Source organism: Ensifer sp. Root423 (assembly GCF_001426275.1).
Lineage (GTDB): Bacteria > Pseudomonadota > Alphaproteobacteria > Rhizobiales > Rhizobiaceae > Ensifer > Ensifer adhaerens.
This window is the reverse complement of sequence record NZ_LMEG01000013.1, coordinates 55,068-110,035: the sequence shown is the minus strand read 5'-3', so window position 1 is coordinate 110,035 and position 54,968 is coordinate 55,068. Positions and strand designations below refer to the sequence as shown.

Below are 54,968 nucleotides of genomic sequence, written 5' to 3'. Positions count from 1 at the left end.
CTTCGCCAAGGCCTGACATGTCCGAAGCCCGAGAAGAGGCGCCCGCAACGGCGCCTCTTTTTTGCTTTTCGTGATAGGTGTTTCGCTTGTCGAGATAGCTGTCGCGTCGCGCCGTTTCGTGCACTATCTCGCAGCGATTCTGATCCGGAGGCAGGCATGAGCTCGAAACCCCGCATTCTCCTCACCCGTCGTTGGCCGGCGGCGGTGGAGCAGGTGCTTGCCGAACGCTTCGACGTCACCTTGAACGAAGGGGACGTGCCTCTGACGGCTGCAGAACTGGCTGAAGCACTCCGGACCTATGACGCCGTTCTTCCGACAGTTTCTGATCGACTTCCGGCCGACCTCTTCGCCGGTGGCGGCCTCCGCGCGAAGATCCTCGGCAACTATGGCGTCGGCTACAATCACATCGACGTCGCGGCCGCCAAGGCTGCCGACATCGTCGTCACCAACACGCCCGGCGTTCTCACAGATTGCACCGCCGACATCGCCATGACGTTGCTGCTTGCGGTCGCGCGGCGGGCAGGCGAGGGCGAGCGGCAGGTACGGGCCGGCGAATGGAGTGGATGGCGGCCGACCCACATGATCGGCGGCAAGATCACCGGCAAGACGCTCGGCATCATCGGCTTCGGCCGCATCGGCAAGGCCATGGCCAAGCGCTGTCATTTCGGCTTCGACATGGATGTCGTCTTCTACAATCGCTCGCGCATCGACCCGGCCGAGGCAAGCCGCTACGGTGCGCGTCAACTCGACACGGTCGAGGACGTATTGAAGGTTGCAGACTTCGTGTCGCTCCATTGCCCCGGCGGCGGCGAAAACCGTCACCTGATCAACGCCGAACGGCTGGCGCTGATGAAAAAGGGCGCCTACCTCGTCAACACGGCGCGGGGTGATGTGATCGACGAGCCGGCGCTGATTGCGGCGCTCGAAAACGGCGTCATCCGCGGCGCCGGGCTCGATGTCTTCGAGGCGGAGCCGAACGTGCCGGAACGTCTGCGCGGGCTGGAAAATGTCGTGCTGCTTCCACATCTCGGCAGTGCCACGGAGGAGACGCGCGTCGCCATGGGCATGAAGGTGGCCGACAATATCACGGCGTTTTTCGACGGTCGCGAACCGCCGGATCGCGTGGCGTAGGCGGCTGCCCGTTTTCTGCGCAAGGCCTGCACGGAAATGCGGCATGCTGACGATTTTCTTTGCAAAACAATAACTTGACTTGTCGTGCCGCGATGCGGACGATAGCGCCAAGATAAGGCGATCGCGCCTATGGGGCGCCGCGTCGAAAATGAAGGACGCCGCTTAGCGGTCTGACATGGACAAGGCAGCACGCATCGCCCCGCAGCGGGCCTGGGGCAAGGGACGGGTGGTCGCCAAGGCGGCGCTCGGCCACAGCCGCATTGCCGAACTCTACCAGGAAGGCTGCGCCAAGATCCGCCTGCCAAAGACCTTCGACACCTCGATGGAGGCAGTGCTCATCAATTCCTCCGGCGGCCTCACCGGCGGCGACCGCATGGTCTGGGAGGTTGCGGCAGGGGCTGGAACGGACGTGACGGTGACGACGCAGGCCTGCGAGAAGATCTATAAGGCGAGCGCCGATACCGTCGAAGTGAAAACGCGCATCGAGGTTGCCGCCGGCGCGCGTGTCGACTGGTTGCCACAGGAGACGATCCTCTTCGACCGTGCCTCGCTGTCGCGCTCGCTGGAGGTGGAGCTTGCTGCCGACGCGACGTTTCTCGCGGTGGAAGCGGTTCTGCTCGGTCGCAAGGCGATGGGCGAGGCGGTTGAAACCGGGCTCTTCCGCGATCGCTGGCGTATCCGCGTCGAGGGCAAGCTGCTGCATGCGGACAATCTGGCGCTATCAGGAGAGGTCGCGCGCCTCAGTCAGCGCAAGGCGGTGCTCGATGGTGGGGCCGCCTTCGCCACGCTGCTCCATGTCGGTCCCGACTGCGAACCCTTGCTGCCGCGTCTTCGGTCGCTCGTCGATGGCGCAGCGTGCGTCGGCATCAGCCATTTTCAGGTCCATGGCCGCGACAAGCTGGTTGCCCGTTTCGTGGCGCCGGATGGCTTCGCGCTCAGAAAAATCCTCATCCCGGTTATTTCGCACTTGCGCATGCAGAAGACTGTGCCGAAAGTCTGGGTTCTCTAGCTCGTTTCACATTTTTATTTGAAACAGTGAAATGATCTAACGCATTGAAACTTTGTAATTCCTGGCGGAAGACCGCTTCGCAGATTTCCAGGAAATTGCTTCACGAACAACCGGTGGCGACGCATGAATCTTACCCCGCGCGAGAAAGACAAACTGCTGATTTCGATGGCGGCCATGGTCGCCCGCAGGCGCCTGGAGCGCGGCGTGAAACTCAACCATCCCGAAGCGATCGCGCTGATCACCGATTTCGTCGTCGAGGGCGCGCGCGACGGGCGCTCGGTTGCCGAACTGATGGAGGCGGGCGCCCAGGTGCTGACGCGCGATCAGGTGATGGAGGGAATCCCCGAGATGATCCACGACATCCAGATCGAGGCGACGTTTCCTGACGGGACCAAGCTCGTCACCGTGCACGAGCCGATCCGCTAAGCGTGAGGTGAGTACGTGGCTTGTTGGCGCAGGGTGCCTGAGGCCTGAACGCGGGATAAAAGCATGCGGCCGGCCGAGGGCGGCTTGAGGAGAAGACCATGATCCCAGGAGAAATCATTGCTGCGGCCGGAGAGATCGAGCTCAATGCCGGTCTCGACACGGCGACGATCGAGGTTGCCAACACCGGCGACCGCCCGATCCAGGTCGGCAGCCACTATCACTTCGCCGAAACCAATGCGGGGCTGCAGTTTGACAGGAAAGCAGCCTACGGCTGCCGGCTCGACATTCCCGCCGGCACGGCCGTGCGGTTCGAGCCGGGCCAGACGCGCCAGGTGACGCTGATACCGCTTTCCGGCAAGCGCGAGGTCTATGGCTTCCGCCAGCAGGTGATGGGCAAGCTATGAGAGTGCTGCCGGTTCTCGGTTTGCTTCTGGTGCTTGCCACCCCGGCGCTCGCCGAGGATGAGCCGGACGTGGATTGCGCGAATGCGATGGCTCAGCCGGATCTGAATGACTGCGCCTACCGGGAATACGAAGCGGCGGACGCGGAACTGAATGCGGTCTACAGGCAGGCGATGACGGCGGCGCAGAAGGTCGACAAGGAGCTGGAAGGCGCCGATATCGGCGCGGTCGAGGCGCTGAAGACGACGCAGCGCGCCTGGATCGGCTATCGGGACGGACAATGCGAGCTGGCCGGTTTCCAGGCCCGTGGCGGCCAGGCCGAGCCGATGCTGGTTTCAGGCTGCCTTGCCCAGCTCACGCAGAAGCGTACCGCCGAACTCAACGAATTTCTCGAAGCTCAAGGGAACTGACCATTGCAGGCTCGCCGCGTCATCATGATCGTGGGCAATGGCGAGGTGCCTGACGGCGCCGGCGCAACGATCGATGCCGCCGATCTCGTCGTGCGCTTCAACGATTGCCGCTCTGTCGGCGCCAGCGGCCACAGGACCGATATCGTCGCGGTCTGCAATACCGGACGCCCGGGGATTTCCATGCTCGGCGGTGGTCGCTGGAAGACGAATGCCGCCGTGCGCCAGGCGCGGGAGATATGGTGCGTTCGCTCCGGCGCGAAGTTTGCCGCCATGCGCGCCGGGCTTGCGGAAACGCATCCGGACCTCGACGATTTCTGCGACGATTACACTGTCGGTTTCGAGAGCTTCGCCCGTTCGACCAACCGCGGCTTTCGCGTCGTCCCGGTCGATGTGCACGACCAGGTGGAGCAGGATCTCGCCGGCTTTTCGCCGGCCCCTTATGTCGTTCCATCGAGCGGGATGATCGTGATTGCCGATGTGCTCGCGCATCTAGCGACACCCGACGACGAGGTCGTTCTTGCCGGCTTCGGCCATGTCGGTTGGGAATGGCATCCCTTCGCCGCCGAGCGCCGCCATGTCGATGCGCTTGCAGCCAGCGGCCGTCTTCGCCGCCTCCATCCCATTTCTACTTCGTCCCAAGGAGCCTGAACCATGCCCTACAAGATGTCGCGCGCGGCCTATGCCAACATGTTCGGCCCGACGGTCGGCGACAAGGTGCGGCTCGCTGACACCGAACTTTTCGTCGAGGTGGAGAAGGACTTCACGACCTATGGCGAGGAGGTGAAGTTCGGTGGCGGCAAGGTCATTCGCGACGGCATGGGGCAGAGCCAGGCGACACGCGCCGAGGGCGCCGTCGACACCGTCATCACCAATGCGCTGATCGTCGATCACTGGGGCATCGTCAAAGCGGATATCGGCCTCAAGGACGGACGCATCGCCGGCATCGGCAAGGCCGGCAACCCGGACACGCAACCGGGCGTCACCGTCATCGTCGGTCCCGGCACGGAGGTCATCGCGGGCGAAGGCAAGATCATCACCGCGGGCGGCATGGACAGCCACATTCATTACATCTGCCCGCAACAGATCGAGGAAGCGCTGGTGAGCGGGCTTACGACCATGCTTGGAGGCGGCGCCGGGCCGGGCCATGGCACGCTCGCCACCACCTGCACCTCCGGTCCCTGGCATCTCGCCCGCATGATCGAGGCGGCCGACGGCTTCCCGATGAACATCGCCTTTGCCGGCAAGGGCAATGCGTCGCGGCCGGGCGCGCTGGTGGAAATGGTGCTCGCTGGCGCCACCTCGCTGAAATTGCATGAGGACTGGGGCTCGACGCCGGCGGCGATCGATTGCTGCCTCGGTGTCGCCGACGAATACGACGTGCAGGTGATGATCCATACGGACACCTTGAACGAGAGCGGCTTCGTCGAGGATACGATCGCGGCGATCAAGGGCCGCACCATCCATGCCTTCCACACGGAAGGGGCCGGCGGCGGCCACGCCCCCGACATCATCAAGATCTGCGGCCAGCCGAACGTCATTCCGTCCTCGACCAATCCGACGCGGCCCTACACCAAGAATACGCTTGCCGAGCATCTGGACATGCTGATGGTCTGCCATCACCTGTCGCCCTCGATCCCCGAGGACATCGCCTTTGCCGAGAGCCGCATCCGCAAGGAAACGATCGCGGCCGAGGACATCCTGCATGATATCGGCGCCTTCTCGATCATCTCGTCTGACAGCCAGGCCATGGGCCGCGTCGGCGAAGTGGCGATCCGCACCTGGCAGACTGCCGACAAGATGAAGCGTCAGCGCGGGCCGCTGCCGCAGGAAACCGGCGACAACGACAATTTCCGGGTGAAGCGCTATATCGCCAAATACACGATCAATCCGGCGATCGCCCACGGCCTCAGCCATGAGATCGGCTCCATCGAGGTCGGCAAGCGCGCCGATCTCGTCCTCTGGAACCCAGCCTTCTTCGGCGTGAAGCCCGACTTCGTGCTTCTCGGCGGCTCGATCGCGATGGCACCCATGGGCGATCCGAATGCCTCCATCCCGACGCCGCAGCCGGTGCACTACCGGCCGATGTTTGCCGCCTACGGCAAGAACCGCACGAGTTCGTCTGTAACCTTCGTGTCGCAGGCCTCGCTCGACGCCGGCCTTGCCGCCAAGCTCGGCGTTGCCAAGCAGCTTGTGGCGGTCCGCAACACCCGTGGCGGCATCGGCAAGGCATCGATGATCCACAACAACCTGCTGCCGCATATCGAGGTCGATCCGGAGACCTATGAGGTGCGCGCCGACGGTGAGCTTCTGACCTGCGAGCCGGCGACGGTCGTGCCGATGGCACAGCGCTATTTCCTATTCTGAACAAGCAGGGACAGGGAATGAAGCGTGGCCTGAAATGGGCTTTCTTCGGCCTACTGGCGGCGATACTTGCCATCGTTGCCGGAACCTTGCTGCCGCTGCCGCTCCTGCCGGTTTCCGCCTCCGCTGCGGGAGCAGGGGGCACGCGCATCCTTCTGCTTTCCGGCCCGATCCACACGGACATCGCCATACCCCTGACGGACGAGATTCGAGCGCGGTTCGGCTTTGTCGAGGCGGCCGGCGTGCCGCTTGCGCATCCGCAGGCTGAATGGCTGATCTTTGGCTGGGGCGGGCGGTCCTTCTATCTGGAAACGCCGACCTGGTCTGAGCTGAAGCCCGGGCCCGTGTTCAAGGCGCTGACCGTCGACCGCTCGGTGATGCATGTGGATATCGCCGGTCGGATCGTCGAGCCGCAGGCTGCCGTCACCGGCTTCGAGCTGGACGAAGCGGGATACGATCGGCTGCTCGGCTTTATTGCCGAAAGCTTCACCCGCGAGGCCGGAGCTGTCGTTTCGATCGAGGGTTTTTCCTACAATGGCAACGACCGCTTCTTCGAGGCCGGAGGCAGCTTCAACGCGCTTTTCGGCTGCAACACATGGACGGCGCGCGCGTTGCGTGAGGCGGGCTTGCGAACGGGCCTGTGGAACCCGGTCCCGCCAAGCCTCGGGCTGTCGCTGCGGCTCCACAATTGAGCAATGATTGGCAGGCAGTGATTGGCAGGCGGCAGCCATGCGGCCACCGCATGGCTGCCATGTTCGCATGTGAATTGGGGCCTTTCGTGCTGCGTCGCAGCGCAATATCCGATAGGAAGACGGCTGACCTTCCTCGGTTGCCAGCAATCCTCCCAAGACCTGCCGACCGAGAGCTGCGCCAGAGCGGTTTGCGGTTCTCCGCATGTATCCCGCTCTAACTTACAAGAGACGATCACGTTCATGATTTTGGTCGAACCGATCCAAATCATCGTGGTCCAAAGGAGATGACGATGCTTGGCAGAAAAGTACCCGCTGTAACGTTCCGCACCCGCGTTCGCGACGAGGCCGTTGGCGGCTCGAACCCGTTCCGCTGGGAGGACGTGTCCTCCGACGATTACTTCGCAGGCAAGCGCGTCGTGCTGTTCTCGCTGCCGGGCGCGTTTACGCCTACCTGCTCGACCTTCCAGCTGCCCGATTTCGAAAAGCTGACGGCCGATTTCCGCGCCGAGGGCGTTGACGAAATCTACTGCATCTCGGTCAACGACGCTTTCGTCATGAACGCCTGGGGCAAGTCCCAGAGCCTCGAAAACGTCAAGCTGATCCCGGACGGTTCGGGTGAGTTCACCCGCAAGATGGGCATGCTCGTCGCCAAGGACAATCTCGGCTTCGGCATGCGCTCCTGGCGCTACGCTGCCGTCGTCAACAACGGCGTTGTCGAGCAGTGGTTCGAGGAAGAGGGCTATTCCGACAACTGCGACAGCGACCCCTATGGCGTTTCCTCGCCGCAGAACATTCTGGAGACGCTGAAGTCCCAGAAGCTTGCCGCCTGATGGCAGCGACCTATCGTTCCTGATTGGAAAGAGCCCGAAGATCGGATCCGGTCTTCGGGCTTTTTCTTGCGCGGTACAGCCGCCGCAAGCGCCTGAAAAGCCGCACCCGCCGCTGGCGCCAGGGCTTTTTCTTGCTAAAGTAGCCGGCAGAAAAGATATCGAGGGTTCAATGGTTTACATTATCGCCTACCTGACCGCACACCCCGGCAAGGGGGATGAGGTAGTGTCGCTCGCAGCACCGCTGATCGAGGCCACCCGGCGCGAGGCCGGCTGCATCACCTATGATCTCTACCGCAAGCCGGCCGAGCCCGACGCGCTGGTTTTTGTCGAAACCTGGAAGGACAAGGCAGCCGTCGACGCGCATTTCGAGGAACCACATCTGAAGGCCTTTCAGGCGGCGATGGCCGACCTGCTCGTCGAGGCGCGCCTCGAGCTCGTGACGCCGGAAAAGGTCGAGGTTCTCTGACGATGCCCTATCGTTCGACAGAGGTTCTCTCGCCGGGGCCGGCCGATATTGCGCCGCTTCATAGCGTGACATTGACGCACGACGCGCGGCATCTGCGCCGCAAGTTGCTGCATCTCGAAAACGACGATGTGGTGATGCTGGATCTCAAGGAAGCGGTTATGCTTGCCGATGGCGACCTCCTGGTGCTCGAAGGCGGCGGCCATATCCGCATCGCTGCCGCGCCCGAGGCGCTCTACGAGATCCGCCCGCGCGACGCGATGCATCTGATCGAGCTTGCCTGGCATCTCGGCAATCGCCACCTGCCGGCACAGTTCGAAGAGAGCCGCATCCTGATTGTCCGCGATCCGGTGATCCGCCAGATGCTCGAAGGCCTGGGCGCGGCGGTGAACGAGGTTTCGCTGCCTTTCCATCCGCTGCGCGGCGCTTACCATGCCGGCGGCCACAACCATGGCCATAATCATCACCACCATGGCTGAGCGGGTCGACACGCAAGCGCTGCTTCGCCTCGTGACATGGATGTCGCCGGCCTTTCCCGTCGGCGCCTTTTCCTATTCCAGCGGGCTTGAGCAGGCGGTTCACGACCGTCTGGTGAGCGACGCCGGCGAGCTTCGCAACTGGCTGGAGGCGGTCATCTCTCTGGGCTACGGCTGGAACGATGCGCTGCTTCTGGCCGAGAGCTATCGCGCCGTGAACGACCATGCCCGGCTGGCTGCGGCGGCAGAGCTTGCCGAAGCCCTGGCGGGAGGCCGCGAGCGCCATATGGAAACGATGCTGCAGGGCCAGGCGTTTCTGGCAGCGGCGCGCTCGTGGCCGCATCCGGTTCTGGATGCGCTGCCTAAGAGTGTCGCCTATCCGGTCGCAGTCGGTGCCGTCGCCGGCGCTCATGAAACGGGCCTCGAGCCGGCGCTTGCCGCCTATCTCAACGCCTCGGTCTCGAACGCCGTCTCGGTGGCGATCCGTTGCGGCGTGACCGGCCAGCGCGATGGCGTCGGCATCATTGCAGCACTCGAACCGGTCATCGCGGCGACAGCCGTCAAGGCCGCCGGCGTCTCGCTCGACGACCTCGGCTCGGCCACGATGACAGCGGATATTTCGTCGCTCAGACACGAGAGCCTGCATTCGCGGCTCTTCCGTTCGTAACTCATAGAACTGCGCAATTTCGGACGGAAACCGTCTCACGCTTCCCTGGAATTGCTTCCACCTTGAAAGGACATCCAGATGGCATCGAAGAACGGTCCCCTTCGCGTCGGCATCGGCGGGCCGGTGGGCTCGGGCAAGACGGCGCTGACCGACAAGCTCTGCAAGGCGATGCGAGAGAAGTACTCCGTCGCTGTCGTCACCAACGATATCTACACCAAGGAAGATGCCGAGGCGTTGGTGCGCATGCAAGCGCTGCCCTCCGATCGCATCGTCGGGGTGGAGACCGGTGGATGCCCGCATACGGCGATCCGCGAGGACGCCACGATCAATCTGCAGGCGATCGCTGATCTCAACCGCCGCATCCCCGATCTCGATGTCGTCTTCATCGAATCCGGCGGTGACAATCTTGCGGCGACCTTTTCGCCTGATCTCGCTGACCTGACGATCTATGTCATCTCGGTCTGCCAGGGCGAGGAAATCCCGCGCAAGGGCGGGCCGGGCATCACCAAATCGGACCTTCTGGTCATCAACAAGAAGGATCTGGCGCCCTATGTCGGGGCCGATCTCGACGTGATGCAGCGGGATGCGACGCGCATGCGGGCGGAAAAGCCCTTCGTCTTTACCGACATGAAGCGCGGCGACGGCATCAACCGGATCGTCGATTTCCTGACGCTGCACGGCGGCCTCTGACGCCGTCCGCTTTTGTTGCTTCTGGCGCCTGAACCTTCGTCAACGCGTCAGAAGCGCTCCAGCGCCTGCCGGTCATGGATCTCGATGACGCGGCCCTTGACGGTGACGCCGGAGCGGCGAAGGGCCGAGAAGGCGCGAGACAGTGCCTCGGGCGCCAGGCCCAACTTGCCGGCCAGCACATTCTTCTGGAAGGGCAGGCGGAAGGAAAAGTTGGTGATGCCATCGGGGCAATTGCCGAGGATATAGCTCGCGACCCGCTGCGGTGCCGTGAGCAGCCGGTCTTCGGCCAGGCAATCCTCCGCCATTTGCGCGTGCCGGCACAAAAGCTGCATCAGTGCGTCGGCGATCTCGGGCGTCTGTTCGGCCAGCTTGCGAAGCCTGCGGCTGTCGATGCGCGCAAGCATAGTCGTCTCGATCGCCTGGGCGTTGGCGGTGGCGCGGTTGCCAAGGAACATGGCGCTTTCGCCGAAAAGTTCGCCTTTCGGGAAGACGGCGATATCCGCCTCGCGCCCGTCCTTGCCCAGCCGGTAGAGCCGCACCAGACCGGAGAGGACCAAGAAGACTTGGTCCAGTGCCTCGCCCTGGCCAAAGAGGATGTCGTGCTCCTCGTGGGTGGAAACCACGACATCATCGAGAATGGCGCTCGACGCCGCCGCCGGCAGCTTTTCGAAAAAGCAGGAGCCGAGCAGCACCGCCCTGTCGTTCGAGTTCAATCGCAACGTCTTCATCGTACCCGTCCTGAGTAAAATCCAGCGCTAGGGTAGAGGGCTTTGCAGATCTTGGTTTGACCTCGATCAAATAGAAATCACAAAAAGCCCGCGCTTGCAGGGCGCGGGCTTGCTTTAGAATTGTGGCCGCCCCGGGCGGAGAGCCTCTTCGGCGATGACCTACTCGGCAGCGAGCGCCGGGTGGTTGATGACCTTGCCGCCGGACCGTCCCTTGGTCTGGTCCGTTTCCAGCGTCTTCAGCCGGTCTTCCAGGCCTTCGATCGTCTTGCCTTGCTCATGCACCAGATCGGTGAGGGCCTCGCGGTCGAGCGGCAGGTTTTCCTCGTCCTTCTTGCCGACGAAGCGGCCGAAGATGCGGGCGAGCAGTCGCGAGAGGTCGTCCATGATCAGGAAGAACGACGGCACGATCACGAGGCTCAACACCGTCGAGACGATGATGCCGCCGATCACGGCGATCGCCATCGGGGCGCGGAACGAGCCGCCTTCGCCGACGCCGAGCGCGGAGGGCAGCATGCCCGCCGACATGGCGATCGAGGTCATGATGATCGGGCGGGCGCGCTTGCGGCCGGCCTCGATCATGGCGACCTGCCGGTCCATGCCGTGATGCATCATCTCGATACCGAAGTCGACGAGCAGGATCGCGTTCTTCGTGACGATACCCATCAGCATCAGGATTCCGATCAGAACCGGCATGGATAGCGCGTTCTGTGTCAGGATCAGCGCGGCCGCCACGCCGCCGATTGCGAGCGGCAGCGAGAACAGGATGGTGAAGGGCTGGATCACGTCCTTGAACAAGAGGATCAGCACCACCAGCACCAGCATCAGGCCGAGCAGCATGGCGTTGCCGAAGCTCTGCTGCATTTCCGCCTGCACCTCGGCGTCGCCGCTTTCGAGGAACTGCACGGACTTCGGCAGATCGGCCTGGCCGGCGATCTGCTTGAAGCGCTCCGAGGCGGTGTTGAGCGCAACACCGACCGGGAGATCCGCGCCGAGCGATACGACGCGGTTGCGATCGTAGCGCTTGATCGAGCTCGGGCCTTCCGAATAGTTGATGTCGGCAACGCTCGACAGCGGCACGGTGGCGCCGGCGGCGGTCGTGATCTTCAGATTGCGGATCGCGGCGATATCCGTGCGGAAGTCGCGGTTGATCTGCACGCGGATCGGGATCAGCCGCCCGTCGAGGGCGATCTTGGTCAGCGCCGCGTCGATATCGCCGATGGTGGCGACACGGATCACCTCGGAGATCTGCGCGGTGGTGATGCCGAGGCGCGACATCTGCTCGTCCCGCGGACGGATCTGCAGTTCCGGACGGGGAAGGGCGCCATCCGGGCTGACATTGGCCAGCAACGAGTCGCTCCTCAACTTGCCTTCCAGCGTCGCCACCGCCTGGTCGAGATCGGCCTCGTTGTTGGAGAGCAGGTTGAAGGAGAGGTCGCGCTCACCGCGGTCGTTGAGCTTGATCACCCGCACATCCGGAATGTCACGGACGCGAGCGAAGATTTCCTTCTCGATCTGCGACTGCGGGATGATGCGGCCGGCAGGCGGCATCTTCGGCAGGTACGCGCCGATCACCGGCGTGCGACCGATGACGTCATTGACGATCTTGTTGACGAGCGACTGGTCGAGCTTCTTGAGAAGCACCGTCACCGTCGCGCGGCGCAGTTCCAGGTCGCCCTTCGGCGAAGCGCCGCCAAGTACGAAGATGTTGTCGACGCCTTCGATATCCTTGATCCGATCGTAGATCTCGGTGGTGGTGCGGTCGGTGTCCTCGAGCATGGCGTCCGGCGGCAGCTCGATCGACAGGCTGACGCGCGAGGCGTCTTCCGGCGGCAGGAAGCTGCCGGGCACGAAGAGGACGAGCGCGAAGACAGAACCAACCGAGAAGACGATGGCCGCAAGCAGCGTCAGGTAGCGGGTGTACCAGTGCTTCGTGGTGGCGACCACAAGGCGCGTATAGTTGCGCATCATGAAGCCGTCCCGGTCATGATGATCACTGCCGGCGTCCGACGGGCGCATCAGATAGGCGGCCATCACAGGCGTGATCAGACGCGCGACGAGCAGTGAGAAGAACACCGCGACGGCGACCGTCAGACCGAACTGGATGAAGTACTGGCCGGGAATGCCCGGCATGAAGGATACGGGCACGAAGACCGCGATGATGGTGAAGGTCGTCGCGATAACGGCAAGGCCGATTTCGTCCGCCGCTTCGATCGAGGCGCGATAGGGCGATTTGCCCATATGGATGTGCCGCTCGATGTTCTCGATCTCGACGATCGCATCGTCGACGAGAATACCGGTTGCGAGCGTCATCGCCAGGAAGCTGACGAGGTTCAGCGAGAAGCCGAGCAGGTCCATGACCCAAAAGGTCGGGATCGCCGACAGCGGCAGGGCCACGGCGGAAATCAGCGTTGCCCGCCAGTTGCGCAGGAAGAGCATGACGACGATGACGGCGAGCAGCGCGCCTTCCATCAGCGTGTGCAGCGCCGCCTCGTAGTTGCCGTAGGTGAAGTAGACGGAATCGTCGACCATCTCGATGGTGACGTCGGGGTTCGCCGCGCGGATCTTTTCGAGCGACTTTGCGACCGTCTCGGCGACGCTGACTTCCGAGGCGCCCTTCGCGCGGAAGACCGCGAAGGTCACGCCGGGGTTGCCGTTGAAGCGCGAGAAGGAACGCGGTTCCTCATAGGTATCGGTGACCGTGCCGAGATCGGACAGGCGCACGAAGCGGCCGCTCGGCACCGAGATCATCGTGTTGGCGAGCTGCTCGACATTGCGGGTATCGCCCAGCGTACGGATCGCCTGCTCGCTGCCGCCGACCTGACCACGGCCGGAGCCGAGGTCCATGTTCATGCGGCGCAGCTGGCCGTTGACGTCGGCGGCGGTGATGCCGAGCGAATTCAGCTTGTCTTCGTTGAGTTCGACCCGGACTTCGCGGTCGGCGCCGCCGTAACGGTCGACGCGGCCGATGCCCTTCTTGCCCTGGATCTCACGCTTGATGACGTCGTCGACGAACCAGGAGAGTTCTTCGAGCGACATGCCCGGCGCGGACACGGAGAAGGTCTGGATCGCCTGGCCCTCGACGTCGACCTTGGAGACGATCGGTTCTTCGATCGAGGTCGGCAGGTCGCTGCGGATACGGTCGATCGCGTCCTTGACGTCCTGCACCGCCTGGGCCGTAGGCACTTCCATGCGGAAAATGACGGCGGTGGTCGAGGTACCGTCGTTGATCGTCGACTGGATATGATCGACGCCGGTGACGCTTGCGACCGCGTCCTCGACTTCCTTGGTGACCTGGGTTTCGAGCTCGGCCGGAGAGGCGCCGCTCTGCGTCACGTTGATCGAGACGATCGGGACGTCGATATTGGGGAAGCGGGTGATCGGCAACGACACGAAGGACTGGTAGCCCAGCACCATCAGGACGACGAAGAAGAGGATCGGAGCGATCGGATTGCGTATGGACCAGGCTGAGAAGTTCATGGTCACGGTTCCTGTCAGTTGGTCGCTGATGCGGCGGACTTGACGGGGTTGATGCGGTCACCGTCGCGGACATAGGCGCCGGCTCTCGCTACCACTTCCTCCCCGGCCTTCAGGCCCTCGAGGACTTCGATGAACTTGCCGTCGGAAATCCCTGTCTTGACCGGCAGGATGCGGATGACGCCGTTTTCGACCTTGCGAACGATGGTGCGGCCGTTCTCATTGGTAACGGCCGTTTGCGGCAGGACCACCGTCTGCTTCTGTTCGGCGGTGATCAGCGCGCTCGCATACATGCCGGCGCGTGCCTTCTCGGTGTCCATCAGGCTGATGAAGACGGTGCCGAGGCGGCTGACGGGATCGACCGTCGGAGCGATCAGGCGGATCTTGCCTTCGACCTTGGTGTTGCCGCCGGCAAGCGTCACGACGGCCGGCTGGCCGACGGCGAGCTTGATGATATCGGCTTCGGCGACGTCGGCTTTCATCTCGATGGCACCGTCGCGGATCATGGCGAAGAGCGGGTCGCTGTTACCGGTGGCGATCGCGCCGACCTTGGCATTCTTGGCCGAGATGACACCTGCGACCGGTGCCTTGACCTCGGTTCGGGCGAGGCGCAGGTCGATGTCGTCGATTTGCGCTTCGGCGACCTTGATGTCGGCACTGGCCACGGCAACGGCCTGTTCGGCCGAAAGCACACGGGCATGCGTCGCGATCGCGAGCGCCCGGACGCGATCGGCCTCGGCCGTCGAGACGGTGCCGTTCTTGGAGAGTTCGGCCGCACGGTCGCTGACGCGTTTGGCCTCGTCGTTGTTGGCTTTGGTTTCGCTGAGTTGGGCGTTCAACTGGGCAAGCCCGGCCTCGGCCTTGGCAAGCGAGGCTTCGAGTTCGCTTTTTTGCAGGCGAAGCGCGTCGTCGTTGAGAACCACGAGAACGCTGCCGGCCTCGACCGTGTCGCCGACATCGACATTGAGCGTGCGGATGGAGAGGCCGTCGACCATCGGGGCGACATAGACCTGCTCGACGGCCTGGATGGTGCCGGTCGCGACCACCCGGTCGCTGATCGACTGGTCGACCGCCGTCGTCACGACGATGGAGGGCAAGCTCGGTGCTGGTTTCGGTTGCGCTGCTTCCTCCGCCCGGGCGAAGGAAAGCGAACCAAGGGTCATCGCAGCGCACACGCTGAGGACAGGCAATACTTTTTGAGCCATCGGCTTCACAGTCCCGGCAATGGAAACAATATCGAGCGGATCTCCGCTTGATGCAGGATCCACGGGCAATCAGGCTATTTTACCGCACCGCCACAAGGTCCCGGCAAAGTGCTCGGGAACAGGAGATGGCGTATTCCTCACTTCGCGCTCCGCGTGCACGGTATCAGACCGTAGACGCGGGCGGAACTGGGACCGGTTACCGCAGGCAAGGCACTGGAAAAAAGACGTCCTCCATCATGCCTGCCTCCAACAAACATCGTGGCCTATGTAATCTCGGCCTTCGGCGCTTACAAGGGTGCACGAAGAGATGGTGCCTCAATATTCCGTTCGTTCTGCGGTTATGGTTGCGATCTTGACACGATCTTGACAATGGCAAGCAAAGGTAGCGCCGTTGTTCGCCGGATTACCACCCCCACGCCCGGTACCCGGCAGCAGCTTGGCGGATGCGAACGACCGCTAAGAAAACGGAAGAGGGCCGCACGATACTGAGCCGTGCGACCCTCTTTTGCGTTGCGGAGACAGGCCTATTTCAGCGCGGCGTCGGTGATCTCATGTGTCCAGGCGCCCTCGGGCTCCTTGGAAATCACGGGATCGGAACCACCCGAAAGCAGCGACTGCACGGTGCGTTTGTAGTCTGCTTCGTCGAGCGAGCCGTTGGAGCCGGCGGTGAGCTTTGCCACTTCGCTCATCATGCGCTTCTGGTGCTTCTCCGTCTGGGCGCCGGTGGAATCGTTTTCAAGAACGATATCGGCGGCCTCGTCCGGGTTCTGCTCGGCATATTTCCAGCCCTTCATCGAGGCACGGACGAACTTGACCATCTTGTCCTTGAAGGCGGGATCCTTGAGTTTGTCCTCAAGTACGTACAGGCCGTCTTCGAGCGTCGCCACGCCCTGGTCTTCATACTTGAAGGTCACCAGGTCGTCCGTCTTGATGCCGGCATCGATGACCTGCCAGTACTCGTTATAGGTCATGGTGGAGATGCAGGCTGCCTGCTTCTGGATCAGCGGGTCGACGTTGAAGCCCTGTTTCAGGACGGTCACGCCGTTCGGGCCGCCGTCGGTCGGGATCTTCAGGTGCGCCATCCAGGAGAGGAACGGATACTCGTTGCCGAAGAACCACACGCCAAGCGTCTGACCCTTGAACTTGTCCGGGCTGGTGACGCCGGTTTCCTTCAGGCAGGTCAGCATCATGCCGGATTTCTTGAACGGCTGGGCAATGTTGACGAGCGGCACGCCCTTTTCGCGGGTGGCAAGGGCCGACGGCATCCAGTCGACGATAACGTCGGCGCCGCCGCCGGCGATCACCTGGGCCGGGGCGATGTCCGGACCGCCGGGCTTGATGTCGACGTCGAGGCCTTCTTCTTCGTAGAAGCCTTTGTCCTTGGCGACGTAGTAGCCGGCAAACTGCGCCTGGGTCACCCACTTCAGCTGCAGCGTCACCTTTTCGGCAGCTTCAGCCTGGAACGCTGCGAGCGAAAAGACGCCTGCGGCGAGAAGCGATGCAAGTCTTTTGTTCATGTCAGTTCCCTCTTGTTTTTACTTCGTTTTATTTAAGTTCTTCAAGCAGGCTCAGGCGCGCCCTCCGCGAATGGAGGGATGCCAGAAGGTGACGGCGCGCTCGATGAGTGCGACCACGCCGTAGAAGGCGGAACCGGCGACCGCCGCAACGGCGATCTCGGCCCAGACCATGTCGACATTCATGCGTCCCACTTCCGTGGAAATCCGGAACCCCATGCCGACGATGGGGGTCCCGAAGAACTCGGCGACGATGGCGCCGATCAGCGCCAGCGTCGAATTGATCTTGAGCGCGGTGAAGATGAACGGCCAGGCGGCCGGCAGGCGTAATTTGACCAGCGTCTGCCACCAGGAGGCGGCGTAGGTGCGCATCAGGTCGCGTTCCATGTGGCTGGCGGCGGCAAGGCCGGCAACCGTGTTCACCAGCATCGGGAAGAAGGTCATGATGACGACGACGGCGACCTTCGACTGCCAGTCGAAGCCGAACCACATGACCATGATCGGGGCTACTCCGATGACGGGAAGGGCCGAAACGAAATTGCCGAGTGGCAGAAGGCCTTTCTGCAGGAAGGGCGAACGGTCGATCAGGATCGCAACGGCGAAGCCGAGGCCGCAGCCGAGCGCATAGCCGATCAACACTGCCTTCAGGAAGGTCTGGCGGAAATCGGCCCCAAGCGTCGGCAGCGAATTGATCAGCTTTTGCCAGATCATCGAGGGTGCCGGCAAAAGCACGGAGGGGACCTGGAAGCCGCGGACGATGCCTTCCCAGAGAACCAGGATAGTGATGCCGAAGATCACCGGCACGGCGAAGCGGGCGGCGCTGTTTGCGGCCGCGCTCCGGAAGTTCTGGCGCACCAGCCATTCGTTGAAGGCCCAGGCGGCGAGCCAGAAGATGATCGCGGCGGCAAGGACGGGAAGGTTCATGGCTTGGCTCCCATGCGCTTCAGGACGGCGGTGTGGGCAAAGCCGACGATCATGACGAGAACGGCCGCAAGGGCTGCCGCCATGAAGAGAGCGGCCCAGATCTGCACCGTCTGGCCATAGTAGGAGCCGGCCAGCAGCCGGGCACCAAGACCTGCGACCGCACCGGTCGGCAATTCGCCGACGATGGCGCCGACCAGCGAGATGGCGACGGCAACCTTCAGCGAGGTGAAGAGGTAGGGCATCGACGACGGCCAGCGCAGCTTCCAGAAAGTCTGCGACGGGGAGGCATTGTAGGTGTGCATGAGGTCGAGCTGGATCGTTTCCGGGCTGCGCAGGCCCTTCACCATGCCGACGACGACCGGGAAGAAGGAGAGATAGGTCGAGATCAGTGCCTTCGGCAAAAGTCCGGAAATGCCGATGGCGTTCAAGACGACGATGATCATCGGCGCAATCGCGAGGATCGGGATCGTCTGGCTGGCGATGACCCAGGGCATCAGCGAGCGGTCCATGGCGCGGTTGTGCACGATGCCGACTGCCAGGAGGATGCCGAGGGCGGCGCCGATGCCGAAGCCGAGAAGGGTTGCCGAAAGCGTGATCCAGGCGTGGTAGACGAGGCTGCGCTTCGAGGTGATTGCCTTGTTGAAGGTGGTGTCCCAGATCTCGGCGATCACCTGGTGCGGTGCCGGCAGTACCGGACGTTCCTGCGCCATGGTGTTGCGCACGATCTCAGAGAAGCTGATCTCGGTGCCGGCGCGGGCTGCCGTATCACGCTCGAAGGGGGCGTTGAGGAAGACGACCGCGACATACCAGATGGCGATCAGCAGCAGGACGACGGTGCCGACCGGCACCAACTTGTCCCTGAAGAAACTTGGTTCCTGCATTGTCACGCCTTTCCGCTTGCGGGGAACAACATCAGGCCCATTGCGACGATGCCGAGAAGCACGCCGGCGGCCTGCGTGAGGCTCAATCGTTCGCCGAACACGGTGAAGGCGATGACATTGACCATAACGAGCTGCACGATCGCCGACAGCGAGATTGCCAGGCCGAGGCCGCCCTCGCGCATGAGCTTCACCATGATGATGTTGCCGATCACGTAGAGCCCGAGTGCAAGCAAGAGCATGCCGAGGTGGTTGTTGGAGACATAGGCGCGCGAGGCGGTCGCGCCACCGAGGAAGATCGTCGTTGCCAAGAGCATCCAGAGGCCGAAGGCAAGGTTCATGCCCGCACCTTTCTGCCGCGCCAGCGATAGAGGATATCCGGCAGTTGCTCCTCGTTGTCGCCGTCGGTCCGCCGCACAGCCTCGAAGCCCTGGTGCTCGTAGAAGCGCTGGGCATCACGATTGTGTTCGAAGGTCCATAGGCTCAATTCATCCGATGACATCGCCTTGGCGGTGTCGATCAGCCGGGCGCCAATGCCTGCGCCACGATGCCGCTCATCGATGTAAAGCGCGGCGACGTGGTGGTCGTCAGAGAGGGAAAGGAAGCCGGCGATCTCGCCGTCGTCCTCTGCCAAGAGCACGATGCGTTCGGCAAAGACGGTCTCGGCATAATAGCGTTCGACATCGGCATGCTCGTGCACCCGCGGCATCCAGGCCGTCGCGTCGATCCAGCGGTTGAGAATGCCGGCGCAGGCGGCCATGTCGGTCTGTTCGGCCCGGCGGATGCCGATGCTATTCGTCATAGCTGTGTCCCGCGCGCAGGCCTTCGCGGACGCGATGGGCGATTTCGAGGAACTCCGGTGTCTCGCGAATGCCGAGCGGCCGTTCGCGCGGCAGCGGCGATTCGATCACATCGGTGACGCGGCCGGGGCGGGGGCTCATCACCACGATCTTGGTGGAGAGGTAGACAGCTTCAGGGATCGAATGGGTGACGAAGCAGATCGTCTTGTTGGTGCGGGCCCAGAGCTTCAAGAGCTGTTCGTTGAGGTGGTCGCGAACGATCTCGTCGAGCGCGCCGAAGGGCTCGTCCATCAGAAGCAGGTCGGCATCAAACGCCAGTGCGCGGGCGATGGAGGCGCGCTGCTGCATACCACCGGAGAGCTGCCAGGGATATTTCTTGCCGAAGCCGGAGAGGTTGACGAGGTCGAGCGTGCGCTCGATGCGGGCCTTCTTCTCTTCCTTCGAATAGCCCATGATCTCCAGCGGTAGAGCGATGTTGTTTTCGATGGTGCGCCAGGGATAGAGCGCTGCGGCCTGGAAGACGTAGCCATAGGCGCGCTTGTTGCGCGCTTGCTCAGGCGTCATGCCGTTGACGCTGATCGTGCCGGAGGTCGCTTTTTCCAGATCGGCGATCACGCGCAAGAAGGTCGTCTTGCCGCAGCCGGACGGACCGATGAAGGAAACGAAGTCACCCTTGGCGACATCCAGGTTGACGCCGGTCAGTGCATGCACCGGGCCATCGGCGGTTTCGAAAGTCAGGCAGAGGTCCCGGGCCGAAACCACGGATGCGGTATTGGACGTCATCGGCGAATACTCATTCTGGCTGGTCTGTGTCAGACTGCTATCCGGACCGGCAACATGCAATCGCGGATTTGGGTGCGAAGCCGTTTGTTGCTGGTTTTTCAGGGAATTCTGGAGAACGCTCATGTCTCGATCATCCAATCCGGGCTGTCGCGTGGTTCGTCCTGAAGGCGCCGTGGCCGGCCAGCAGGGGCTCAACTATTTCGAGGGCATTACAGCGGAGACCGTCGGGGCAACCGGGCTCTGCATGCACATCGTCACGATCCCGCCCGGTGCGCGCGCCAAGGCGCATCTGCACGAGAGCCACGAGACGGCGATCTACGTGCTTTCCGGGGAGGCCTGGACCTGGTTTGGCGAGAGGCTTGAGGAGCACATCGTCGCTAGGGCCGGTGAGATGGTCTACATCCCCGCCGGCATGCCGCATCTGCCGGAGAACCGCTCGAACGCGCCCTGTTCGGCCGTCATCGCGCGCACGGATCCGAACCAGCGCGAAAGCCTCGTGCTGCTGCCCGAGCTCGATCAGCTCGTGCCCGCCTGACGGCTCCCAGGCCGAAACGCCCCGCCAAGGTGGCGGGACATGTCCGGTGGGACAGAGATGTGGGGGAGCGTCGGCTAAGCTGACGGAAGGAGGCAAACGTAGCGACCGGATCGACAGGATCTGGACCATCTATGATCGTCCTCCGACTGTCTGCGCAACGGAGATCTCGGCAAGTCTTATTTTCCGCGCGAAGTAGAAGGCTGCTCCTCCGGCGGCCCCGCTGATGGCAGCGACTGCGAGGAGCAGGAGATCCCCGGAGCCTTTCATCGAGGCGAGGAGACCTGTTGCCTCTGCATCTGCGCGAACGTATCCGAAGAACGACGCCGCCTGCCCCAGGAGGAGGACGGCAGCACCTGTCGAAGCCACGCAGAGGACGCCTGCGAAGCAGTGAAGGCTAAGGTTGCGTACCCGAAATCGCTCCATCAGTCGGTAAATTCCGAAGCTTGCCGGCGCGAAGATGACCAATGCGAACAATGAGGCGCAGAAGGGCACAAGAAGGCCGGCGGGAATGATTACCTGCAAAGGGATGCCGGCAATCGATTTCGGCTCAATGATCACCAACAGGGCAGATGCCGTGTATGTGCCGACGAGGGCTGCCGCCGCGTGGAGCTGCGGAAACCAAACCTCGCGCTGACGTGCAGGTATCGGCAACACCCTGTTCGTGTTCTCCTTCATTCAAACGCCCGTGGCCGGGATGCCGCTGCGCTGGACGGCGCGGGGGGCGGTGACTTCCTTCCAGGTGGAAAGGGCCGAACTCACGGCTGGGAAAGGATCGCGGCGGACAAATTCGCCGTGGCCCTCGCGGGTCTTGACCGTGCTCTCCTCGATCGCGACGACGCCGCGGGTAAGGGTAAAGCGCGGCAGGCCCTTTACCTCCTTGCCTTCGAAGACGTTGTAGTCGATCGCCGACTGCTGGCTCTTGGCGGAGATCGTCTTGGTGCGCTTCGGATCCCAGACGACGAGGTCGGCATCGGCGCCAACAAGGATTGCGCCCTTCTTCGGGTAGATGTTGAGGATCTTGGCAATGTTGGTCGAGGTCACGGCCACGAACTCGTTCATGGTGATGCGGCCGGTGTTGACGCCATGGGTCCAGAGCATCGGCATGCGGTCTTCGAGGCCACCGGTGCCGTTCGGGATCTTGGTGAAATCGCCAACGCCGAAGCGCTTCTGCTCGGATGTAAAGGCGCAGTGGTCGGTCGCCACTACCTGCAGCGAGCCCGAGGCAAGGCCTGCCCAGAGACTGTCCTGATGCAGCTTGTTGCGGAAGGGGGGCGACATTACGCGGCGGGCTGCATGGTCCCAGTCCTTGTTGAAGTATTCGGTTTCATCCAGCGTCAGATGCTGGATCAGCGGTTCGCCGAACACGCGCATGCCCTTGGAGCGGGCGCGGCGGATCGCTTCATGCGCCTGCTCACAGGAGGTGTGCACGATGTAGACGGGGCATCCGGCCATGTCGGCGATCATGATCGCGCGGTTGGTCGCTTCGCCCTCGACTTCGGCCGGACGCGAATAGGCGTGCGCCTCCGGCCCGTTGTTGCCTTCTGACAGCAGCTTTGCCTGGAGCTGGGCGACCACGTCGCCGTTTTCGGCATGCACCAGTGGTAGCGCGCCGAGGGCGGCGCAGCGCTGGAAGGACGAGAACATTTCGTCGTCATCCACCATCAGTGCGCCCTTATAGGCCATGAAGTGCTTGAAGGTGTTGATGCCCTTGTCTTTGACGATGGTCTCCATCTCGTTGAAGACCTGCTCGCTCCACCAGGTGATTGCCATGTGGAAGGAATAGTCGCAGTTCGCACGGGTGGATTTGTTGTCCCACATGGTCAGCGCTTCGAGCAGCGACTGGTTGGGCGAGGGCAGCGCAAAGTCGACCACCATGGTCGTGCCGCCGGCGAGTGCTGCCCGCGTTCCGCTTTCGAAATCGTCCGAGGAATAGGTGCCCATAAAGGGCATTTCGAGATGGGTGTGCGGATCGATGCCGCCGGGCATGATGTAGCAGCCGTTCGCGTCCAGCGTCTCGGTTCCGGAAAGGTTCGGGCCGATCTCGACGATCTTTCCGCCCTCGATCTTGACGTCCGCCTTGTAGGTCAGGTCGGCGGTGACGATGGTTCCACCCTTGATGACAGTGCTCATGGTTCTTGATCCTCGCGATTGCTCTTCCGGCGGCCAGGCAACCGCCACGAAAAAGGGCGGAACTTTCGTCCCGCCCGCAAACTCATTCGACGATTTCGGCCGTTTCGACGACGGCGTGGAAGAGGACGTCGGCGCCGGCGCTGGCCCACTCCCTGGAGATGTCCTCCGCCTCGTTGTGGCTGAGGCCACCGACGCAGGGGCACATGATCATCGTCGTCGGCGCCACCTTGGCGGCCCAGCAGGCATCATGCCCGGCGCCCGAGATGAGGTTCATGTGGCTGTAGCCGAGATGCTCGGCGGCGTTACGCACGGCGCTGACGAGCTTTGGATCGAAGGTGACCGGCTCGAAATGGCCGATCGCCTCGATGGAACAGCCGACGCCAAGCGCGTCAGTGATCTTCGGTGCCTCGGCCTCGATCTTTGCCCGCATGCGGTCGAGCTTGGCCCTGTCCGGCGAGCGGATGTCGACGGTGAAGACCACTTTGCCCGGCAGCACATTGCGGGAATTGGGTGAGAAGAACACTTGGCCGACGCCGCCGACGGCGCCCGGCTGGTTTTCCATCGCGACGCCCTGGACCATTTCCAGGATGCGGGCCATGGCAAGGCCGGCGTTGACGCGCATGTTCATTGGCGTCGAGCCCGTATGGGCTTCGCGGCCGGTGAGCGTGAACTCCAGCCACCACAGGCCCTGACAGTGGGTGACGACGCCGATGTCCTTGCCCTCTGCTTCGAGGATCGGGCCCTGCTCGATATGGTACTCGAAATAGGCGTGCATCTTGCGGGCGCCGACTTCCTCGTCGCCGACCCAGCCGATGCGTTTCAGTTCGTCGCCGAAGGTCTTTCCTTCCGGATCCTTGCGGCCATAGGCGAAATCCTGACTGTGCACGCCGGCAAAGACGCCCGATGCGAGCATGGCCGGCGCGAAGCGCGCGCCTTCCTCGTTGGTCCAGTTGGTGACGACGACGGGATGCTTGGTCTTGATGCCGAGATCGTTCATCGAGCGAACGACCTCAAGGCCCGAGAGCACGCCGAGGACGCCGTCATACTTGCCGCCGGTCGGCTGGGTATCGAGATGCGAGCCGATATAGACGGGCAGCGCATCCGGGTCGGTGCCGGGCCTTGTGAAGAACATATTGCCCATGGTGTCGACGCCCATGGTGAGGCCGGCCTTTTCGCACCAGGACTGGAACAGCCGGCGCCCTTCGGCGTCCTCGTCGGTCAGCGTCTGGCGGTTGTTGCCGCCCGCGACACCAGGGCCGATCTTGGCCATTTCCATAAGTGAATCCCACAGGCGGTCGGCATTGACGCGCATGTTCTCGCCAGGTGCAGCCACGGCGGTCTCCTCATCTCTTCAGGGCTTTGCCTGGATCGGCGCGCCCTCATGTTCCCGTGGTCAAATCCAGGCTTGGTTTTTTCTGGTGCCCTTCGATCAGCCGTTGCCTTTGGCGGTGAACTGGCTGATAATTTGACCGGTTGGTAAACATTACAACTTCCGTTGCGGCACTCAAGCCGGAAAAACAAAAAAACGAAGTTGTTGCCCAATAAGATGGCGAGGCCGGAAATTGGGCAGCCGGTTCCTGCGCGACGAGCTGCGCAGGCATGGCCAGGGGGAAAGATGGTATTACCGAGAGCGGCCAGGACCCAGAGGCGGACCCGCATACAAGGGGAGAAGGAAGAGCGCATTCTCGAGGCCGCGCTCGAAGTCTTTTCCGCCAACGGTTTCCGCGGCTCGACCGTCGACCAGATTGCCGAAGTGGCGGGAATGTCGAAGCCCAATTTGCTCTATTATTTCCGCACCAAGGAAGCGATGCACCGGGCGCTGATCGACCGGGTGCTCGACACCTGGCTCGACCCCTTGCGGGAGTTCAACGCCGAGGGGAATCCGGTCGCCGAAATCCGCAGCTATATTCGGCGCAAGCTCGAAATGGCCCGTGACTATCCGCGCGAAAGCCGGCTCTTCGCCAACGAGGTGCTGCAGGGCGCGCCGCATATCGAGGACGAGCTCAAGGGGCCCTTGAAGTCGCTGGTCGACGAGAAGGCCGAGGTAATCCGGGCCTGGGCCAAAGCCGGCAAGATCGCCAAATGCGATCCCTATCACCTGATCTTCGCGATCTGGTCCACCACCCAGCACTACGCCGACTTCGACGTGCAGGTGCGCGCCGTGCTCGGCCAGGGCAATGCTGGCGATGGGCGCTTCGAGGATGCGGCACGCTTCCTCGAACGGCTCTTCGTCGACGGGCTGCAGGTGAGCGAGCAGCCGGCGGCTTGAGCCGCCTTTCAATCTGGCAGCAGCGCCATCAACAGCAGGCCGCAGGCCGTGGTCAGCGCGCCGGCAAGCACCGGCAGGCTGGTCCAGCCATGACCGAGCAGACCTTCGAGCAGGATGATGAAGCTCGGCGTCAGATAGCCGTAGCCAAGCACTTTCGATGCGGGTAGCCGCATCGAGGCGTATTGCAGGAGCAGGAAGGTGATCGCCGTGGTCACAACGGCCAGATAGAGGACGGCGAGCCAGACGACCGGTGGCAGGCTGGCGAAATCGGCCGTGACGAGACCGGCCGCGCCCGGTACCAGCAGCCAGGGCACGGTGAAGACAGCCACCCAGAAGCCGAAGGCGAATGGACTTTCCTCTCGGCCGAACTTGCGGATCAGCGGCACATAGACCGCGTGGCAGACGACGCCGACGAAGAAGATCAATTCGCCCTGGCCGACGTCGAAGGCAAGGATCGCGCCGACGTCGGCGCGAAAGATCACCCAGACGGCGCCAAGGGCAGCGATGATGAGCCCGGCGAGCACGCCAGGGCGTGTATGCTGACCGAGCAACACAAACGCGAAGCCGGCGCTCAAGAGCGGCATCAGCGTGAAGACCGCGCCTGTTGAAACAGGGCTGGTGAACTCCAGCGCCTTGAACATCGTCAGCATGTAGACGGCGATCAACCCGCCGAGGATCACGAAACGCCACGCTTGCTTGGGAAAGCGAAAGGGAACGCGCGCATAGCCGAAGGTGAGCAGGCCAAGGACCACGACGGTCAACAGATAGCGCCAGAGCGTCAGCGGCCCGGCGCCCATATGTTGGGTGGCAAGGCCGCCGAAGGAAAAGGAGCCTGCGATCAGGACGGCGAAGGTCATCATCGCCAGGTGCGCCTTCAGCTTCTCGGCGCCCTTCGCATGAACCTGGTGCGCGGTTTTCGGGGAGACGTCCTGTTTCATGCGGGCTTCCGGATTGGATCGGCGGCGAGGGCGGGAAGGATCTCCACTACTAGATCATTTCAGCGCTTCATTGAAACCGTGAAAAGATCCAAAGCCTTGAAGGTATGCAACTTCGGGCGTGAAAACTGTTTCACGCTTTCAAGGGGTTGCACTACGCGTTCGACGGTGCCGGTTGCAAGGCTTCGGAGATACCGGCTGCATCCCCGACGATCCAGGTTTCGAGCGTCGCCTGCCGGCCGCGCAGGCCGATGTCCAGCCGCTCATGCCCTTCGATCACCAGGCCCGCGCGGTTGACGAGCTCGGCCGAGACGGCCAATTGTACGTCGTGTTCCTTGGCGAGGCCTTCCAGACGGCTCGCCGTGTTGATCGTATCGCCGACCGCGGTCAGCGACGTCGCTTGGCCGTAGCCGATCTCCCCGATGATCGCTGGGCCGGCGTGCAGGCCCATGGCGATGCGCAGCGGCTCGTCGAGTTCGCCGCGGAAGGTCTGGTTCAGCGTCTCGAGGCCCTTGGATATGCGCACGGCGGCGGCAAGCGACTGCCGGCAGGCCTCCGTGTAGGTGCTCTTCAGCCCGAAGATCGCCAATGCGCCGTCGCCGATGAACTTGTCGATGACGCCACCGGAATCCTCGACCGCTTCGCCCACCATCTCGAAGTAACGGTTGAGCAGGAACACGGTGTCGAAAGGCAGCTTGTGTTCGGCAATGCTGGTGAAGCCGCGCAGGTCGCAGAAGAGCACGGCGATGCGCCGTTCGCGACCTTCGCCGCCCTCGCGGCCGATCTGCTTCTTGATGCCGAGGCTGTCGCTGTCGAGGATCGGCACGACGGTGACGTTGTGGACAGGGCGAAACTGGCAGGCGAGGCGGACATTGTCGGGTGCGCCGATCCGGGTGAGTGTCGCGAGCTCTGCATCCTCGGGTGGCGGCTGGTCTTCAAGCCCCTGGATGATGCGTACCCGGCAGGTCGAGCATCGGCCACGGCCGCCGCAGACCGAGACGTGGGCGATGCCCGCGGCCCTACTCGCCTCGAGCACGCTGAAGCCGAGATTGACGGTGGCCACCCGACCGTCGGGATAGCGCACGCGAATGCGCCCGCCCTTTGGCATGGCCCGCAGCAGGAACGTGCCGGCGATCAGGCCGCCGAAGCCGAAATAGAGGCCGAGCCGAATATCCTCGAGAAGCGTGAGGTCGAACGGAGGCTTCGAATAGGAACGGTCGCCGTAGCCGCCATGTTCGGCGTAACCGTCCTCGATCGAGCGGGCGCCGCTGACGAAGCCGAGCAGCGCGAAGATCGGCACGAGGATCGCGACTGTGTAGAGCAGGATTTCGTAGCGCGGGAACCAGGCTCGGCCGCGCATCCAGAACCAAGCCCCGAGGCAGCCGTGGCCCCAGACGAGCAGCAGGGCGAGCAATTGTCTCGTGGCATTGACGGAATTCGACCAGAGCATGCGGAGCATGTCCGGATAATCCGCGTCGACCCCGGTGAGAAGTGGCTCGACGCGTGCGGCCGTCACGTGGCCGATCAAAAGGAAAGGCAGGCTGAGGCCGAAGACGATCTTCAGCGCCTCGCGCGCCGGCATTCTGAGCGTCTGCCGACGATAGATGCTTTCGAGCGCCATGGCGAAATGCAGCAGCAGGGCGCCGTAGAGCAGCACCGTGCCGGGCAGGCTGTGCCAGATGAGATTGAAGCCTTTGCGGGCGGTTTCCATCGCTTCGACGGAGATCAGGCCGAGCGAGTGGTTGAAGAAATGCGCCAGAACGAACGTACCGAGTATGGCCCCGGAGACGAGGTGCATTCGCTTGCGTCGGTTGGCCGAAATGATCGTCAAGCAGCAAGTCCGGCTCTGCCGGAGCTTCGTCCGGCTGCAGGGTCAAAACCGTCGGAGACAGCGCTACGGCCCTGATCGAGCCCGCGGGGCACCCCGTATGAGTTCTCCCTTATCATCCAGATCGTACGAGCCGACAACTTACCATTTTTACACAATCTGTTTCGTTTTCGTGTCCTGTTCGTTATCGGCGCAGCACGCTATTCATCCGAATCCGGCCGCAGGAACGCGCTCGGGTGCGGGCGGGATCCGCAGAGCCGGGCGAAGCGGCCGCCAAAGCCGGCCATTATCCGCACGCCGCCGCCTTCGGAAGCAGGAATGCTCCGCGGATCATTGCATCATGGGGGCCAGTCGATCGGCCAGCGTGTCGATCATCAGCCGCAATTTCGGCGGCATGTATTGCGTGCGCGGCCACACGACATGGGCTGCGAAGGAGAGGGCGGGCACATCGGTAAGAATGCGGACGAGCCGTCCTGAGTCGATGTGGCTGCGCACCAGCCAGCACGGCAGCCATGCAAGGCCGAAGCCGTCTGCCGCCGCATCGGCGATCGAGGTCAGGTCGTCCAGTTTCAGCCGTGCCGGCGGCGTCACCTGCCGGGGTACCGCTCCCTTGACCGGGAAGGACCAGGAAAGCGCATCGCTGCTGCGCCGATAGAGGATCGCCTGATGGTGAAGAAGGTCATCGATGCTGCGCGGCGTGCCGTGCCGCTGCAGGTAGGCGGGGGAGGCGCAGACCGTCATGGGCTGGTCGGCAACCTTGCGCGCCATCACATCGGGTTCATCGGGCAGTGGACCTGTGCGAATGGCGAGATCGAAGCCATCCTCGACAAGATCGACCCTGCGGTCGCTGAAATTGACGTCGAGTTCCAGGAGCGGGTGCTGACCCAGCAGTTCCGACAAGAGCGGCATGACGCATTGCCGTCCGAAAACCACGGGCAGGGACATGCGCAGCCGACCTCTGATCTCCTGCTTGCCCGATTCCAGCAGTGCCTCGCCGGCACGAATCTCACCAACGGCTCTGAGACAACTTTCATAATAGAGCTGGCCTTCGGCCGTCAGGCTCTGCGTGCGGGTCGTGCGATGGAAGAGCCGGACGCCAAGTCTTTGTTCGAGCTTGGCAATCGTCTTGCCGACAGCGGAGCGCGAGAGGTTCAGCCGTTCGGCCGCCGCTGAAAATCCGCCAGCTTCGACCGCCTCGACGAAGATCGAAATGCCTCCCAACCGCTCCAAGATTGTCTCCTTTTGAGAACCAATATGGCGAATTCTTATCGCAACTGGAGAGATAAATTCAACGCTATGCTTCCTCCATCAGATCAATGCAGTGAAAGGAACGGACTATGGCAAGACTGATGAAGGAATGGACGATCGACGCGCTTGGAGCCGAAAACCTCAAAATTACCGAGCGCCGTGTTCCGGAGCCGGGCCCAGGTGAGGTGCTGGTTCGCACGACGGCCGTGTCGCTCAATTTTCGCGACAAGCTGGTCTTGGAAAACGGCATGGGCATGCCGCTTTCCTTCCCCTTCGTGCCGGGCTCCGACATGGCAGGGGTGGTGGAAGCGGTCGGCCGCGGCGTGACGCGCTTCCAGCCCGGCGATCGGGTCATCTCCGTTTTCGATCCGACCTGGATCGACGGTCAAAAGCCGGGAACGGCTCGTCACCCAACGTCGTTTGCCCTTGGCGGCCTGAACCCGGGTGTCGCGTCGCAATATGTCGCTTTCCCCGAGGACTGGTTCGTAGCAGCACCCGAGAGCCTGGACGATGGCGAGGCGAGCACCTTGCCCTGTGCCGGGGTGACGGCCTGGTTCGCCCTGGTCGAGAAGGGGCATCCCAAGGCTGGCGACCGCGTGGTCGTGCAGGGCACCGGCGGCGTATCGCTGTTCGGGTTGCAGATCGCCAAGGCGCATGGCGCCGAGGTCATCGTCACGTCGGCCAGCCAGGAAAAGCTCGAGCGCGCGCTTGCTCTGGGCGCCGACCATGGCATCAACCGCGTAAGAGAGGATTGGGCGGAGCGGGTTCTCGAGATTACCGGCGATCACGGCGCCGATCATATTCTGGAGATGGCGGGCGGTGCCAATCTTGGCAAGTCGCTGCAGGCGGTTGCCGTGCAAGGGCGGATATCGGTGATCGGGGTGTTCGAGGGCGCGGAGATCTCGGCGCCGGTCACGCCGGTCCTGCTGAAATCGCCGGTCATCCAGGGCATTGGCGTCGCTCACCGCCGGGCGCTGCAGGATTTCGTCGTGGCGATCGACCGGACCGCGATCAAGCCAGTCATCGATGCGCGCTATTCGTTCGAACAGTTCCGCGAGGCTTTGGCGCATCTCGACCGCGGCCCGTTCGGCAAGGTCGTCGTCGAGTTCTGAGGGCACATGAGAAAACGCCGCCGGATTTGTGGTCCGGCGGCGTTTCGATGAAGTGACGAGATCCGCTACTCAGCGGCCTGGCGGGCCATCGGGTTGTTCGGATGGGTCGTCCAGTTGGCGTAGTTCGGATCGACCGGCTTGCCGGTGCGCTGGTCGAGCGTGCCGGCCGGCAGCTCTTCCATGGTGATGCAGTTTTCGACGGGACAGACGTTGACGCAGAGATTGCAGCCAACGCACTCGTCTTCCATTACCTCGAAGTGACGTACGCCGTTGACGAACTGCGTGATCGCCTGGTGCGAGGTATCCTCGCAGGCGATGTGGCAGCGACCGCACTTGATGCAGGCATCCTGGTCGATCTTCGCCTTGGCGATGTAGTTGAGGTTCAGATACTGCCAGTCGGTAACGTTCGGGACCGCGCGTCCGGTGATATCATCGAGGTTGCGGTGACCCTTGGCGTCCATCCAGTCGGAGAGGCCCGAGATCATTTCCTGGACGATCTTGAAGCCATAGGTCATGGCTGCGGTGCAGACCTGGACGTTGCCGGCGCCAAGTGCCAGGAACTCGGCCGCGTCGCGCCAGGTGGTGATGCCGCCGATGCCGGAGATCGGCAGGCCGTAGGTTTCCGGGTCGCGAGCGATCTCGGCGACCATATTGAGCGCGATCGGCTTCACCGCCGGGCCGCAATAGCCGCCGTGGGTGCCCTTGCCGCCGACCGTCGGGTTGGGGGCGAAGTTGTCGAGGTCGACCGAGACGATCGAATTGATCGTGTTGATCAACGACACCGCGTCGGTGCCGCCGGCCTTGGCGGCGCGGGCGGGCTTGCGGATGTCGGTGATATTGGGCGTCAATTTGGTGATGACAGGCATGCGCGTGTACTGCTTGCACCAGCGCACGACCATCTCGATGTATTCCGGCACCTGGCCGACCGCAGCACCCATGCCACGTTCAGACATGCCGTGCGGACAGCCGAAGTTGAGTTCGATGCCGTCGGCGCCGGTTTCCTCGACCAGCGGCAGGATCGCCTTCCACGCCTCTTCCTCGCAGGGCACCATGATCGAGGCGATCAGGGCGCGATCCGGCCAGTTCATCTTCACCTGCTTCATTTCGCGCAGGTTCACATAGAGGTCGCGGTCGGTGATGAGCTCGATGTTGTTCAGCCCGAGCAGCCGGCGGTCGGCGCCCCAGATCGCGCCGTAGCGCGGGCCGTTGACGTTGACGACCGGCGGGCCTTCCTCGCCGAGCGTCTTCCAGACGACGCCGCCCCAGCCCGCCTTGAAGGCGCGCTCGACGTTGTAAGCTTTGTCCGTTGGTGGGGCGGATGCCAGCCAGAACGGGTTCGGGGATTTGATGCCGACAAAATTATTGCGAAGATCAGCCATTGGTTTCTCCTCCCGATCCCTTAGGCAACTGCGCTCGCGCGCGGCGCTGCCGCGGCGAAGGCCCGATTGATCGATTCAGCCGCGTCGCGGCCCATGGCGACGGCCGAGACCGTGAGGTCTTCACCGCCGAGCACGCAGTCGCCGCCGGCCCAGACGTTGGGCAGCGACGTGCGCCCTTCGGCGTCGGCAACAATGCGGCCGCCTTCGAGTTGCAGCGCGCCGAGGCCTGCTCCGAGGAAGCTCTGGCCGATCGCCTTGAAGATCTGGTCGGCAGCAATGATACCGGTTTCGCCGGTCGCCGTCAGCTTTCCGTCTTCGAGCGTGGTGTATTCCAGCTCGATGCCGGCGACCTTGCCATCCTTTTCGGCAATGCGCTTCGGCTGCAGCCAGTGGCGGATGGTGACTCCCTTGGAGGCCGCCAGGTCCTGCTCGAACTCGGAGGCGTTCATGTGCTCCTTGCCGCGGCGATAACAGATAGTCACTTCTTCCGCGCCGAGCAGCTTTGCCTGCACCGCCGCATCGATTGCGGTCATGCCGCCACCGAGGACGACGACGCGACGGCCGACCGGGATATCGGCCTTGGTCTTCGACTGGCGAAGGGCGGCGATGAAGTCGACGGCATCGTCAACGCCTTCGGCACTTTCGCCTTCGAGACGCAGCGCGTTCACGCCCGCAAGGCCGAGGCCGAGGAAGACGGCGTCATACTGTTCCGAGAGGTCGGCGAGGGTGAAATCGCGGCCGATCGCCTGGCCCTGGCGCACTTCGATGCCGCCGATCGCCAGCACGTAGTCGACTTCCTTCTGCGCGAAGTCGTCGACCGACTTGTAGGCGGCAATGCCGTACTCATTGAGGCCGCCGGACTTCGGCCGGGCATCGTAGATCACGACGTCGTGGCCCTTGACGGCCAACCGATGGGCAGCAGCAAGGCCGGCCGGGCCGGCGCCGACGACGGCGATCTTGCGGCCGGAGGTTTCAGCACGGGTGTAGAACTGCTTGTTCTCTTTCATCGCCACGTCGGTTGCATAGCGCTGCAGGCGGCCGATCTCGACCGGGCGCTCCTCGGCGGTGTTGCGAACGCAAGCCTGTTCGCACAGCGTTTCGGTGGGACAGACGCGGGCGCACATGCCGCCCAGGATGTTCTGATCGAAGATCGTCTTGGCCGATCCGATCGGGTTGCCGGTCGATATCTGCCGAATGAACAGCGGGATATCGATGGAGGTGGGACAGGCCGTCATGCACGGCGCGTCATGACAGAAATAACAGCGGTCGGAAGCGACGAGGGCCTCGTGCTTGTCGAGCGGTGGATGCAGGTCGGAGAAATTGCTCTCGTACTCCCCGAGCGGCAGGCGGCCGCCGAGGATCCCAGATTGTGTCGTTCCCATTTTTGGCTCCCAATGTTTTCTCAGGATGATGGAACGGTAACACGCTTTATTTTTTTATCAAACGGTAAAAATTTAAGGTCGAAACGGGCGAAAAGCCTTGTGATCCCGGGCCTTGCGGCAGACCTGCCAAGCCCTTGTTCTTGGCCGATGTTTGACAGGGCGGGGCAATAGTGGCAGCAGATCAGAGCGGGGTGAGGAAAAGTGTGCGCGGTTTTCCGCCCGCACCCCGCTCTGCTTATGAGGATCGATCACGATACTTTTGGATCGACAGGATCCAAAAGTATCGTGATCGGGGGGGATGGAGAACAGCGATGGCACGCAGGGGCGAGGCGAACAACAGGCTTGACGATGCTGCCCGGGCGGGCTGGTTATACTATGTCGCTGGCCGCACCCAGGATGAGATCGCCACCGTCATGGGAATCTCGCGCCAGTCGGCGCAGCGGTTGGTTTCGCTCGCCATGTCCGAGCGGCTGATCAAGGTTCGGCTCGACCATCCGATTGCCGCCTGCCTCGAGGCGGCCGCAGGTCTTCGCGACAAATACGGACTGAAACATGTGGAGGTGGTGCCGAGCGATCCCGGCTCGACCTCGACGACCGTTGGCATCGCGGAAGCCGGGGCGGCCGAGATCGAGCGCTGGCTGAAATCGTCCGAGCCGCAGGTGCTGGCGATCGGTACCGGGCGCACGCTGAAAGCGGCGGTCGATCAGTTGCCGCCGATGGAATGTCCGCAGCACCGCATCGTGTCGCTCACGGGCAATATCGGCCTCGACGGTTCGGCCGCCTATTACAACGTCATCTTCAGCATGGCCGATGCGGTCAAGGCCCGGCATTTTCCGATGCCGCTGCCGGTGCTCGCCGCTTCGGCCGAGGAGCGGGAGGTGCTGCACAGCCAGAGCCTGGTGCAGGTGGCTCTGAAGCTAGGCGCCGAAGCCAATGTCGCCTTCGTCGGCGTCGGCGAGCTCGGCCCGGACGCGCCGCTCTGCCAGGACGGGTTCCTCGCCCAGGACGAGATGGCCGGTCTGACCAAGGCGGGTGCCGCGGGCGAGATCTGTGGCTGGATGTTCGATCATGATGGCGCGTTGCTCTCGGGCAGCTTCAACGAGCGCGTCGCCTCCGTTCCCTTGCCGCCGCGCGACCGGGCGTCTGTCATCGGACTTGCCAAGGGGCAGCGCAAATATGAGGCGCTGCGGGCGGCCGTAAAGGGCGGCATTATCAACGGCCTTATCACCGATGAGGCGACGGCGATCTATCTGCTCAACGCATGATCGTTATGCGAAACGATTGAAAAGGCCGGTCCCAGCGCCGGCCTTTCGCATTTGCGAAACGAAAAAATCGGCAATCAAAACAATCTTCTAATGTTTCTGTGTGCGCCGCAGCAACGAATGCGCATTGACAATTCGTCATGAGAAGTGAGTAATTGCCCATGAGCGAGGCAAATGCTCAATTTCTTCTGGGAGGAAGTCGATGAACTTGAGAACTTTCCTGCTGGGCACGTGCTCGGCAGTCGCACTGTCGGGTCTGGCCCAAGCAGAAACCCTGACGATCGCGACCGTGAACAACGGCGACATGATCCGGATGCAGAAGCTGACGGAAGATTTCACGTCCAAGAATCCGGACATTCAGCTCGAGTGGGTAACGCTTGAGGAAAACGTGCTGCGCCAGCGCGTGACGACCGATATCGCCACCAAGGGCGGCCAGTACGACATCATGACGATCGGCACCTATGAAGTGCCGATCTGGGCGAAGCAGGGCTGGCTGCTGCCGCTCGACAATCTCGGCGCCGACTACGATGTCGACGACCTCTTGCCGGCGATCCGCTCCGGCCTCACCATCGACGGCAAGCTCTATGCGGCGCCCTTCTACGGCGAAAGCTCGATGGTGATGTATCGCAAGGATCTGTTCGAGAAGGCGGGGCTCACCATGCCCGACGCGCCGACCTGGGAGTTCATTGCCGACGCGGCGCGCAAGATCACCGACAAGAACGCCGAAGTCTACGGCATCTGCCTGCGCGGCAAGGCCGGCTGGGGCGAGAACATGGCCTTCCTGACGGCGACCGCGAACGCCTTTGGCGCCCGCTGGTTCGACGAGAACTGGAAGCCGCAGTTCGACCAGCCCGAATGGAAGAACGCGCTCGACTTCTACGTCAAGCTGATGAACGACGCCGGACCGCCCGGCGCATCCTCGAACGGCTTCAACGAGAACCTGTCGCTGTTCCAGACCGGCAAGTGCGGCATGTGGATCGATGCGACGGTGGCCGCTTCCTTCGTCACCAACCCGAAGGAATCGACCGTTGCCGACAAGGTCGGCTTCGCGCTGGCGCCGGACACCGGCCTTGGCAAACGCGGCAACTGGCTCTGGGCCTGGAACCTTGCGATCCCCGCGGGCTCGCAGAAGGTCGCCTCGGCCGAGAAGTTCATCTCCTGGGCAACCGGCAAGGACTATCTGAAGCTCGTCGCAGACAAGGAAGGCTGGGCGAACGTTCCTCCGGGCACGCGCACCTCGCTCTACGCCAACCCCGAGTACCAGAAGGCAGCACCCTTCGCGAAGATGACGCTCGACTCGATCAACGCGGCCGACCCGAAGAACCCGGCGGTCAAGCCGGTTCCCTATGTCGGCGTGCAGTTCGTGGCGATCCCGGAATTCCAGGGTCTCGGCACGGCGGTCGGCCAGCAGTTCTCGGCGGCTCTTGCCGGCCAGATGAGCGTCGACGACGCGCTTGCCAGCGCCCAGAAGCTGACCGAACGCGAAATGACCAAGGCCGGTTACATCAAGTAAGGCTCCCAAGGGCCCGGGGTGCTGGCCGCAAATGGCTGGCGCCCCGGTAAATCCCGAAGGTAGCCGCAGGGCTCGCGCGGAAAAACGCGCCGCCCGACCCGATCTCGAAACAGCGTTGAATTCCGTCATTTGGGGGGACGCCATGGCGACCTTGCACACCCGCTCCGCCGCGCGTCTGATGATTGCGCCTTCGGTGCTTCTGCTTCTGGCCTGGATGATCGTTCCGCTGGCCATGACGATCTACTTCTCGTTCCTGCGCTACAATCTTCTGATGCCGGGGATGGAGGAGTTCGCGGGCTTTTCCAACTACAGCTACTTCCTGACCGATCCCGCTTTCTTCCAGGCGCTCTTCAACACGCTGGCGATCGTGCTCGGCGTGTTGTTCATCACTGTCATCGGCGGCATCGCGCTGGCGCTTCTGCTGGACCAGCCGATGTTCGGGCAGGGGATCGTGCGCATTCTGGTCATCGCGCCGTTCCTGATCATGCCGACGGTCGCGGCACTCGTCTGGAAGAACATGTTCATGAACCCGGTCAATGGGCTCTTTGCCTGGATCGCCAAGCTCTTCGGGCTGCAGCCTTTCGACTTTCTCGCCAACGCACCCCTGATGTCGGTGATCCTGATCGTCGCCTGGCAGTGGCTGCCGTTCGCGACACTGATCCTTCTGACGGCGCTGCAGTCGCTCGACGAGGAGCAGAAGGAAGCCGCGCAGATGGACGGCGCCGGCGCCTGGAGCCGCTTCATCTACCTGGTGTTGCCGCATCTTTCTCGCGCGATCACCGTCGTCATCCTCATTCAGACGATCTTCCTGCTCTCGGTCTTTGCCGAAATTCTGGTCACCACCAATGGCGGCCCGGGCACGCAGAGCACCAACCTGACCTTCCTCGTCTATGCGCAGGCCCTGCTGCAGTTCGACGTGGGCGGTGCTTCGGCCGGCGGCATCATCGCGGTCATCCTCGCCAACATCGTCGCATTCTTCCTGATGCGCATGATCGGCAAGACGCTGGAGGCTTGAGAACCATGGCACGCAACGTCTCCACCCAAAGAAAGATCGTCGTGACCGTCGTCGCCTGGACGATCGGCATCCTCATCTTCTTCCCGATCCTCTGGACGTTCCTGACGAGCTTCAAGACCGAGGCCGAGGCGATCGCATCACCGCCGTCGCTGTTCTTTTTCGACTGGACGACGGAAAACTATCATGAGGTGCAAAGCCGCTCGAACTACTTCCTGCACTTCATGAACTCGGTCGTCGTCTCCTTCGGCTCGACGCTGATCGGCCTGATCATCGCCATCCCGTCCGCCTGGGCGATGGCGTTCTCGCCGACCAAGCGCACCAAGGACGTGCTCATGTGGATGCTCTCCACCAAGATGATGCCGTCGGTCGGTGTGCTGGTGCCGATGTATCTGTTGTTCCGCAACACCGGCCTGCTCGACACCCGCACCGGCCTCGTGATCGTGCTGACGCTGATCAACCTGCCGATCATCATCTGGATGCTTTACACCTACTTCAAGGAAATCCCCGGCGAGATCCTGGAGGCCGCGCGCATGGACGGTGCATCGCTCTCCAAGGAGATCATCTATGTGCTGACGCCGATGGCGATCCCGGGCATCGCCTCGACGCTGCTCTTGAACATCATCCTCGCCTGGAACGAGGCGTTCTGGACGCTGAACCTCAGTGCCGCCAAGGCAGCACCGCTGACGGCGTTCATCGCCTCCTATTCGAGCCCTGAAGGCCTGTTCTACGCCAAGCTCTCGGCCGCCTCGACCATGGCGATCGCCCCCATCCTCATACTCGGCTGGTTCTCGCAGAAGCAGCTCGTACGCGGCCTCACCTTCGGCGCGGTCAAATAAGGGATACGACAATGGGAAGCATTACACTCAGCAAGGTTTCGAAGGTCTTCGGCGCCCATGCCGTCATCCCCTCGATCGACCTCGACATCAACAATGGCGAGTTCGTCGTCTTCGTCGGACCGTCCGGTTGCGGGAAGTCGACGCTGCTCCGGCTGATTGCCGGCCTCGAAGACGTCAGTGACGGCGACATCGTCATCGACGGCAAGAACGCCACCGAACTGCCACCGGCACAGCGCGGCCTGTCGATGGTGTTCCAGTCCTATGCGCTCTATCCGCATATGAGCGTGCGTTCCAACATCGCCTTTCCCCTGAAAATGGCGGGCGAGGACAAGGCCGTCATCGACAAGAAGGTGTCGGATGCAGCCCGCGTGTTGAACCTCACCGACTATCTCGACCGCAAGCCGCGCCAGCTTTCGGGCGGCCAGCGCCAGCGCGTCGCGATCGGCCGAGCGATCGTGCGCCAGCCGAAGGCGTTCCTGTTCGACGAGCCGCTGTCGAACCTCGACGCGGCGCTGCGCGTCAACATGCGGCTTGAAATCAGCCAACTGCACCAGGACCTGAAGACGACGATGATCTACGTCACCCACGACCAGGTGGAGGCGATGACCATGGCCGACAAGATCGTGGTGCTCAATCGTGGTCGCATCGAGCAGGTCGGCTCGCCCCTCGACCTCTACCACAAGCCGGACAACCTGTTCGTCGCCGGCTTCATCGGCTCGCCGCGCATGAACATCGTCAGCGGTGCGGCGGCTTCCGCCTATCAGGCGCACACGATGGGCATTCGGCCTGAACATCTGGCGCTTTCGAAGGAAAGCGGAACCTGGCAGGGCACGGTCGGTGTCGCCGAGCATCTCGGCTCCGACACCTTCCTGCACGTCAATGTCGACAATGTCGGCACGGTGACGGCGCGGGTCAGCGGCGATTTCGCCGTGACCCATGGTGACCGGGTCTTCCTGACGCCCGATCCGCAGCGCGTCCACAGGTTCGACGAAAAGGGGCTGGCGGTTCGATGAAGAGGCTCGACGGGAAGAGCGCGCTGATCACCGGATCTGCGCGAGGGATCGGTCGTGCCTTCGCGGAGGCCTATATCCGCGAGGGCGCCACGGTCGCGATCGCCGACATCAACATCGAGCGGGCGCGTGAGACAGCGTCCGAGATCGGCGCCGGCGCCTATGCGGTGGAGATGGACGTGACCCAACAGGCGTCGATCGACGAGGCGATCGCCGCCGTCGTCCGGCAGGCGGGTGGGCTCGACATTCTCGTCAACAATGCCGCGCTCTTCGACCTTGCGCCGATCGTCGAGATCAGCCGTCAGAGCTACGACCGGCTGTTTGCGATCAACGTATCGGGCACGCTGTTCACGATGCAGGCCGCAGCCAGGCAGATGATCGATCAGGGCAGGGGCGGCAAGATCATCAACATGGCAAGCCAGGCAGGCAGGCGCGGCGAGGCGCTGGTCGCCGTCTATTGCGCCACCAAGGCGGCGGTCATCAGTCTCACCCAGTCGGCCGGCCTCGGCCTCATCAAGCACGGCATCAACGTCAACGCGATCGCGCCCGGCGTGGTCGATGGCGAACACTGGGACGGCGTCGATGCGCTGTTTGCCAAATACGAGAACCGCCCGCGCGGCGAAAAGAAGAAGCTCGTTGGCGCCGAGGTGCCCTTCGGCCGGATGGGAACGGCAGAGGACCTGACGGGCATGGCGATCTTCCTCGCGTCAGCCGAGAGCGACTACGTCGTCTCGCAGACCTACAACGTCGATGGCGGCAATTGGATGAGCTGAACCGGCGCCAGTCGGTGAAGCCTCGAAAGGATACGGGATCATGACGACCAAACTCTCAATTGCCGCCCTCGACACGATCAAGGCCAAAGCCGGCGTGCCTGCCTACGATCGGTCGCAACTGACGGCGGGCATCGTGCATTTCGGCGTCGGCAACTTCCACCGGGCGCACCAGGCCGTCTATCTCGATGATCTTTTCAACGCCGGTCACGACAGGGACTGGGCGATCATCGGTGCCGGCGTCCTTCCCTCCGACGCAACGATGCGGGCCAAGCTCGCGGCGCAGGATTTCCTGACGACCGTCGTCGAGCAGGACAACAACCGCACAGGCGCCCATGTCACCGGCGCAATGATCGACTATCTGGAACCGGGCGACGTCGCCGGGATCGTTGCCAGGCTCGCTGATCCCTCGATCCGCATAGTCTCGCTGACCATCACTGAAGGCGGCTATTTCATCGATCCGGCCTCGGGTGTGTTCAATCCGACCCACCCCGATATCGTTGCCGATGCGCAGAACCCGGCGGCTCCGAAGACGGTGTTCGGGCTGATCGTTGCCGGGCTGAAGGCGCGCCGCGGCAAAAACGTGCCGCCGTTCACCGTGATGTCCTGCGACAACATCCCGGGCAACGGCGAGGTTACCCATGCGGCGGTTTCGGGGCTGTCCCGTCTCCATGATCCCGCCTTTGCCGACTGGATCGACGCCAATGTCGCCTTCCCGAACGGCATGGTCGACCGGATCACGCCGGCAACCGGTGCGCGCGAGATCGGCATCGTCGCCGACGACTACGGCATCGAGGATGCCTGGCCGGTGTTCTGCGAGGAATTCAAGCAGTGGGTGCTCGAAGATCACTTCCCACTCGGTCGCCCGGCCCTGGAGAAGGTCGGCGTCCAGTTCGTGCCTGACGTGGCGCCCTATGAGCACATGAAGATCCGCATTCTCAATGGCGGCCATGCGGCGATCGCCTATCCCGCCGCCTTGCTCGACATTCATTTTGTCCACGAGGCGATGGAGGAGCCGCTGATCCGCGCCTTCCTTGCCAAGCTGGAGCATGACGAGATCATCCCGGTCATTCCGCCGGTGCCGAACACCGATCTCTGCGACTATTACAAGCTGATCGAGACGCGCTTTTCCAATCCGAAGATCGGCGACACGATCCCGCGGCTGGCCCAGGACGGCTCCAACCGGCAGCCGAAGTTCATCCTGCCTTCGACGGCCGATCGGCTGGCGCGCGGCGAGGATGTCGTCGGGCTGTCGCTCGTTTCAGCGCTCTGGTGCCGATACTTTGCCGGCACGTCGGACAGCGGCAAGACGATCGCCTTCAACGACCAGAGCGCCGACCGGCTGAACAAGGCAGCGCTTGCCGCCAAGGACGACCCCATGGCCTTCCTGGCGCTCGGCGACATCTTCGGCGACGTTGCTCGCTCCGATCTCTTCCGACGTCGTTTCGCCGATGCATTGAAAACCCTCTGGGAAAAGGGTACGCGCGCTACGCTCCAGCTTTATCTGGACGGCAAGCTTGAGGGATAAAATGCGATGGCGGATGCGGCGTCCGGGCTGGTGATCTTCGACTGCGACGGGGTACTCGTCGACAGCGAGCCGATCTCGCTGGAGGTGCTGGTGGACGTGCTCTCGGCCGCCGGCGTCTCGATGACCACCGAGGAGGCGACCGAACGCTTTCTCGGACGCAGCCTCAAGAGCATGTCGGCGATCCTGCACGACGAATACGGGCTTGCCACCGACGATGCGTTTCTCGAAGGCATGCGCCTCCGGCTTTACGACCGTTTCCGCACCGAACTCCAGCCGATCGCCGGCATCCGGGGCGCCGTTGAAGGCCTGAAGGGCGCCTGTTGCGTCGCCTCTTCCAGCCAGCCCGAGCGCATCCGCCTGTCGCTGACCGTCACGGGGCTCATCGACCTCTTCGAGCCCAACATCTTCTCCGCCACCATGGTGAAACACGGCAAGCCGGCACCGGATCTCTTTCTCCACGCGAGCCGCCAGATGGGCTTCGTTCCCCACGACTGCGTCGTCGTCGAGGACAGTCCGGCCGGCATCGAAGCGGCGAAGGCGGCGGGCATGCGGGTCTTTGCCTTTGCCGGCGGCAGCCACGCGCGCACCGACAAGCACCGGCAGAGTCTTGCCGCTCTCAGTCCCGACGCGCTGTTTGACGACATGGGCGAATTGCTACAGTTTGTCGGCCGATAGCAGCAGGGACGAAACGGGAGCGGGACGAGGAACATGTGTGCGGTTTTCCGCCCGCACGTCCGCTCTCCTTCATGACAATCGATCGCGGTTGTGATTGGGTCGGGCAGATCCTAAATCATCGTGATCTTGGGGGCGGGGACTTTCTTTGATGCGTGAATTCGTCGTTGCGGTCGATGTCGGTACCGGCAGTGCGCGCGCCGGTATTTTTGACGGCAAGGGCAGGTTGCTTGCGCGTGCCGACCTGCCGATCGCCATGAACCGGCCGGAAGAAAACCACGCCGAGCACGATTCCGAAGATATCTGGCGCGCCGTCTGCGGCGCCGTCAAAGCGGCGAAGGAAAAGGCCGGGATCGCTGCGGAGGATATTGGAGCGATCGGCTTCGATGCCACCTGCTCGCTGGTGGTGCGCGACCGCGAGGGCAAGCCGCTTTCGGTCAATCGCAAGGGTGAGGCGCGCTGGGACACGATCGTCTGGCTCGATCACCGGGCGCTCGCCGAGGCGGATTTTTGCACGGCGACCGGCCATCCGGTGCTCGACTTCTCCGGCCGCGTGATGTCGCCGGAAATGGAAATGCCGAAGCTCATGTGGCTGAAGCGCAATCTGCCGCAGCAATGGCAGAAGGCCGGCTTCTTCTTCGATCTTGCCGACTATCTTTCCTGGCGGGCGACCGGCAGTGCTGCGCGTTCGCGCTGCACGCTGACGGCCAAGTGGAATTACCTGGCGCATGAGAAGCGCGGCTGGCAGCCGGACTATCTCGCAAAGATCGGGCTCGAGGATCTCATTGAGCACGGCGGGCTGCCGGAAGAGACCCTGCCGATCGGAAGCTCCGTCGGCCGTCTGAGCGCTGCGGCCGCCGCCGAGCTTGGCCTCGACGAGGCCTGCCAGGTAGCCCCCGGCATGATCGATGCCTATGCCGGCGCGCTCGGCGTCGTCGGCGGCTTCATCGGCAAGCCGGAGAAGCTCGAAAAACAGCTGGCCCTGATTGCCGGCACGTCGAGCTGCATCGTCGCCTTTTCCAAGGACATGAAGCCGGGTTTCGGCATGTGGGGCCCCTATTACGAGGCGGTGCTGCCCGGCGCCTGGTTGATCGAGGGCGGGCAATCGGCGACCGGCGCGCTGCTCGACCATATCGTGCGGCTCCATGGCGGCGGTCTCGAACCGACCGCTGAAACCCATGGCCGGATCATCGCCCGGGTGCAGGAACTGCGCGCCGAGCAGGGCGCGGCCTTTGCCGATCGCCTGCATGTCTTGCCGGATTTCCACGGCAACCGCTCGCCGCTCGCCGATCCGCATGGCCTCGGCGTCATCAGCGGCCTGCCGCTTGATTCCTCCTTCGACGCGCTCTGCCGGCTCTACTGGCGCACCTGCGTCGCGATCGCGCTCGGCATCCGCCATATCCTGGAGATGATGCGCGAGGTCGGCTACCAACTCGACACACTGCACGTCACCGGTGGCCACGTGCGCAATGCGCTGCTCATGGAACTCTATTGTGACGTTACCGGCTGCCGGGTTGTGGCGCCGGAAGCGCCGGATGCCGTCCTGCTCGGAACGGCAATGGCGGCAGCGGTTGCCGGCGGCATGCACGCGGATCTCGCCGCGGCCGGCGCCGAAATGGCGTCAGGTGGGCACGAGCGCCTGCCGAACACGGCGGTTCGCGACGCCTATGATCGCGACTATCGCCGCTTCCTGGCGCTCTATCGCCACCGTGACGAGCTCGACAAGATGGCGTGACGGCTGCTGCCGAAAAGGTTGTTGCGGGGTCATGGAACCTTTTTCCGTGTCGCGCATTCTGTTGTTGACCGGACGGTGGCGCGCATAGCCCCCAATGCGGCGCCGGAGGCAGACCGCCGGCCTACAACTCACACTCCCCGAGTGAGTTGCACATACCAGCCAGTGCCTTCCCTCGGCACTGGCTGTTGTGTTTTCAGGGGGCTTCCTTTGCGAGAAACCTGGCCAAGTGTGGTGGTACGCGCAGATTGGCAGAAGCCGCCGGTGAATGCGCAGGTCCAGTGACGAAATTGCTGATGTCAGCTCAGAGAGTTCTCGTCGGGACGTTCCGGCAATCTTGCCAAACAACTCCCGAAACGACCTGCAGCGGCCTACGCGCCGTAAGACGCGGGCCGCTGCAAGATCTGGATCGGCGCATGCCCCCTCGACCGCTTACAGTCGAGGGGAACATGCAGTCGCGCTCAGGCCGCCGCCTTGGTGGATTCGTTGAAGAACAAAGCCTGGCTGATCAGCGCCTTGACCATGTCCGGGTTGAACGGCTTGGTGACCAGGAAGGTCGGTTCCGGCCGTTCGCCGGTCAGGAGCCGCTCCGGGAAGGCGGTGATGAAGATCACCGGAATGGCGCTCGTCTTCAGGATGTCGTTGACCGCGTCGATGCCGGAGCTGCCATCGGCAAGCTGGATATCGGCAAGCACCATGCTCGGCCGTGTCTTCTTGTAGAGCGCGATCGCTTCGTCGCGCGTGCGGGCGATCCCGGTGACGCGATGGCCAAGGCTCTCGACCATCTGCTCGATATCGATGGCGATCAGCGGTTCGTCCTCGATGATCATGATATCGGTCGCGACCTGGCGCGAGATTTCCTGCGAGGCGCGATCGAGCAGGCCACCGACCTTGTCGATGCTGACATCGAGAACTTCGGCCGCTTCCTCCGGCCGGAAGCCTTCGACCGAGACCAGAAGGAATGCCTGGCGGGCAAGCGGCGAGACGGTTGCGAGATTGATCGACGCGCGCTGCTCCCAGGCAAACGGAGAAACTGGTTCAGGCACGAGCACGGACGACGAGCCGAAGAGCGAGGTGAACAGGCGGAACAGGCCAACGCGATCATTGCTTGCTTCGGGGAAAATCGACGTGTCGGCGATCAGCGCTTCGAGAACGGCGGCAACATAGGCGTCGCCTGATGTCTGCGAGCCGGTTAGCGCGCGTGAGTAGCGGCGCAGATACGGCAGGAGCGGTGCGATCCGCGTGGACAAAGTCATAGAGGAACTCCCTCGAAAATCGTTTTACGGTGACGTTGCGAGAACGCTCCGCGTAAAAAAAGGTTCCGCGAGGGAACATTTCAATTTTCAACAGCGTTATGGCGGCTATGGACAGTTTTGGCGATTTCGACACTTGAAGGCGACAGTTTGAAAATGAAACATAAAACAGGGGCAGGGCGGACCACCGGCACGACCTTATGGACAGAAGATCCAAATGCGCAAATTGCAGCGAAGCTGAAGGCGCTCTATCAGTCCGTGCAGGAAGAGGCGATACCCGCGCGTTTTCTCGATCTTCTGGAAAAACTCGACGCGGCCGAGCAGCAATCGGCGCTGCAGGGCAGGGAGTAAGTACCGGAATGTCATCCGAAAAGAATGATTTCAAGCGTGAGATGCTGGCCGCGTTGCCGAGTCTGCGTGCCTTCGCCATGTCGCTGATCGGACGTCACGACCGTGCCGACGACCTGGTTCAGGACACGATCATGAAGGCCTGGGCGAAGCAGGACCACTTCGAGATGGGCACCAACATGAAGGCCTGGCTCTTCACCATCCTGCGCAACGAACTCTACAGCCAGATGCGGAAGCGCGGACGCGAAGTTCAGGACAGCGACGGACATTTCACCGAGTCTCTCGCCCATCATCCTGAACAATACGGCTCGCTGGACCTGCAGGATTTCCGCAAGGCGCTGGAGATGTTGCCGCCCGACCAGCGTGAAGCGATCATCCTCGTGGGCGCTTCCGGCTTTTCCTACGAGGAAGCGGCCACGATCTGCGGCTGCGCGCTCGGAACGATCAAGAGCCGTGTCAACCGCGCGCGCCAGCGCTTGCAGGACATTCTTCAGGTGAAGGGCGAAAACGACTACGGCCCCGACGAGACGTCGGCCCCGATCACGTCGCGCGCCTTTGTTTCCTGAGGAAAGTTTCGAGCCGGACACCGTTGCAAAAGCGGCGGTGTCCTGCTTTCACTGACGCCTGTGCCCGAGGGGGCAGGCGGGTGGTGGAGGCAGAGCGCAAATCATGACGATTTTGGGTCGATATGCCCAGAACCGAGCGAGATGCGGGTGCAGCCTGCAAGGGCTCCCCAAGCCGCTCAGATTGGGAATTGAGACCGAATGCGCATGAGGACTGAAAGGACAGACCCGCCCGTCATGACGCTGCTCGACGCGCCTGAACGTCTGAGCGTCTTGCACGCGACCGTGCCCGACATGGCGGTGCCGGATCGGGACTTCGACGGCATCGTTGAAATTGCGGCCGGCCTGTTCGACGCGCCGATTGCGCTGGTGACCTTGATCGACCGCGAATGGCAATGGTTCAAAGCGGCCGTCGGAACCACGGAGAGCCGGGCGTCGTCGGAGGAGTCCTTCTGCGTGCAAGTGGCGGCCGAAGCCGACGCCAGTCTCGTCGTGCTCGACGCGTCGACTGATCCGCGGTTCATGCGACGTTCGCGGGTCGTAGGGCCGCCGTTCCTGCGATTTTATGCCGGCGCGCCGATCATGCTCGACGGGCAGGCCGTCGGCACGGTCTGCGTTCTCGATGACAAGCCGCGCGCCGACGTGCCACAGGCGCTGATGGACCAGCTGAGCCGGCTCGCCGGGCTGGCCGCTTCCCTCTTCAAGATCAAGGACGAAGCGCGCCGGCGCGCGCTGAAAGAGGCGGCGCTGTCACGCGAGGAGCAGCGCCACGCAATGGCGCTCGAAGCAGCGAACATCGGCAGTTGGTTGTGGGATATCCGCTCCGGGGTCATTGCCGGTAACAGCGCGATGAAACGCATGTTCGGACTGCCGGCCGACAGCTTCGTCGGCGCCCGCGAGATCTTCGGAGCGATCCATATCGACGATCGCGGCGCGACTTTTTCCAAGTTACGCCAGGCGATGAAGGCCGACGACGAGTACGACGGCATGTTCCGCGTCGGCGACACCGGCCGCTGGCTGCTCGGGCGCGGCCGCGTGCATGATCGCGACAGCAAGGGCAATCCGTTGACGTTCATCGGCGTCACGATCGATGTCACCGACCAGCAGGCGTCGGTACAGCGCACGCGGCTGTTGCTGAAGGAGCTCAACCACCGGGTCAAGAACACGCTCGCGATGCTGCAGTCACTGGCCCGTCAGACCTTGCGCCAGACCAGCGATCCGGCGGAATTCATGACCGCCTTTGCCGGGAGATTGCAGGCGATCTCCGAAGCGCACGGCCTGCTTTCCGATCACGAATGGGGCACCATCCGGCTCGCCGCCCTCATCGCCAAGCAGTTGCTGCCGCATGTCAACTGCTATGCCGAGCAGATCGAGATCCACAAGGACGAGATATCGCTCGGGCCTGACCAGGCGGTCGGCCTCGGTCTGGTTCTGCACGAGCTTGCCACCAACGCCGTCAAATATGGGTCGCTGTCGGTGCCGAAGGGGAAGGTGGTTCTGACGGCGCGCAACATGATCGAGGATGGCGACAACGTTCTGCATCTCACCTGGACCGAAGTCGGCGGGCCGCCGGTGCGCGAGCCAAAACGGCGCGGCTTCGGCTCGATCCTGATCGAGCGGAGCCTCGACAAGGTCTTGGGCAGCTCGGTCAAGGTGGAATATCTGCCGGCAGGCGTCACTGCGCTCATTCGCCTGCCGCTTTAAGGCGTTGATCGCAATCGGGACGGCCGAAAGGCGCAAGCGCGCAAGGCTCTCCTGCCAGACACCAACGTTCGGAGGGAAAGGCCCGCACCGGGTTGGGAAGCCCGTGCTTAATCGTCAGTCGTCCGTCGCCGCTCGCGCCGTTTGCCAGTTCCCACGAGTGCCCCGATCGCTAGAGCGGTGGCGACCGCAAGCAGCGGCTGTTTGCGCAGGATGCCCGCCGCGGCAAGCAGTGTCAGGTTTGTTTGCATCTGTCTGCGGCGGCGACGCTCCTCGGCCAGGCGGCGGTCGCGTCCTTGCAGCATCGCCATGATGCCGAACAGCACCAGCGCGGTCACGAAAAACGCGATCGCGATCGCGGCGGAGGCTGCGACCGGACTGTAAAGTGCGCTGAGATACAGGAACGCGGCTGCGAGGCCGAAGACATAGGCCGTGGCAAGCAGCAATCCTATAATGCCCCACAAGATCGCGTTGCGTTTCACGCGCGCAGTGGCCGCGCCGATATCGGCGCTCATGAGCGCGGTCAGGGCTGCCGTCAATGGTCCCATGAATTGCCCTCGATCATCTTCCCCTCGATCTCAGCGGATGGGTGCAACCCATCCGCCTCAACGGCTTGCATCTTCTTCAGCGACGAAGAAGCGCGGCTATGGCCAGACCGATCAGGGCGGCGGCGCCGAGGGTTGCGACGGGATGTTCGCGCACGGCGTGCCGAACCTGCTTTTCCGTGCCGGCGTAGCGATCACGAAGCTCGGCCAGCAGATCTTCACCGCTTGCCAACAGTTCGCTGAGGCCCGCTTCAGCCTGTTCGCGGGCATCCTGTGCCTTGCTGCGCGCCTGCTGCGAAGCCGTCGATCCGCGATCGGCCAAGAGGGCGACAAGCGTCGCCACATCATTGCGCAATTCGCCCAGTTGTTCCTCGATGGAGATGTCGGCGAGCTTGCCGTTGCTTTTTGTCGAACGCGAGCTCGAACCGGAGAAGAGGCCTGACGCCATGACGAATACTCCCTTTCACACATGCGCCGGCCGCGAACGGTCGGCGCTTCCTGATCAAACCGGCGGGCACAACTGCAGGCCCACGCCGGCGCTTCGGGAGAACAACGCGCAAGTGCGGAAATTGTTTCGATAAATCTTGGTGTTGGCTCTCGGAAGAATGAGGACGTGCGCTGGCGTCAGAGCGATGCGGTTTGCGGCAGCACGAAGGGCACGGGCGCCGGCGGAGCCACGCCCACCCGCATGCGGCAGCCGAAGACCGCTTCCATCGTCTCGTCCGTCAGTACCTCGGCCGGCGCGCCGCTGGCGCGGACCTTGCCGGCCTTCATCATCACCATGTGGTCGGCGAACATGGCGGTCAGATTGAGGTCGTGCATGACGGCGACGACACCGCCGCCGCGTTCGCAAAAGTTGCGCGCGAGCTGCATGATGCCCAGCTGGTGGCGGATATCGAGGCTGGAGACGGGCTCGTCGAGCAGAAGGTAACGCGGTTGGCCATCGGTAACGGGTTCTGAGATCTGGCAAAGCACGCGGGCAAGCTGCACGCGCTGCTGCTCGCCGCCGGACAGCTCCTGATAGAAACGCCCGGCAAAGCCGCCGAGATCGACCGCTTCGAGCGCTTCCGCCGCGATCCGGTCGTGCAGGGCGGCGTCGGCGTTTGCGCCGGCGGCAAGCCCGAGCCGAACCACTTCTCGCACCGTGAACGGGAAGGAGATGACGGTCGATTGCGGCAGCACGCCGCGCATCGACGCGAGTTCCCAGGGCTTCAGGCCGCGCAGGTCGCGGCCGTTGATGCGGATCGTCCCGCCTGCTGGTGCAAGCTCTCCGGAAATGGCCTTCAGCGTCGTGGTCTTGCCGCAGCCGTTCGGGCCGACGATCGCCGTCAGCGCGCCGGGTCGGGCCTCGAGCGAAACGCCGTGGATGACCGGTCGCCCGCCGAGGCGGACGGAGAGATTGGAAACGTTGATCATGGCTTCGCTCACAATCCCATGTTCGAACGGCCGCGCAGCAGGATCCAGAGGAAGAACGGTGCGCCGATAAAAGCGGTGACGATGCCGATCGGCAGTTCCGCCGGGGAAACGATGGTGCGGGCGATCATGTCGGCAAGGATCAACAGCGTGCCGCCGAGCAGAGCCGAGGCCGGCAGCAGGTAGCGGTGATCGGGGCCGATGACAAGGCGCAGCAGATGCGGCACGACGATGCCGACGAAGCCGATGCCGCCGCTGACGGCAACCGACGCGCCGGTCGCCGCAGCAACGCTGACGATCGCGACGTTCTTCAGCCGCTGGACGGGAATGCCCATGTGGAAGGCTGCCGCCTCGCCGAGCGTGATCGCATTGAGGCCGCGGGCGAGAAAAGGGGTGACGGCGAGCGAAAGCAGAATGATCGGCGCCGCGGCCAGGATCTTCGTCCAGTTGGCGCCGGCAAGTGAGCCGAGGCCCCAGAAGGTGAGGTCGCGCAATTGCTTGTCGTCGGCCATGAAGACGAGCACGCCCGTGACGGCGCCGGTCAGCGCGCCAAGCGCGATGCCGGCCAGAAGCAGGGTGGCGATCGAGGTCCGCCCGCCGCGCGTGGCAATGCGGTAGAGCAAAAGCGTCGTGACGAGGCCGCCGAAGAAGGCAGCGACCGGCAGCGCATAGAAACCGAACAGGGCAAATAGTGGCCCGAAGGTGGCGGTTCCAAGCACGATCAGCAGCACGGCGCCAAGACTCGCGCCCGAGGAAACGCCGACGAGGCCGGGATCGGCCAGGGGATTGCGGAAGAGCCCCTGCATGACCACGCCGGAAACCGCAAGCGACGCGCCAACGAGCATGCCGAGCACGGCGCGAGGGAGCCGGATATCGAGAATGATGATGCGGTCGCGAATGCTCAGGGCCTGGTCGGCCTCGCCGATCAGCCAGCGCCAGACATTGGCGAGCGACGCGTCGGCCGCGCCGGTCATGATCGAGCCGACGAAGGTGGCGATGGCGATTACCACGAGGGCGACGACGAGAAGCCGGGCCAGCCGCGAGCGGTTGCCGGCACGCCATTCGTTGCGGATGTCGGCGGCCAATCCGGTCAGGCGCATGCCGCGGCCCAATGCCTCACTGCGAGGCATTGGCCTTCTTCCCGTAGATGGCGGCATTCAGTTCGCGAACGGCGCTTGCTGTGCGCGGGCCGAAGCCGAGCAGGTGCAGGCCGTCCATGCGCACCAGCGCCTTGTTCTGGGCAGCAGGGGTCAGGCTCAATGCCGGCATGGCGAAGAGTTCTTCCGCCTTGGCGGCGTGTTCGCCACCGCGATCCATCATCAGGATGACGTCGGGCTTGGCTTCGACGATCGCTTCGTCGGTGAGTGCCTTGTAACCGGGGAAGGTGCCGACGGCGTTCACCGCGCCGGCGAGTTCGATGATGCCGTTGGCGGCGGTACCCTGACCGGAGGCCATGACCTTGCCGCCCTGGGTGCTCAGGATGAACAGCACGCGCTTGCGCTCAGCGTCGGCGCGCGCGGCACCCTCCGCCACGGCTGCATCGAGGTCGGCTTCGACGCTCTTGGCGAGCGTTTCGGCCTTGTCCTCGACGCCGAGAAAAGCGCCAACGGCGCGGATCTTGGTGGGAATGCCGGCCTTGTCGAAGGTCTCGGGCACGCTGGTGAAGGCGATGTTGGCCTCCTTCAGCACCGCCAGCGCCTCCGGCGGGCCGCTGCCTTCGACTGCGACGATGGCGCTCGGATTGACCGCAATGATGCCTTCGGGCGCGAGCTGGCGCATATAACCGACATCCGGAAGCGTCTTTGCTGCTTCCGGATAGGTGCTGGTGGAATCACGCCCGACGAGACGGCCTTCTTCGCCGAGCGCATAGATGATCTCGGTGACGGCGCCGCCGACCGAAACGACGCGCGAGACGTCGGCCTTCTGCGTGTCCTCGGCCATGGCCGTCCGGATGAAGGCGGGGGCATCGGGTGCCACTGCCGGCAGCAGGAAGGTCGCCGAAAGGGCGAAGGCGCCGAGCGCCAGCCCCGAGCGGCGAAGGCGACGGAAGTCGAGACCGTTGATCATCTTGCGTATCCTATTCTCTCGCTCAGGCGGCAACCGTCGTATCGAGGCGCGGCAGGCCTTCGGCGATCGAGCGCCATTCGGGACGTTCCGCCAGGCCCTCTTTGCGCTTGCCGAAGAACTGGATGATCATTTCGCCCTTGGCGTCGAGCGCCTCGATCGAGGTGACATGGCCGTCGGCTGTCGGCTTGCGCACGGCCCAGAGCTCGGCAATGTGGTCGGTGCGCAGATGCAGGTGGAAGGTTGGATCCATGACGTTGAGCCAGGGGCCCATCGTCGCGATCTTGGCGATCGGGCCGGAATGGATCTGGATCATGCCGCGGTTGCCGACGAAGCACATGATCGGCAGTTCGACTTCGGCGCTTGCCCGCATCATTGCTTCGACGCTCTGCGGGTCGAGCTGCCAGGCGAAATCGTCGCCGATGTTGCTCAGCGCCTGGCGGCGGCCGATCTTCAGCTTGCGCAACATGCCGTGGAACTGATGGGTGTCCGTCATCTTCGTCCAGCGCTCACGCAGCTCGACGACGTCCACGACGGTTTCCGGCTTGTCGTCGGTCGGCTGAACGCTGGTGTCGGCGACAAACTCTTGCGTCTGATCGTCGAGGCGGAAATCCGCGACGAGCTTTTCGTAGGCTGCGTCGTTCGATGCGGCGCGCAGATGTACCTTGTGCACGGCGTTGCCCCACTTGTCGAAGAACTGCAGGCTCTTGCGGACTTCGCCCTTGTCGTCCGTCTTCGTCACGGCGAAGGCGTGTGCCCAGGCGCTCGGGAAAACACGAAGGTCGATCTGTTCGCCAAGTACGATGCTCGCCATCTCGCCGGTGGTGATCTTCTCGTAGACGCCGATCTTTTCGTGGACGGCGCTTTCGTTGCGGGTCAGCGCCATGACTTCACCGAGCTCTTCGACGCGCGACAGGAAGCGGTTGGCGTCGGCATCGATACGAACGGCGGTCAGCCCACATTCGGCAGCGACCAGCGCGGCTTCGGAAACGCCGAGCTGGGCTGCGATATCACGCTCGCGCAACTTCGGGTTTTCAGCGCGGTAGGCGCGGATTTCAACGGGAGTGGGGCGAAGGCTCTCGGTCATTTTCATCTGCCTATTTGTTCAGGATCAGCTTGCCTTGGCGGGTGATCTTCATGCGGTAGATCGCGCCGTCGTGGGAAATGAGAATCTCGTTTTCGGTGCCGAAGAGCTCGCGACTTTCGATGATCCGTTGCGCCCGTCCGGTCAGCACCGGAGGCTCCGAGGGGCGTGCGAGATTGTTGTCGTTGGTCACTGTGTTTCGGCCGTTTCGAGTGGGCAGGCCGCGCTGATTTCCCCGCATTTCCCGCCGTGCAATTCGATTACTATCTTGACTTCATTACTCATATTTATTTATGGACGCAATACCGGACTTATAAACTCAAGTTAGTTGCTGCCGGGTTGTGGACAAGGGCGTGCGGCCGGCGTTCGGTGGTGTGCTCGATCCTTTGGAGTGGTGTCGTCATGAAGTTTCCCAGCCTTCCGATTGTTTCCGTTGCTCTTGCGGCTCTCGTTGCCGCAACCGCTGCCAAGGCGCAGGAGACCGCAGCGGCTGGGGGGCTGACCATCGAGCTCAACGAGGTGGCGCCGTCCCAGAAGGGCTGCAAGCTCACCTTCGTTGCCGGCAACGAATTCGCGCAGTCGTTGAGCAAGGTTTCCTTCGAGTTCGTCATTTTCGACCAGAAGGGGCTGGTCGAACGCATGGCCGTGCTCGATTTCCGCGACCTTCCCGCCGGCAAGACCAAGGTTCGCCAGTTCGATCTGCCCGGCACCAACTGCGATGCGGTGAAGAGCCTGCTGATCAACGACGCGCCGGCCTGTGTCGGCGACGGGGTTCAGCCGGGCGCCTGCATGAGCGGGATCAAGACCGGCTCTAAGTCGGCGGTCGAACTCAAGGGGTGAGCGGGACTGGGGCTTAGCGCGTCCGGCAATCCGAGCATGAGGTTTGCGTCGCCCTGGTGCGACGAAGGTAAGGCTGAAATGAAGCGTATCGTCATCTGGAGCGGGGCCGCCGTCTTATCGCTTGCAACCCACGGCGTCGTGCTCGCGACGCTGTTTGGTAGCAGCCCGCCCGAGACGCAACTGGATCTGATCCAGGGTGGCGAAAGCGTCGAAGTGGCGCTTCTCGGCGATGCATTCGAGGAAACGCTTCAGTCGGGTGAAGTGTCCGAAATCGTCGAGCCCACGGAAGATCTGCCCGAGGAGGTTCAGCCCGCCGAGATCCAGCCGGTCGAGGATGTTGCCCCCACGCAGGAGATCGCTGCAGAGCAACCCCACGACCTGACGGCGACGGAGGCAGACGTGATCCTGCCGGCCGAGGAAATGCCTACCCTGCAAGTCGCCGAGGCTGTGGTGACGGCGAGCGTCGCGCCGGTCGAGACTGTCGTGCCGGAAGAAAAGCCCGAGGAGCCGAAGAAGGAAAAGGTCGAAAAGCCGGAGCCGAAGAAGGAGCCGGTGAAAAAGAAGAAGGTCACCCGCAAGAAGGCGGGCGATCAGGGCGAGCAGGCGCAAAATCAGGTCAAGGGCAAGCAGGACGGCCAGGAGAATGGCAGTTCGTCCGCTGCGAATGGCAACAGCCGCGCGTCCGAGGTCGGCAACGCCAACATGGAGAACTATGGCGGCAAGATCCGCAAGCGGATCACACGCCGGTTCAAGGTTCCGTCGGCTGCAAGACGCGACGGCGTATCCGGCACGGCGACCGTTCGTTTCACCTTGACGTCGAATGGAAACCTGACGCGTGTCAGCCTCGCGGGCAGTTCCGGCTCGCCGGCGATCGACGAGGCCGCCATCGATGCGGTTCGCCGCGCTGCGCCATTCCCGGCGTTTCCGGCCGGAGCGCCAAGCTCCGAATCCTTCATCGTGCCGATGGTTGCGACCGTCCGCTGACCTTCTCCCCTTGCTGGTGGGATTCGCGCAGAAGCTGCAAGAAAAAATATGATTAGAAAACTCCTGTTTATACTTTACTCTGTTTATCAAGTTTAATAGGTTGCCCTCGTCACGCAGCCGAAGGGTGTGTGTCGAGAGGATATCCCGATGCGACCGGCTGCCTGACGAAGGCCCTTGTTGCGCGACCAGACGGAGAAGATTGCATGCGCGGCAAGCGTCACCAGAATGCGGCGAAGAACGGCAAGGGTCGCTCGGGTTCGGAACCGGTCGAGGCCCGCCAGGAGGCCGGCAAGGCGACGCTCGAAGGGCGCAGCTTCCTGTATGTCGGTGGCCGTGATTGCCAGGTGGCGCACTTGCGCGAAATCGCCAGCTCCTTCGGCGCCGAGTTGTTGCACCACGACGGTGGCCTGCGTGAGGCCGTTTCGCGTATCGACCGCGTGCTGCCGTCTGTCGATTGCGTCTTCTGCCCGATCGACTGCATCAGCCATGACGCATGTCTTCGCGTGAAGACCGGCTGCAAGAAGTGGGGCAAGGCCTTCGTGCCGCTGCGCAACGGCTCGAAGTCGAGCCTGGAACGCGCGCTCCAGGACCTGACCACCAGCCGCAACGAGCGCTAATCCTCTGAAAGACAAGACGAGAATTTGCAATGAACGAAGAACGTCCCGACCTCGCCATGATGATCGGCTTGCACAAGCTGGCGGCCCAGCAGGGCGACGGCCTGGTGCCCGAGCTCTACGAGATCCTGACGCGACGGGCGCGGATGGTGGAAGAGAATACCAACGTCGCCGAGTTCCCCACCTGGCAGGCGCGCCCGCCGGTGCGCGACCCGTTCGGGCTTGCGGAGCCGAAGGAAGGAACTATCCTCGCCTTTCCACGGGCCACAAGCGATGCCGCCCTCAAGAAGGAAAGTGCCTAGCAATTCCAGGAAAAGTGCGAAGCGGTTTTCCGTCCGGAAATGCGTAAGCTAGGAAGCAATTCCAGGAAAAGTGCGAAGCGGTTTTCCGTGCGGGGTTGCGTCCGTTTAAAGATTCAGATCGTTTCGCCGTATCGGCGAAAGGACCTAGGAGACCAAGATGTTTGTTGCCATGAACCGTTTTCGTATCGCCATCGGCCACGAGGAGGCTTTCGAAGCGGTGTGGAAGGGGCGCGATTCCA

59 protein-coding genes (2 of these 59 cut by a window edge) are annotated in these 54,968 nt (G+C 63.1%); 34 read left to right on the top strand and 25 right to left on the bottom strand.

From position 1 onward, the window contains the following. The 14 genes from ASD01_RS14880 to ureG all read left to right on the top strand — a co-directional run. Nucleotides 1-16, top strand: the 3' portion of a protein-coding gene (locus ASD01_RS14880) for an alpha/beta fold hydrolase (protein WP_162250992.1). The gene continues 851 nt to the left of window position 1, outside the view; 16 of the gene's 867 nt are visible here — the last part of the coding sequence; its start codon lies beyond the left edge, outside the window; it ends in the stop codon at nt 14-16. A 140-nt stretch (nt 17-156) separates the two neighbouring features. Further along, complete coding sequence (locus ASD01_RS14875) at nt 157-1,131, top strand: 2-hydroxyacid dehydrogenase (RefSeq protein WP_034794191.1); 975 nt, start codon at nt 157-159, stop codon at nt 1,129-1,131. A 175-nt stretch (nt 1,132-1,306) separates the two neighbouring features. Next, nucleotides 1,307-2,140: an urease accessory protein UreD gene (locus ASD01_RS14870; protein WP_034794188.1), complete on the top strand. Its 834-nt coding sequence runs from the start codon at nt 1,307-1,309 to the stop codon at nt 2,138-2,140. A gap of 123 nt (nt 2,141-2,263) precedes the next feature. Continuing rightward, complete coding sequence (locus ASD01_RS14865) at nt 2,264-2,566, top strand: urease subunit gamma (protein WP_034794185.1); 303 nt, start codon at nt 2,264-2,266, stop codon at nt 2,564-2,566. Between the two features lie 98 nt (nt 2,567-2,664). Beyond that, a complete protein-coding gene (locus ASD01_RS14860) occupies nt 2,665-2,970 on the top strand; it encodes an urease subunit beta (protein WP_034794182.1) in 306 nt (101 codons plus the stop codon). After that, nucleotides 2,967-3,377, top strand: coding sequence for a lysozyme inhibitor LprI family protein (locus tag ASD01_RS14855; protein WP_034794179.1), 411 nt, complete (start codon nt 2,967-2,969; stop codon nt 3,375-3,377). The genes ASD01_RS14860 and ASD01_RS14855 overlap by 4 nt, the downstream gene beginning before the upstream one ends. A gap of 3 nt (nt 3,378-3,380) precedes the next feature. Further along, nucleotides 3,381-4,025, top strand: a complete 645-nt coding sequence (locus ASD01_RS14850; RefSeq protein ID WP_082572800.1) for a Urease operon accessory protein — start codon at nt 3,381-3,383, stop codon at nt 4,023-4,025. A gap of 3 nt (nt 4,026-4,028) precedes the next feature. Continuing rightward, complete coding sequence (gene ureC, locus ASD01_RS14845) at nt 4,029-5,741, top strand: urease subunit alpha (protein ID WP_034794169.1); 1,713 nt, start codon at nt 4,029-4,031, stop codon at nt 5,739-5,741. Between the two features lie 17 nt (nt 5,742-5,758). Further along, nucleotides 5,759-6,430 (top strand): TIGR02117 family protein, encoded by a 672-nt coding sequence (locus ASD01_RS14840; protein ID WP_034794165.1) that lies wholly within the window; start codon nt 5,759-5,761, stop codon nt 6,428-6,430. 290 nt (nt 6,431-6,720) lie between these two features. Further along, complete coding sequence (locus ASD01_RS14835) at nt 6,721-7,260, top strand: peroxiredoxin (RefSeq protein ID WP_034794163.1); 540 nt, start codon at nt 6,721-6,723, stop codon at nt 7,258-7,260. A gap of 169 nt (nt 7,261-7,429) precedes the next feature. After that, a complete protein-coding gene (locus tag ASD01_RS14830; RefSeq protein ID WP_034794161.1) occupies nt 7,430-7,726 on the top strand; it encodes a putative quinol monooxygenase in 297 nt (98 codons plus the stop codon). Nucleotides 7,727-7,728: 2 nt separating this feature from the next. Next, complete coding sequence (ureE, locus tag ASD01_RS14825; RefSeq protein ID WP_034794158.1) at nt 7,729-8,202, top strand: urease accessory protein UreE; 474 nt, start codon at nt 7,729-7,731, stop codon at nt 8,200-8,202. Then, a complete protein-coding gene (locus ASD01_RS14820) occupies nt 8,195-8,866 on the top strand; it encodes an urease accessory protein UreF (RefSeq protein ID WP_034794157.1) in 672 nt (223 codons plus the stop codon). Before ureE ends, ASD01_RS14820 begins: the two co-directional genes overlap by 8 nt. Nucleotides 8,867-8,944: 78 nt before the next feature. After that, on the top strand, nt 8,945-9,556 hold the full coding sequence (gene ureG, locus ASD01_RS14815; protein WP_034794155.1) for an urease accessory protein UreG: 612 nt from the start codon (nt 8,945-8,947) through the stop codon (nt 9,554-9,556). 47 nt (nt 9,557-9,603) lie between these two features. On the opposite strand, the gene ASD01_RS14810 is transcribed toward ureG, so the two are convergent. The 9 genes from ASD01_RS14810 to ASD01_RS14770 form a co-directional block, all read right to left on the bottom strand. Then, nucleotides 9,604-10,284 (bottom strand): Crp/Fnr family transcriptional regulator, encoded by a 681-nt coding sequence (locus ASD01_RS14810; RefSeq protein ID WP_034794150.1) that lies wholly within the window; start codon nt 10,282-10,284, stop codon nt 9,604-9,606. A gap of 159 nt (nt 10,285-10,443) precedes the next feature. Beyond that, complete coding sequence (locus ASD01_RS14805; RefSeq protein WP_034794149.1) at nt 10,444-13,761, bottom strand: efflux RND transporter permease subunit; 3,318 nt, start codon at nt 13,759-13,761, stop codon at nt 10,444-10,446. Nucleotides 13,762-13,775: 14 nt separating this feature from the next. Beyond that, nucleotides 13,776-14,963 carry an efflux RND transporter periplasmic adaptor subunit gene (locus ASD01_RS14800; protein ID WP_034794147.1) on the bottom strand — a complete coding sequence of 396 codons (1,188 nt, stop codon included), beginning with the start codon at nt 14,961-14,963 and terminating at the stop codon, nt 13,776-13,778. A gap of 524 nt (nt 14,964-15,487) precedes the next feature. Beyond that, nucleotides 15,488-16,480 (bottom strand): ABC transporter substrate-binding protein, encoded by a 993-nt coding sequence (locus tag ASD01_RS14795; RefSeq protein ID WP_034794145.1) that lies wholly within the window; start codon nt 16,478-16,480, stop codon nt 15,488-15,490. Between the two features lie 51 nt (nt 16,481-16,531). Further along, entirely contained in the window at nt 16,532-17,401 is an 870-nt protein-coding gene (locus ASD01_RS14790; RefSeq protein ID WP_034794144.1) for an ABC transporter permease, read from the bottom strand. Next, nucleotides 17,398-18,282 (bottom strand): ABC transporter permease, encoded by an 885-nt coding sequence (locus ASD01_RS14785; RefSeq protein WP_034794141.1) that lies wholly within the window; start codon nt 18,280-18,282, stop codon nt 17,398-17,400. The genes ASD01_RS14790 and ASD01_RS14785 overlap by 4 nt, the downstream gene beginning before the upstream one ends. Nucleotides 18,283-18,284: 2 nt before the next feature. Then, on the bottom strand, nt 18,285-18,620 hold the full coding sequence (locus ASD01_RS14780; protein ID WP_034794138.1) for a membrane protein: 336 nt from the start codon (nt 18,618-18,620) through the stop codon (nt 18,285-18,287). Continuing rightward, nucleotides 18,617-19,081 (bottom strand): GNAT family N-acetyltransferase, encoded by a 465-nt coding sequence (locus tag ASD01_RS14775; RefSeq protein ID WP_034794136.1) that lies wholly within the window; start codon nt 19,079-19,081, stop codon nt 18,617-18,619. The genes ASD01_RS14780 and ASD01_RS14775 overlap by 4 nt, the downstream gene beginning before the upstream one ends. Further along, nucleotides 19,071-19,862 carry an ABC transporter ATP-binding protein gene (locus ASD01_RS14770; protein WP_034794266.1) on the bottom strand — a complete coding sequence of 264 codons (792 nt, stop codon included), beginning with the start codon at nt 19,860-19,862 and terminating at the stop codon, nt 19,071-19,073. The genes ASD01_RS14775 and ASD01_RS14770 overlap by 11 nt, the downstream gene beginning before the upstream one ends. A gap of 121 nt (nt 19,863-19,983) precedes the next feature. Here ASD01_RS14770 and ASD01_RS14765 point away from each other — a divergent pair, with 121 nt between their 5' ends. After that, the gene (locus tag ASD01_RS14765) at nt 19,984-20,397 is read left to right on the top strand and encodes a cupin domain-containing protein (protein WP_034794134.1); all 414 of its coding nucleotides are present in this window, start codon (nt 19,984-19,986) and stop codon (nt 20,395-20,397) included. A gap of 129 nt (nt 20,398-20,526) precedes the next feature. Here the strand turns inward: ASD01_RS14765 and ASD01_RS14760 are convergent, their stop codons facing one another. The 3 genes from ASD01_RS14760 to ASD01_RS14750 all read right to left on the bottom strand — a co-directional run bounded on the left by ASD01_RS14760 (nt 20,527) and on the right by ASD01_RS14750 (nt 23,860). Beyond that, a complete protein-coding gene (locus ASD01_RS14760; RefSeq protein ID WP_034794122.1) occupies nt 20,527-21,072 on the bottom strand; it encodes a hypothetical protein in 546 nt (181 codons plus the stop codon). Next, nucleotides 21,073-22,527 carry a dihydropyrimidinase gene (gene hydA / locus ASD01_RS14755; RefSeq protein WP_034794120.1) on the bottom strand — a complete coding sequence of 485 codons (1,455 nt, stop codon included), beginning with the start codon at nt 22,525-22,527 and terminating at the stop codon, nt 21,073-21,075. A gap of 82 nt (nt 22,528-22,609) precedes the next feature. Continuing rightward, nucleotides 22,610-23,860, bottom strand: coding sequence for a Zn-dependent hydrolase (locus tag ASD01_RS14750; RefSeq protein WP_090426347.1), 1,251 nt, complete (start codon nt 23,858-23,860; stop codon nt 22,610-22,612). 282 nt (nt 23,861-24,142) lie between these two features. On the opposite strand from ASD01_RS14750, the gene ASD01_RS14745 reads away from it, so the two are divergent. Next, the gene (locus tag ASD01_RS14745; RefSeq protein ID WP_034794116.1) at nt 24,143-24,796 is read left to right on the top strand and encodes a TetR family transcriptional regulator C-terminal domain-containing protein; all 654 of its coding nucleotides are present in this window, start codon (nt 24,143-24,145) and stop codon (nt 24,794-24,796) included. 8 nt (nt 24,797-24,804) lie between these two features. Here the strand turns inward: ASD01_RS14745 and ASD01_RS14740 are convergent, their stop codons facing one another. From ASD01_RS14740 to ASD01_RS14730, 3 genes are all read right to left on the bottom strand, one after another. Then, nucleotides 24,805-25,734 carry a DMT family transporter gene (locus ASD01_RS14740; RefSeq protein WP_051659304.1) on the bottom strand — a complete coding sequence of 310 codons (930 nt, stop codon included), beginning with the start codon at nt 25,732-25,734 and terminating at the stop codon, nt 24,805-24,807. Between the two features lie 151 nt (nt 25,735-25,885). After that, entirely contained in the window at nt 25,886-27,562 is a 1,677-nt protein-coding gene (locus tag ASD01_RS14735; RefSeq protein WP_060644109.1) for an adenylate/guanylate cyclase domain-containing protein, read from the bottom strand. 327 nt (nt 27,563-27,889) lie between these two features. Further along, complete coding sequence (locus ASD01_RS14730; RefSeq protein ID WP_034794112.1) at nt 27,890-28,789, bottom strand: LysR family transcriptional regulator; 900 nt, start codon at nt 28,787-28,789, stop codon at nt 27,890-27,892. A 107-nt stretch (nt 28,790-28,896) separates the two neighbouring features. On the opposite strand from ASD01_RS14730, the gene ASD01_RS14725 reads away from it, so the two are divergent. Continuing rightward, entirely contained in the window at nt 28,897-29,919 is a 1,023-nt protein-coding gene (locus tag ASD01_RS14725) for a zinc-dependent alcohol dehydrogenase family protein (protein WP_034794110.1), read from the top strand. 65 nt (nt 29,920-29,984) lie between these two features. On the opposite strand, the gene preA is transcribed toward ASD01_RS14725, so the two are convergent. After that, entirely contained in the window at nt 29,985-31,298 is a 1,314-nt protein-coding gene (preA, locus tag ASD01_RS14720; protein ID WP_034794108.1) for an NAD-dependent dihydropyrimidine dehydrogenase subunit PreA, read from the bottom strand. A 20-nt stretch (nt 31,299-31,318) separates the two neighbouring features. Then, nucleotides 31,319-32,680: an NAD(P)-dependent oxidoreductase gene (locus tag ASD01_RS14715; protein ID WP_034794104.1), complete on the bottom strand. Its 1,362-nt coding sequence runs from the start codon at nt 32,678-32,680 to the stop codon at nt 31,319-31,321. Between the two features lie 311 nt (nt 32,681-32,991). Between ASD01_RS14715 and ASD01_RS14710 the strand changes: the two genes are divergently transcribed. The 9 genes from ASD01_RS14710 (at nt 32,992) to ASD01_RS14670 (ending at nt 43,021) form a co-directional block, all read left to right on the top strand. Next, nucleotides 32,992-33,945 carry a sugar-binding transcriptional regulator gene (locus ASD01_RS14710; RefSeq protein ID WP_034794101.1) on the top strand — a complete coding sequence of 318 codons (954 nt, stop codon included), beginning with the start codon at nt 32,992-32,994 and terminating at the stop codon, nt 33,943-33,945. A gap of 199 nt (nt 33,946-34,144) precedes the next feature. Further along, a complete protein-coding gene (locus ASD01_RS14705; protein WP_034794099.1) occupies nt 34,145-35,455 on the top strand; it encodes an ABC transporter substrate-binding protein in 1,311 nt (436 codons plus the stop codon). 142 nt (nt 35,456-35,597) lie between these two features. Further along, entirely contained in the window at nt 35,598-36,470 is an 873-nt protein-coding gene (locus ASD01_RS14700; protein ID WP_034794260.1) for a carbohydrate ABC transporter permease, read from the top strand. A 5-nt stretch (nt 36,471-36,475) separates the two neighbouring features. Then, nucleotides 36,476-37,306, top strand: a complete 831-nt coding sequence (locus ASD01_RS14695; protein ID WP_034794097.1) for a carbohydrate ABC transporter permease — start codon at nt 36,476-36,478, stop codon at nt 37,304-37,306. A gap of 11 nt (nt 37,307-37,317) precedes the next feature. After that, a complete protein-coding gene (locus ASD01_RS14690) occupies nt 37,318-38,319 on the top strand; it encodes an ABC transporter ATP-binding protein (protein WP_034794095.1) in 1,002 nt (333 codons plus the stop codon). Further along, nucleotides 38,316-39,089 carry an L-iditol 2-dehydrogenase gene (locus ASD01_RS14685; protein WP_034794082.1) on the top strand — a complete coding sequence of 258 codons (774 nt, stop codon included), beginning with the start codon at nt 38,316-38,318 and terminating at the stop codon, nt 39,087-39,089. The genes ASD01_RS14690 and ASD01_RS14685 overlap by 4 nt, the downstream gene beginning before the upstream one ends. A 40-nt stretch (nt 39,090-39,129) precedes the next feature. Then, on the top strand, nt 39,130-40,614 hold the full coding sequence (locus ASD01_RS14680) for a mannitol dehydrogenase family protein (protein WP_060644108.1): 1,485 nt from the start codon (nt 39,130-39,132) through the stop codon (nt 40,612-40,614). Between the two features lie 6 nt (nt 40,615-40,620). Beyond that, nucleotides 40,621-41,289: an HAD family hydrolase gene (locus ASD01_RS14675; protein ID WP_034794077.1), complete on the top strand. Its 669-nt coding sequence runs from the start codon at nt 40,621-40,623 to the stop codon at nt 41,287-41,289. A gap of 148 nt (nt 41,290-41,437) precedes the next feature. Further along, entirely contained in the window at nt 41,438-43,021 is a 1,584-nt protein-coding gene (locus tag ASD01_RS14670) for an FGGY-family carbohydrate kinase (RefSeq protein WP_034794075.1), read from the top strand. 458 nt (nt 43,022-43,479) lie between these two features. On the opposite strand, the gene ASD01_RS14665 is transcribed toward ASD01_RS14670, so the two are convergent. Next, nucleotides 43,480-44,274, bottom strand: a complete 795-nt coding sequence (locus ASD01_RS14665; RefSeq protein WP_034794073.1) for a response regulator — start codon at nt 44,272-44,274, stop codon at nt 43,480-43,482. Between the two features lie 153 nt (nt 44,275-44,427). Here ASD01_RS14665 and ASD01_RS14660 point away from each other — a divergent pair, with 153 nt between their 5' ends. From ASD01_RS14660 to ASD01_RS14650, 3 genes are all read left to right on the top strand, one after another. After that, complete coding sequence (locus ASD01_RS14660) at nt 44,428-44,622, top strand: NepR family anti-sigma factor (protein WP_034794063.1); 195 nt, start codon at nt 44,428-44,430, stop codon at nt 44,620-44,622. Nucleotides 44,623-44,630: 8 nt separating this feature from the next. Then, nucleotides 44,631-45,185, top strand: coding sequence for an RNA polymerase sigma factor (locus ASD01_RS14655; RefSeq protein WP_034794051.1), 555 nt, complete (start codon nt 44,631-44,633; stop codon nt 45,183-45,185). Nucleotides 45,186-45,383: 198 nt separating this feature from the next. Then, nucleotides 45,384-46,886 (top strand): sensor histidine kinase, encoded by a 1,503-nt coding sequence (locus tag ASD01_RS14650; protein WP_060644107.1) that lies wholly within the window; start codon nt 45,384-45,386, stop codon nt 46,884-46,886. A 107-nt stretch (nt 46,887-46,993) separates the two neighbouring features. On the opposite strand, the gene ASD01_RS14645 is transcribed toward ASD01_RS14650, so the two are convergent. The 7 genes from ASD01_RS14645 to hemP all read right to left on the bottom strand — a co-directional run bounded on the left by ASD01_RS14645 (nt 46,994) and on the right by hemP (nt 52,140). Beyond that, nucleotides 46,994-47,431, bottom strand: a complete 438-nt coding sequence (locus ASD01_RS14645; RefSeq protein ID WP_034794039.1) for a hypothetical protein — start codon at nt 47,429-47,431, stop codon at nt 46,994-46,996. A 76-nt stretch (nt 47,432-47,507) separates the two neighbouring features. Next, complete coding sequence (locus ASD01_RS14640) at nt 47,508-47,876, bottom strand: DUF883 family protein (RefSeq protein ID WP_034794036.1); 369 nt, start codon at nt 47,874-47,876, stop codon at nt 47,508-47,510. A 176-nt stretch (nt 47,877-48,052) separates the two neighbouring features. Then, nucleotides 48,053-48,844 (bottom strand): heme ABC transporter ATP-binding protein, encoded by a 792-nt coding sequence (locus ASD01_RS14635; RefSeq protein ID WP_034794256.1) that lies wholly within the window; start codon nt 48,842-48,844, stop codon nt 48,053-48,055. A gap of 8 nt (nt 48,845-48,852) precedes the next feature. After that, on the bottom strand, nt 48,853-49,971 hold the full coding sequence (locus tag ASD01_RS14630; protein WP_034794033.1) for a FecCD family ABC transporter permease: 1,119 nt from the start codon (nt 49,969-49,971) through the stop codon (nt 48,853-48,855). Next, nucleotides 49,958-50,908 carry a heme/hemin ABC transporter substrate-binding protein gene (locus ASD01_RS14625; protein WP_060644106.1) on the bottom strand — a complete coding sequence of 317 codons (951 nt, stop codon included), beginning with the start codon at nt 50,906-50,908 and terminating at the stop codon, nt 49,958-49,960. The genes ASD01_RS14630 and ASD01_RS14625 overlap by 14 nt, the downstream gene beginning before the upstream one ends. A gap of 22 nt (nt 50,909-50,930) precedes the next feature. Next, nucleotides 50,931-51,992: a hemin-degrading factor gene (locus tag ASD01_RS14620; RefSeq protein WP_034794252.1), complete on the bottom strand. Its 1,062-nt coding sequence runs from the start codon at nt 51,990-51,992 to the stop codon at nt 50,931-50,933. Between the two features lie 10 nt (nt 51,993-52,002). Further along, on the bottom strand, nt 52,003-52,140 hold the full coding sequence (hemP, locus tag ASD01_RS37595; protein ID WP_034794249.1) for a hemin uptake protein HemP: 138 nt from the start codon (nt 52,138-52,140) through the stop codon (nt 52,003-52,005). A gap of 251 nt (nt 52,141-52,391) precedes the next feature. Between hemP and ASD01_RS14610 the strand changes: the two genes are divergently transcribed. The 5 genes from ASD01_RS14610 to ASD01_RS14590 form a co-directional block, all read left to right on the top strand. After that, on the top strand, nt 52,392-52,829 hold the full coding sequence (locus ASD01_RS14610) for a hypothetical protein (protein ID WP_034794025.1): 438 nt from the start codon (nt 52,392-52,394) through the stop codon (nt 52,827-52,829). A 78-nt stretch (nt 52,830-52,907) separates the two neighbouring features. Then, nucleotides 52,908-53,813: an energy transducer TonB gene (locus tag ASD01_RS14605; protein WP_034794022.1), complete on the top strand. Its 906-nt coding sequence runs from the start codon at nt 52,908-52,910 to the stop codon at nt 53,811-53,813. 203 nt (nt 53,814-54,016) lie between these two features. Beyond that, nucleotides 54,017-54,430: a DUF2325 domain-containing protein gene (locus tag ASD01_RS14600; protein ID WP_034794019.1), complete on the top strand. Its 414-nt coding sequence runs from the start codon at nt 54,017-54,019 to the stop codon at nt 54,428-54,430. A gap of 29 nt (nt 54,431-54,459) precedes the next feature. Continuing rightward, a complete protein-coding gene (locus ASD01_RS14595) occupies nt 54,460-54,729 on the top strand; it encodes a hypothetical protein (protein ID WP_034794016.1) in 270 nt (89 codons plus the stop codon). Between the two features lie 157 nt (nt 54,730-54,886). After that, nucleotides 54,887-54,968: the 5' portion of an antibiotic biosynthesis monooxygenase family protein gene (locus tag ASD01_RS14590; RefSeq protein ID WP_034794014.1), read on the top strand. The gene runs 233 nt beyond the window's last position; the window shows 82 of its 315 coding nt (coding positions 1-82); its start codon is at nt 54,887-54,889; the stop codon falls past the right edge of the window.

What these genes read in the sequence shown, in the direction of transcription:
- ASD01_RS14865 (WP_034794185.1), top strand. Translation starts at nt 2,264, where the DNA reads ATGAATCTTACCCCGCGCGAGAAAGACAAACTGCTGATTTCGATGGCG.
- ASD01_RS14805 (WP_034794149.1), bottom strand. Translation starts at nt 13,761, where the DNA reads ATGAACTTCTCAGCCTGGTCCATACGCAATCCGATCGCTCCGATCCTC.
- ASD01_RS14620 (WP_034794252.1), bottom strand. Translation starts at nt 51,992, where the DNA reads ATGACCGAGAGCCTTCGCCCCACTCCCGTTGAAATCCGCGCCTACCGC.
- ASD01_RS14630 (WP_034794033.1), bottom strand. Translation starts at nt 49,971, where the DNA reads ATGCCTCGCAGTGAGGCATTGGGCCGCGGCATGCGCCTGACCGGATTG.
- ASD01_RS14680 (WP_060644108.1), top strand. Translation starts at nt 39,130, where the DNA reads ATGACGACCAAACTCTCAATTGCCGCCCTCGACACGATCAAGGCCAAA.
- ASD01_RS14595 (WP_034794016.1), top strand. Translation starts at nt 54,460, where the DNA reads ATGAACGAAGAACGTCCCGACCTCGCCATGATGATCGGCTTGCACAAG.
- ASD01_RS14855 (WP_034794179.1), top strand. Translation starts at nt 2,967, where the DNA reads ATGAGAGTGCTGCCGGTTCTCGGTTTGCTTCTGGTGCTTGCCACCCCG.
- ASD01_RS14770 (WP_034794266.1), bottom strand. Translation starts at nt 19,862, where the DNA reads ATGACGTCCAATACCGCATCCGTGGTTTCGGCCCGGGACCTCTGCCTG.
- ASD01_RS14725 (WP_034794110.1), top strand. Translation starts at nt 28,897, where the DNA reads ATGGCAAGACTGATGAAGGAATGGACGATCGACGCGCTTGGAGCCGAA.
- ASD01_RS14660 (WP_034794063.1), top strand. Translation starts at nt 44,428, where the DNA reads ATGAAACATAAAACAGGGGCAGGGCGGACCACCGGCACGACCTTATGG.
- ASD01_RS14840 (WP_034794165.1), top strand. Translation starts at nt 5,759, where the DNA reads ATGAAGCGTGGCCTGAAATGGGCTTTCTTCGGCCTACTGGCGGCGATA.
- ASD01_RS14665 (WP_034794073.1), bottom strand. Translation starts at nt 44,274, where the DNA reads ATGACTTTGTCCACGCGGATCGCACCGCTCCTGCCGTATCTGCGCCGC.
- ASD01_RS14740 (WP_051659304.1), bottom strand. Translation starts at nt 25,734, where the DNA reads ATGAAACAGGACGTCTCCCCGAAAACCGCGCACCAGGTTCATGCGAAG.
- ASD01_RS14810 (WP_034794150.1), bottom strand. Translation starts at nt 10,284, where the DNA reads ATGAAGACGTTGCGATTGAACTCGAACGACAGGGCGGTGCTGCTCGGC.
- ureE (WP_034794158.1), top strand. Translation starts at nt 7,729, where the DNA reads ATGCCCTATCGTTCGACAGAGGTTCTCTCGCCGGGGCCGGCCGATATT.
- ASD01_RS14745 (WP_034794116.1), top strand. Translation starts at nt 24,143, where the DNA reads ATGGTATTACCGAGAGCGGCCAGGACCCAGAGGCGGACCCGCATACAA.
- ASD01_RS14675 (WP_034794077.1), top strand. Translation starts at nt 40,621, where the DNA reads ATGGCGGATGCGGCGTCCGGGCTGGTGATCTTCGACTGCGACGGGGTA.
- ASD01_RS14820 (WP_034794157.1), top strand. Translation starts at nt 8,195, where the DNA reads ATGGCTGAGCGGGTCGACACGCAAGCGCTGCTTCGCCTCGTGACATGG.
- ASD01_RS14610 (WP_034794025.1), top strand. Translation starts at nt 52,392, where the DNA reads ATGAAGTTTCCCAGCCTTCCGATTGTTTCCGTTGCTCTTGCGGCTCTC.
- ASD01_RS14860 (WP_034794182.1), top strand. Translation starts at nt 2,665, where the DNA reads ATGATCCCAGGAGAAATCATTGCTGCGGCCGGAGAGATCGAGCTCAAT.
- ASD01_RS14790 (WP_034794144.1), bottom strand. Translation starts at nt 17,401, where the DNA reads ATGAACCTTCCCGTCCTTGCCGCCGCGATCATCTTCTGGCTCGCCGCC.
- ASD01_RS14670 (WP_034794075.1), top strand. Translation starts at nt 41,438, where the DNA reads ATGCGTGAATTCGTCGTTGCGGTCGATGTCGGTACCGGCAGTGCGCGC.
- ASD01_RS14645 (WP_034794039.1), bottom strand. Translation starts at nt 47,431, where the DNA reads ATGGGACCATTGACGGCAGCCCTGACCGCGCTCATGAGCGCCGATATC.
- ureC (WP_034794169.1), top strand. Translation starts at nt 4,029, where the DNA reads ATGCCCTACAAGATGTCGCGCGCGGCCTATGCCAACATGTTCGGCCCG.
- hydA (WP_034794120.1), bottom strand. Translation starts at nt 22,527, where the DNA reads ATGAGCACTGTCATCAAGGGTGGAACCATCGTCACCGCCGACCTGACC.
- ASD01_RS14705 (WP_034794099.1), top strand. Translation starts at nt 34,145, where the DNA reads ATGAACTTGAGAACTTTCCTGCTGGGCACGTGCTCGGCAGTCGCACTG.
- ASD01_RS14785 (WP_034794141.1), bottom strand. Translation starts at nt 18,282, where the DNA reads ATGCAGGAACCAAGTTTCTTCAGGGACAAGTTGGTGCCGGTCGGCACC.
- ASD01_RS14830 (WP_034794161.1), top strand. Translation starts at nt 7,430, where the DNA reads ATGGTTTACATTATCGCCTACCTGACCGCACACCCCGGCAAGGGGGAT.
- ASD01_RS14710 (WP_034794101.1), top strand. Translation starts at nt 32,992, where the DNA reads ATGGCACGCAGGGGCGAGGCGAACAACAGGCTTGACGATGCTGCCCGG.
- ASD01_RS14695 (WP_034794097.1), top strand. Translation starts at nt 36,476, where the DNA reads ATGGCACGCAACGTCTCCACCCAAAGAAAGATCGTCGTGACCGTCGTC.
- ASD01_RS14760 (WP_034794122.1), bottom strand. Translation starts at nt 21,072, where the DNA reads ATGAAGGAGAACACGAACAGGGTGTTGCCGATACCTGCACGTCAGCGC.
- ASD01_RS14605 (WP_034794022.1), top strand. Translation starts at nt 52,908, where the DNA reads ATGAAGCGTATCGTCATCTGGAGCGGGGCCGCCGTCTTATCGCTTGCA.
- ASD01_RS14780 (WP_034794138.1), bottom strand. Translation starts at nt 18,620, where the DNA reads ATGAACCTTGCCTTCGGCCTCTGGATGCTCTTGGCAACGACGATCTTC.
- ASD01_RS14640 (WP_034794036.1), bottom strand. Translation starts at nt 47,876, where the DNA reads ATGGCGTCAGGCCTCTTCTCCGGTTCGAGCTCGCGTTCGACAAAAAGC.
- ASD01_RS14600 (WP_034794019.1), top strand. Translation starts at nt 54,017, where the DNA reads ATGCGCGGCAAGCGTCACCAGAATGCGGCGAAGAACGGCAAGGGTCGC.
- preA (WP_034794108.1), bottom strand. Translation starts at nt 31,298, where the DNA reads ATGGCTGATCTTCGCAATAATTTTGTCGGCATCAAATCCCCGAACCCG.
- ASD01_RS14700 (WP_034794260.1), top strand. Translation starts at nt 35,598, where the DNA reads ATGGCGACCTTGCACACCCGCTCCGCCGCGCGTCTGATGATTGCGCCT.
- ASD01_RS14835 (WP_034794163.1), top strand. Translation starts at nt 6,721, where the DNA reads ATGCTTGGCAGAAAAGTACCCGCTGTAACGTTCCGCACCCGCGTTCGC.
- ASD01_RS14715 (WP_034794104.1), bottom strand. Translation starts at nt 32,680, where the DNA reads ATGGGAACGACACAATCTGGGATCCTCGGCGGCCGCCTGCCGCTCGGG.
- ASD01_RS14795 (WP_034794145.1), bottom strand. Translation starts at nt 16,480, where the DNA reads ATGAACAAAAGACTTGCATCGCTTCTCGCCGCAGGCGTCTTTTCGCTC.
- ASD01_RS14765 (WP_034794134.1), top strand. Translation starts at nt 19,984, where the DNA reads ATGTCTCGATCATCCAATCCGGGCTGTCGCGTGGTTCGTCCTGAAGGC.
- ASD01_RS14775 (WP_034794136.1), bottom strand. Translation starts at nt 19,081, where the DNA reads ATGACGAATAGCATCGGCATCCGCCGGGCCGAACAGACCGACATGGCC.
- ASD01_RS14655 (WP_034794051.1), top strand. Translation starts at nt 44,631, where the DNA reads ATGTCATCCGAAAAGAATGATTTCAAGCGTGAGATGCTGGCCGCGTTG.
- ASD01_RS14650 (WP_060644107.1), top strand. Translation starts at nt 45,384, where the DNA reads ATGCGCATGAGGACTGAAAGGACAGACCCGCCCGTCATGACGCTGCTC.
- ASD01_RS14625 (WP_060644106.1), bottom strand. Translation starts at nt 50,908, where the DNA reads ATGATCAACGGTCTCGACTTCCGTCGCCTTCGCCGCTCGGGGCTGGCG.
- ureG (WP_034794155.1), top strand. Translation starts at nt 8,945, where the DNA reads ATGGCATCGAAGAACGGTCCCCTTCGCGTCGGCATCGGCGGGCCGGTG.
- ASD01_RS14800 (WP_034794147.1), bottom strand. Translation starts at nt 14,963, where the DNA reads ATGGCTCAAAAAGTATTGCCTGTCCTCAGCGTGTGCGCTGCGATGACC.
- ASD01_RS14685 (WP_034794082.1), top strand. Translation starts at nt 38,316, where the DNA reads ATGAAGAGGCTCGACGGGAAGAGCGCGCTGATCACCGGATCTGCGCGA.
- ASD01_RS14635 (WP_034794256.1), bottom strand. Translation starts at nt 48,844, where the DNA reads ATGATCAACGTTTCCAATCTCTCCGTCCGCCTCGGCGGGCGACCGGTC.
- ASD01_RS14870 (WP_034794188.1), top strand. Translation starts at nt 1,307, where the DNA reads ATGGACAAGGCAGCACGCATCGCCCCGCAGCGGGCCTGGGGCAAGGGA.
- ASD01_RS14690 (WP_034794095.1), top strand. Translation starts at nt 37,318, where the DNA reads ATGGGAAGCATTACACTCAGCAAGGTTTCGAAGGTCTTCGGCGCCCAT.
- ASD01_RS14875 (WP_034794191.1), top strand. Translation starts at nt 157, where the DNA reads ATGAGCTCGAAACCCCGCATTCTCCTCACCCGTCGTTGGCCGGCGGCG.